The sequence below is a fragment of the Kineococcus auxinigenes genome, from assembly GCF_050871525.1.
Lineage (GTDB): Bacteria > Actinomycetota > Actinomycetes > Actinomycetales > Kineococcaceae > Kineococcus.
The window spans coordinates 1-54,623 of the sequence record NZ_JBKBCT010000018.1; the positions used below are offsets into that span (position 1 = coordinate 1).

The window sequence follows — 54,623 nt, forward strand, 5'->3', positions numbered from 1 at the left end:
GGCGGCACCCCTCGGGGTGCCGCCGCCGTCGTGCGTGGGCCCCGTCACACGCGCCCCCTGGCGCCGGGGTGAGGGCGGAGTGACAGAATCACCGTGAGCAGTTCCCAGCACAGCCGACCTAGGAGCTTTTCGTGGCAGGTGCCGCCGACAAGGAGTACGACGTCGTCATCCTCGGAGGAGGCAGCGGGGGCTACGCGTGCGCGCTGCGCTCGGCCGAGCTCGGGCTGTCCGTGGCCCTGGTGGAGAAGGACCTGCTGGGCGGGACCTGCCTGCACCGCGGCTGCATCCCCACCAAGGCGCTGATCCACGCCGCCGAGGTCGCCGACTCCGCGCGCGAGTCCGAGGCGTTCGGCGTGCGCGCCACCTTCGACTCCATCGACATGGCGGGCGTCAACAAGTACAAGGACGGCGTCATCGGCCGCCTCTACAAGGGCCTGCAGGGCCTGGTGAAGTCCCGCAAGGTCGAGCTCGTGCAGGGCACCGGCCGGCTGGTCGCGAAGAACGCCGTCGAGGTCGACGGCAAGCGCTACACCGGCAAGAACGTCGTCCTGGCCTCCGGCTCGTACTCGCGCTCGCTGCCCGGCCTGGAGGTCGGCGGCAGGGTCATCACCAGCGAGCAGGCGCTCCAGCTGGACTCCGTGCCGAAGTCCGTCGTCGTCCTGGGCGGCGGGGTCATCGGCGTGGAGTTCGCCAGCGTCTGGAAGTCGTTCGGCGCCGACGTCACCATCGTCGAGGCGCTGCCGCACCTGGTCCCGCTGGAGGACGAGGCGGCGAGCAAGGCCCTGGAGCGCGCGTTCCGCAAGCGCGGCATCAAGTTCTCCCTGGGCGTGCGCTTCAAGGGCGCCGAGCAGAACGACTCGGGCGTCGTCGTCAGCCTCGAGGACGGCAAGACCTTCGAGGCGGACCTGCTGCTCGTCGCCGTGGGCCGCGGCCCGAACACCGCCGGCCTCGGGTACGAGGAGCAGGGCGTGAGCATGGACCGCGGGTTCGTCCTGACCGACGAGCGGCTGCGCACCAACGTGGAGGGCGTGCGCGCCGTCGGCGACATCGTCCCCGGCCTCCAGCTGGCGCACCGCGGGTTCCAGCAGGGCATCTTCGTCGCCGAGGACATCGCCGGGCTGAACCCCGCCGTGATCGACGAGACCGGCATCCCGAAGGTGACGTACTCCGAGCCCGAGGTCGCCTCCGTCGGGCTGACCGAGGCCAAGGCCCGGGAGAAGTACGGCGACGTGGACGTCGTGGAGTACAACCTCGGCGGCAACGGCCGCAGCCAGATCATCGGCACCGCCGGTTTCGTCAAGCTGGTGCGGCAGAAGGACGGCCCGGTCGTCGGCGTGCACATGGTCGGTTCGCGCATGGGCGAGCAGGTCGGCGAGGCGCAGCTGATCGTCAACTGGGAGGCCTTCCCCGAGGACGTCGCGAACCTCGTGCACGCCCACCCCACGCAGAACGAGGCCCTCGGCGAGGCCCACCTGGCGCTGGCCGGCAAGCCGCTGCACTCGCACTCCTGAGCACCGGCGGGGCCGCGTCGGCGCGGCCCCGCCGTCCCGCCCGAACCCGTCGGCGTCCCTCCGGGCGCCGGAGCACGTCCGTCCGTGAGGAGAACCGAACAGATGTCGAACTCGGTGCAGATGCCGGCGCTCGGTGAGAGCGTCACCGAGGGCACCGTCACCCGCTGGCTGAAGTCGGTCGGTGACACCGTCGAGGTGGACGAGCCCCTGCTGGAGGTGTCCACCGACAAGGTCGACACCGAGATCCCCTCCCCCGTGGCCGGCACCCTGCTGGAGATCCTCGTCGGCGAGGACGAGACGGTCGAGGTCGGCACCGACCTGGCCCGCGTCGGCGACGCCTCCGAGCAGGGCTCCGCCCCGCAGCAGGACGCCCCCGCCGAGCAGCCGGCCCAGGAGTCCCCGCAGCCGCCGGCCCCGGAGCAGTCGCAGGCGGCGCCCGAGACCCAGCAGGAGCCCTCCCCCGAGCAGCCGCCCGCGGCGGCCGCCGCGCCGTCCTCCGGCGGCGGCGGCACCGCGGTGCAGATGCCGGCGCTCGGTGAGAGCGTCACCGAGGGCACCGTCACCCGCTGGCTGAAGTCGGTCGGTGACACCGTCGAGGTGGACGAGCCCCTGCTGGAGGTGTCCACCGACAAGGTCGACACCGAGATCCCCTCCCCCGTGGCCGGCACCCTGCTGGAGATCCTCGTCGGCGAGGACGAGACGGTCGAGGTCGGCACCGACCTGGCCCGCGTCGGCGACGCCTCCGAGCAGGGCTCCGCCCCGCAGCAGGACGCCCCCGCCGAGCAGCCCGCCCAGGAGCAGCCCGCTCCCGTCAAGGAGCCCCTGCAGACGCAGCCGGACGCGGAGGGCGAGTCGCTGGCCGACGAGGTCACCGAGCGCGAGACCGCGCGGCAGCAGGCCGAGGCGTCCACCCAGCCGGCCAGGAGCACGGGCGAGGGCGCTCCCGAGCCGCGCTCCACGCCGCAGCAGCAGGCTCCGGCGCAGCAGGCCCCGGCCCCGGCCCCGCGGCAGGAGGCCCCCCAGCCGACCGGCGGCGCCACCTACGTGACGCCGCTGGTGCGCAAGCTCGCCAAGGACCTGGGCGTGGACCTGTCCACGGTCACCGGCACCGGGGTGGGCGGGCGCATCCGCAAGCAGGACGTGCAGCAGGCCGCCGACGAGGCGAAGGCCGCGGCCGCGAAGGCCCAGCAGGCCCCGGCGCAGCCCGCGGCCGCGGTGGCGCCGGAGCAGAAGCAGGCCCGGGCCTTCGAGGTCTCCGCCAAGCGCGGCACCACCGAGAAGATGTCCCGGCTGCGCAAGGTCATCGCCCAGCGCATGAAGGAGTCGCTGCAGAACTCCGCGCAGCTGACCACCGTCATCGAGGTCGACGTCACGCGCATCGCCCGGCTGCGCGCCCGGGCGAAGGACTCCTTCGCGGCCACCGAGGGCGCGAAGCTGACGTTCCTGCCGTTCTTCGTCAAGGCGACGGTGGAGGCGCTCAAGCAGCACCCCTCCCTCAACGCCAGCATCGACGGCGACAGCATCGTCTACCACGCCAGCGAGAACATCTCGATGGCCGTGGACACCCCCAAGGGCCTCATCACGCCGGTCATCAAGGACGCGGGCGACCTCAACATCGGCGGCATCGCCCGCAAGGTGGCCGACCTCGCCGCCCGCACCCGCAGCAACAAGATCACCCCCGACGACCTCGCGGGCGGCACGTTCACCATCACCAACACGGGCAGCATCGGGGCCCTGTTCGACACCCCGATCCTCAACGCCCCGCAGGTGGCCATCCTCGGCACCGGCGCGATCGTCAAGCGTCCCGTCGTCCTCACCGACGACGAGGGCCAGGAGACGATCGCGATCCGCTCGATGATGTACCTCGCCCTGTCCTACGACCACCAGATCGTGGACGGCGCGGACGCCGCGCGGTTCCTGCAGACGATCAAGAAGCGCATCGAGGGCGGCGCCTTCGAGGGCGAACTGGGTCTGTGACCCGCCCGGCGGCCACGGCCGCCGGGACCCCGCGCGCACGGCCCCGCTCCCTCCCGGGAGCGGGGCCGTGCGCGTCGTGGGAGGGTCCCAGCGGCAGTCGACGTCGAGGAGAGGACGAGCGGTGCGCGTCGTGGTGAGCGGGGCCAGCGGCCTCATCGGCCGGCCCCTGGTGCGGCACCTGCGCGCGCAGGGGCACGAGGTGCTGACCCTGGTGCGCCGGGCGCCCGGCGGGCCGGGCGAGGTCCGGTGGGACCCCGCCGCCGGGGACCTGGACCCCGCGCAGCTGGGCGGGGTCGACGCGGCGGTGAACCTCTCCGGCGCCGGTGTCGGCGACCACCGCTGGACCGGCCCCTACAAGGACCTCGTGCTGTCCTCGCGGGTGGACTCCACCCGCACGCTGGTGCGGGCGCTGCTGGCGCTGGACACCCCGCCCCGCGTGCTGGTCAACGCCTCGGCCATCGGCGCCTACGGCGACGCCGGCGACGCCGTGCTGACCGAGGACGCCCCGCGGGGCACCGGCTTCCTCGCCGAGGTCGTCGCCCGGTGGGAGGAGGAGACCCGGCCGGCCGCGGAGGCGGGCGTGCGGGTGGCCCTGGCCCGCACCGGACTGGTCGCCGACCCCGCCGGCGGCGCCTTCGAGCAGCTGCTGACGCTGTTCCGGCTCGGGCTGGGCGGCCGCCTGGGCACCGGCCGGCACTGGTGGAGCCTGATCACCACGCCCGACGAGGTCGCCGCCCTGGCCTTCCTGCTGGAGAGCCCGCTGGCCGGGCCGGTGAACCTGGCCTGCCCGCAACCGGCGCGCAACGCCGAGGTGACCCGGGCGCTGGGCCGCGCGCTGCACCGCCCCGCCGTCCTGGCCGTCCCGCCGCCGGCGCTGCGCCTGGTGCTCGGCGAGTTCGCCGGGGAGGTCATGGCCAGCCAGCGGGTGGTCCCGCGCGCCCTGGTGGAGGCCGGGTTCCGCTTCCGCCACCCGGACGCGGCCTCCGTGACCTCCTGGCTGGCCGGCGCCACCGGCTGAGCGGTGCCGCGGCTCACCCCACCTCCTGCACCCGCCACTGCCCTTCCACGCGCACGAGCGTCAGCCGGGAGGTCCGCGGCGCGGAGGCCGGCACGCTGGTGACCTCCGCGCCGGAGCCGAGGACCTCGTGCGCCTGGGTGACCACGTCGGCCACGACGACCATCCGCGCCGGCCCGGTCTGCTCGACCACCACGCCGACGACGTCGAACCCGAGCCCCGACCAGCGCGTCCCCGCGTCCCGCGCCTGCTGGAGCAGGGCGGTGTCGGAGAGCAGCGCCGCCGACCCGGGGGCGTCCACCGCGGCCAGCGCCGCGGTGTCCAGCTCACGCAGCGCGTCGGCGCGCCGGGCCGCCAGCTCGCGCACCACGGCGCCGGGGTCGTCCCCGCTCAGGACGCGCGCGCCGACCTCCCCGGTGCCCTCCTCGCCGGCCGGTGCGGGAGCTGTGACCGGGCCGGCGACGGCCTCGGCCGGTGCGGTGGCAGCGGGGACGGCGGCCTCCACCGCGGGCACGGACGCCGGCGGCACCGGCGCGACGGCCACGGCCGCACCGGCCGCGCCGGCGGCCGGGGTCCCCGGCCGCAGCACGAGCACGGTCCCCAGCGCCGCCGCCACGCACAGCACGGCCCCGGCCCCCAGCAGGAGCCGGCGGTGCGGCCGTCGAGCGGTCCGGGCCGCACGGGTGCTCCGCTCCCGCACCCCGGTGGTGGCGGGCGCCGTCGGGACGGCTCCCCGCACCGGCCTGGTGACCGGTGCGGACGCCGCGGCCGATGGATCGGCGAGGAGACCGGCGGGACGACCCGGCGCGGGAGGGACGGCAGTGCCGGTCCTCGCCACCCCGGGGGCCGGCTCGCCCCCGGCCGCGACGGGCCGCCGCAGGGGGTCACCGTCGCCCCAGGTGCGCGCCGCCACCCGCACGGGGCGCGGCTGGGCGCACCCGGCCGCCGCCTGCGCCAGCTCCCCGGGGGTCGGCCGGCGGGACGGTTTGCGGTGCAGCCCCTCGCGCAGCACACCGAGCAGCTCGGCCGAGGTGCCGGCGGGCAGCTGCGAGCCGGCGCGGCGGGCCGCGCGCCGGCTCGCGCCCGCCCCGCCTGCGCCGGGTGCCTGCCCGGTCAGCGCCCACCAGGCCACGGCGGCCAGGCCGTACACGTCCGCGGCCGCGTCGACGTCCCCGCCGCCCAGGACGGCCGGGTCGGCGAAGCCCGGTGTGCCGAGCACGCTGCCGTGCCGGCGGCCCAGCACCCGCGCCAGGCCCAGGTCCGCCAGCAGCGGTTCCCCGCGGGCGTCGAGCAGGACGTTGCCGGGGGCGAGGTCGCCGTGCACCACGCCGGCGGAGTGCAGCTCCTCCAGCGCGGGGCCCAGCACGGACAGCAGCCCCACCACCTCGGCGGCGCCCAGCCGGCGGCGCTGGTGCAGCACCTGCGCCAGGCTCCCGCCGGGCGCCAGGTCCAGCACCAGGACGGGGCGGCCGGCGTCGTCGCGGGAGATGTCGTGCACCGCCACCACGCGCGGGTGCCGCACCCGGCGCAGCAGGGACAGCTCGTGCAGCAGCCCCTGCGCGCCGTCGGTGCCGTCCGGGTCCGCGCCCTCGTCCACCGGTTGCAGGACCTTCAGCGCGCGCAGCACCCCGTCGGGCCCGGCCCCGGCCCACACGACGGCGGAACCGCCGGCTCCCAGCAGGTGCCGCACGTCGTAGCCGTCGACCCGCGGGGGCAGCCTGCGGGGGTCCTGCCCCAGCGCGGCCAGCGCCGCCCGCCGCGCCTCGCGCACGGCACCCGCGACGCCGGCCCTCGCACCACCGGCCACCTCGTCCACCGGGGCGGCGTGCCGACCGCGACGCACGGCGCGCACCCCCTCGACCGGTTCCCCCGAGGGGGTCAGCAGGGGGTGACCGGGCAGGTCGCCGGGCGGGGCGTCGTCGAGGGGCACGGGGACAGGGAACCGCACGGCGCGGGATGGCCGCGCTCGTCATCCACAGCCTCGATACGCTCGGGGGGTGATCCCCAGCGCCACCTCCCCGGACCGGTCGGACCCCCTGCTCCCGGCGATCCCGTCGGGGAAGGCCTCGCCGTCGCCCTCCGTGCCCTCCCCGCAGCTGCCGCCCACCGCGGACGTCGTCGTCGTGGGTGCCGGCCTGGCGGGCCTGGCGTGCGCGAAGCACCTGAGCGCGGCGGGCGTGGAGGTGGCCGTGGTCGAGGCCTCCGACGGCGTCGGCGGCCGGGTGCGCTCCGACCTCGTCGACGGCTTCCGCGTCGACCGCGGCTTCCAGCTGGTCAACCCGGCCTACCCGGAGCTGCACAACGTCCTGGACGTCGCCGCCCTGGACCTGCAGCCGTTCGACGCGGGGGTCGCGGTGCACCGCGGCGGCCGGGTGTCCACGGTCCGGGACCCGCGCCGGCACCCCGCGGGCGCCCTGGAGGCGCTGCGCTTCCCGTTCGGCGGGGTCAAGGACAAGGCCGCCGTGGCGCGCTGGGTGCTCAAGCTGACCGGCCCGGGCGACCTCAAGAGCCCCGACTCCGGCTGGTGGCGGGCGCTGGACGAGGCGGGCGTGCACGGCGAGCTGCGCTGGTCGGTGATCGAGCCGTTCCTGGCGGGCGTGCTCGGCGAGGTGGACGGCACCACCTCGCGCCGCTTCGTGGACCTGGTGGTGCGCAGCTTCCTGCGCGGTACGCCCGGCCTGCCGGCCGGCGGGGTCCAGGCGCTGCCGGACCAGCTCGCCGCGAGCCTGCCGGCCGGTTCCGTGGTGCTGGGCACCGAGGTGCGCCACCTTGGCCTGGCCCCGCGCTCGCTGGTCGCCGAGACCACCGCCGGCGGCGTGAACGCGCAGGCGATCGTCGTGGCCACCGACGCCGGTGCGGCCGGGCACCTGGTGCCGGGCCTGGACGTGCCGGAGGCGCACGCGCTGACGGCGTTCTGGTACGTCACGCCCTCCTCGCCGGCGCCGGGCTCGCGCGAGAAGCTGCTGCACCTGGACGGCGAGCGCGGCGGGCCGGTGGTCAACACCGCGGTGGTCTCCGCAGTGGCGCCGAGCTACGTGCCCGCCGGCGACCGTCGCGGGCTGGTCAGCGCCCTGGCGCTGGGCCGGGAGGCCTCCGCGCCCAGCGAGGCGCGGGTGCGCGCCCAGCTGGGCCGCGTCTACGGCGCGGACACGGCCGGGTGGGAGCTGATCGCCGTGCACGACCTCCCGCACGCCCTGCCCGCGCTGGCTCCGCCCTTCGACGGCCCGCGGCCGGTGGAGGTCGGCGACGGGATCTTCGTCACCGGTGACCACCGGGAGAACCCCTCGCAGCAGGGTGCGCTGGTGGCGGGCCGCCGGGCCGCCGACGCCGTGCTGAACCGCCTGGGGATGGGGCGACGACGTGCCGGCTGAGCGGCCCACGATCGTCGCCACCTCCGGCGGGTGGGTGCGCCGCGAGCGCGGCGGGGTGGACTGGGCGGGCACGGCGCACGAGGCGGTGCGCCTGGCGCGGGTGCCGGCCTCGCGCCGGCCCCGGCTGACGTACCTGGGCACCGCCGGGGGCGATCAGCGCTCCTGGGCGGCGGAGGTGCACGCGGCCGGCGCCCGCGCCGGGTTCGACACGACGGTGCTGGACCTGTTCCCCATGCCGTCGGTGCAGGACCCGGCGCTGCACCTGCTCGACGCGGACGTGGTGTGGGTGGGCGGCGGGTCGGTCGCGAACCTGCTGTCGGTGTGGCGGGTGCACGGCCTGGACACCGCGTTCCGCGCCGCGTGGGAGGCGGGCGTGGTGCTGGGCGGGGTGAGCGCCGGGTCGATCTGCTGGTTCACCGGCGGCACGACCGACTCCTTCGGCCCCGAGCTGCGCGCGGTGACGAACGGCCTGGGCCTGCTGCCGTACGGCAACGGGGTGCACTACGACTCCGAGGCGCGCCGGCGGCCGCTGGTGCACGCCCTGGTGGGCGAGGGCACCCTCGGCGAGACCCACTGCACCGACGACGGGGTGGGCCTGGTGTACGCGGGCACCGAACTGGTCGAGGCGGTCGCCGAGGTCGACGGGAAGGGCGCGTACGTGGTGCGCCGCGAGGCCGGCGGCGAGGTCGTCGAGACCCGGCTGCAGCCGCGCCGGCTGCCCTCCTGAGCGCACCGGCGCGGACGTACGCTGCGCGGGTGGCGACGACGGCGGAGCGCACGACGGGCGGCGCGGCAGGGGGTGCGGGTGCCCCGGCGGTGCGGCGGGTGCGCCTGGGCGAGGGCCTGGTGGACTACCGCGAGGCGTGGGAGCTGCAGCGCGCCCTGCACGCCGAGGTGGCCGCCGGAGAGCGCGGCGACACGGTGCTGCTGCTGGAGCACGAGCCCGTGTACACCGCCGGCAAGCGGACGAACTCGTGGGAGCGCCCGGCGGACGGCACCCCCGTGGTGGACGTGGACCGCGGGGGCCGCATCACGTGGCACGGACCGGGGCAGCTGGTGGGCTACCCGCTGGTGCGGCTGCGCTCGCCGATGGACGTGGTGGGGTACGTGCGCCGCGTGGAGCGGCTGCTGATCGACGTGGCGGCGCGCTTCGGCGTGGCGGCGTTCACGGTGCCCGGGCGCACCGGCGTGTGGGTGGCCACGGACTCCCCCGCGGTGCCCGGCGGGCGGTGCGAGGCGAAGGTCGCGGCGATCGGGGTGCGGGTGGCGCGCGGGGTGACGATGCACGGCTTCGCGCTGAACTGCGACACCGACCTGACCGGGTTCACCACGATCGTGCCGTGCGGGCTGACGGACTCCGGGGTCGCCGGCCTGTCGTCGGCCTCGGGGCGGCGGGTGGGCGTGCTGGAGGCCGCCGCCGTCGTGGAGGAGCTGCTGCCGGCGGCGGGGCTGGCGGGCTGAGGAGCGCCGCACCGCCGCCGGCACCGGCTCACAGCTGCGGGCGGACCTCCTGGGCGACCAGGTCCAGGTGCTCCAGGTCGGACAGGTCCATGACCTGCAGGTAGAAGCGGGTGATGCCCACCTCGGCGTAGCGGCCGATGGTCTCCACGACCTCGGCGGGGGTGCCGGCCAGGCCGTGCTCGCGCAGCTCGGCGGGTTCGCGGCCGATGGCCTCGGCCCGGCGCACGACCTCGGCCTCGTCGCGGCCGCAGCACAGCACCAGCGCGGCGGAGAAGGTGATCTCGCCGGCGTCGCGCCCGCGGGCCTCGCAGGCCTCGCGCACGCGCTGCACGGCGGCGCGGGTGTCGTCCAGCTCGGCGAAGGGCAGGTTGAACTCGTCGGCGTGCTGCGCGGCCAGGGCGGGGGTGCGCCGCTTGCCGCCGCCGCCGACGATGAGGGGGATCTTCGCCTGGGCGGGCTTGGGCAGCGCGGGCGAGCCCTCGATGCGGTAGTGCTCGCCGGTGAAGTCGAACGTCTCGCCCACCGGGGTGCTCCACAGGCCGGTGATGATCTGCAGCTGCTCGGCGAAGCGGTCGAAGCGCTCCTTCAGCGGCGGGAACGGGATGCCGTAGGCGGCGTGCTCCTGCTCGTACCAGCCGGTGCCCAGGCCGAACTCGACGCGCCCGCCGGACATCTCGTCGACCTGGGCGACCTGGATCGCCAGCACACCGGGGTGCCGGAAGGTCGCGGAGGTCACCAGGGTGCCCAGGCGCACGCGGGAGGTGTCGCGGGCGAGCGCGGCCAGGGTGGTCCAGGCGTCGGTGGGGCCGGGCAGGCCGTCGCCGCCCATCGTCAGGTAGTGGTCGGAGCGGAAGAAGGCGTCGTAGCCGGCTTCCTCGGAGGCGACGGCGACGCGACGCAGCGTCTCGTAGCTGGCGCCTTGCTGGGGTTCGGTGAAGATGCGCAGGTCCACGCGACCGATCCTGCCCGGCGCGGCGCGGGTGCGCTCTGGCAGGGTCGTCCCCGTGACGACCGCCCCGGCTCCCGCGCACCCCGTGCTGCCCACCACCGCCCGCTCGTTGGAGCACCTGCTGGCCGCGGCGCAGGCCGAGCACCGGCTGCCCTCGGTGGTGGCCGGGATCGTGCGCGGCGGGCGGCTGGTGTGGACGGGGGCGGCCGGCACCGCCGTGAGCGACGCGGCCGGGGAGCACGCGCCGACCCTGGACACGCAGTACCGCATCGGCTCGATCACCAAGACGTTCGTGGCCGCCGGCGTGCTGCGCTGCGTGGAGGACGGCCTGGCGGGTCTGGACGACCCGCTGGGTGCCCACCTGCCGGAGCTGGGCACCGGCGGGGTCGGGGCGCTGACGGTGGGGCAGCTGCTGGGGCAGGCCTCGGGCCTGCAGGCGGAGACGGACGGGCCGTGGTGGGAGCGCACCCCCGGCGGGGACTGGCGCCAGCTGCTGCCGCTGCTGGGCCCGGAGGCGCTGCGGCACCGCGCCGGGGTGCGCTTCCACTACTCCAACGTGGGCTACGGGGTGCTGGGCGAGCTGCTGGGCCGGGTGCGCGGCGCGGCGTGGGACGAGGTGGTCGCCGAGCAGTTCCTGCGCCCGCTGGGCATGGACCGCACGAGCACCCGACCGCTGGCGCCCGCCGCGCAGGGGTTCGCGGTGCACCCGTGGGCGGACGCGGTGCTGCCCGAGCCGGAGCACGACGCCGGGGCGATGGCCCCGGCCGGGCAGCTGTGGTCCACGGTGCCGGACCTGGCCCGCTGGGCGGGCGCGGTCGCGGACGGGGCCGGCGTGCTGCGCCGCGGGACGGTCGAGGCGATGCGGCAGCCGCAGGTCGTCGACGACGCGCGCGGGGCGGCGTGGGGCGCCGGGTACGGCCTGGGCCTGCAGCTGTGGAACGCCGACGGCCGGCGCTTCGCGGGGCACTCCGGGTCCATGCCGGGGTTCGTGGCGATGCTGCGGGTGGACGTGGAGACCTCCGACGCCGTGCTGGCGCTGACGAACTCCACGACGGGCTTCGGCGACCTGCCGGTGCGGCTGCTGGCGGCGTTCACGCAGGCCGAGCCCGCGACCCCGCGGCCGTGGCGGCCGCGGGCGGTGGACGCCGACGTGCTGGAGCTGGTCGGTCCCTGGTACTGGGGCCCGGCGCCGCTGCTGCTGCGCGCGGGGCCCGGCGGCACGCTCGAGCTGAGCGGGATGACGGGGCGGGCGCGCGCCTCGCGCTTCGAGCGGGACGCCGCGACCGGCGCCTGGCGCGGCCTGGACGACTACTACGCCGGTGAGGTGCTGCGGCCGGTGCGCGGCGCCGACGGCGCGGTGAGCCACCTGGACCTGGCGAGCTTCCGCCTGACCCGCACCCCCTACGACCCGGACGCCGACGTGCCCGGCGGCGTGGACCGCGCCGGCTGGCGCCCCTGACGCGAGACCCCCGACCCGACCGGCCCGACGTGACGGACGTCGCCCGCCGCCCCCGCGGCGGCGGCGCCGGACGGACGTAGGCTGGGCGCGTGACGATCGCACCCGAGGGACGGCGCATGCTGCGCGTCGAGGCGCGCAACGCCGAGACGCCGATCGAGCGCAAGCCGTCCTGGATCCGCACCAGGGCCCGCACCGGACCGGAGTACACCGAGCTCAAGGGCCTGGTGAAGTCCGGCGGCCTGCACACGGTGTGCGAGGAGGCGGGCTGCCCCAACATCTACGAGTGCTGGGAGGACCGCGAGGCGACGTTCCTCATCGGCGGTTCGGAGTGCACGCGGCGCTGCGACTTCTGCCAGATCGACACCGGCAAGCCCTCGCCGCTGGACCGGGACGAGCCGCGCCGGGTGGCGGAGAGCATCCGCACGATGGGCCTGCGCTACGCCACGATCACGGGTGTCGCCCGCGACGACCTCGACGACGGCGGCGCCTGGCTGTACGCCGAGACGATCCGCCAGACCCACGCCCTCAACGGCGGCGAGGACGGGCACGGCACGGGCGTGGAGATCCTCGTGCCGGACTTCAACGGCCACCCCGAGCTGCTGCAGCAGGTGTTCGACGCCGCTCCGGAGGTGTTCGCCCACAACGTCGAGACGGTGCCGCGCATCTTCAAGCGCATCCGGCCGGCGTTCCGCTACGAGCGTTCGCTGGACGTCATCACGCAGGGCCGCGACGCGGGCCTGGTGACGAAGTCCAACCTCATCCTCGGCATGGGCGAGACCGACGAGGAGGTCGTGGAGGCGCTGGCCGACCTGCGCGGCGCGGGCTGCGACATCATCACGATCACCCAGTACCTGCGCCCCAGCCCGCGCCACCACCCGGTGGAGCGCTGGGTGAAGCCGGAGCGGTTCGTGGAGTTCTCCGCCGAGGCGGAGCGCCTGGGCTTCGCCGGGGTGATGGCCGGGCCGCTGGTGCGTTCCTCCTACCGGGCGGGACGGCTGTGGGCGCAGGCGATGCGACGGCGCGGCGTGCCGATCCCGGGGCACCTGGCGCACCTGGACCGCGAGGTGCCGGCGGCGCAGGAGGCGGCCAGCCTGCTGGCCCGCTGACCCCCTCCCCCACCGCCCGGCGCGTGCGCGGGGCGGTGGGGGGCCCTGCCCGCGAGCCGTATCCTTGGCCGCATGGCACGACGTGAGACGCCCGCGGGCGCGACCCCGGCACCGAAGCCGAAGAAGCAGCGGTGGAAGCGGCTCCGTCAGCTGAAGCAGGTCTACGACATGACGGTGCGGGCCGACCCCGCGACCAAGTGGTGGATGCTGCTGGCCGTCGGCGGGCCGATCCTCCTGGGCGTCGTGATCGGCCTGCTCACCGACCACTGGATCTACTTCCCCCTGCTCGGGATCATGGTCGGCGTCCTGGCCGGCATGTTCCTGCTGGGCCGCCGCGCCGAGCGCGCCGCCTACGTGAGCCTGGAGGGCCAGAAGGGCGCCGCGGGGGCCGCGCTGAGCTCCATCCGGCGCGGCTGGACCGTGGACCAGGAACCGGTGGCCGTGGAGGCCCGCAACCAGGACATGGTGTTCCGCGCCGTCGGCCGCGCCGGGATCGTGCTGGTGGGCGACGGCCCGCCCACCCGCGTGCGCAAGCTGCTGGAGGGCGAGCGGCGCAAGGTGGCCCGCGTGGCGCCCAACGTCCCGGTGCACCTCTTCACCGTGGGGGACGGCGGCGGGGAGGGCGAGGTCCCGCTGCGCAAGCTGGCCTCGCGCGTGCAGCGCCTGAAGCCGACGCTGACCAAGCAGGAGGTCGCGGCGGTCAGCAAGCGGCTGCGCGCCCTGGGCGGCGTGCGCGCCCCCGTGCCGCAGGGCGTGGACCCGCTGCGCGCCCGGCCCGACCGACGGGCCATGCGCGGGCGCTGAGCCCGCACCCCGAGCGCACCCCCGGGCCGCCGGTCACCGTCGCACGACGACGGTGCCGGCGGCCTTGTCGTGCAGGCCGCGCCGGTCGGCGTCCCAGACCACCGCGGGGATCACCAGCGCCAGGAGCACCGCGCGCGCCGCCCCGCGGGCGAGACCGACGGGCACCGGGGCGTCGGTGCGGCGCACCACCGTGCCGGCGAGGGCGTGGCCGATGGTCGTGCCGATCGTCGACACCAGCAGCCAGTGCATGACGACGAGGACCACCAGGGGCGCGAAGTCGCGCCCCAGGGCGTCGGCGAGGAAGGCGCGGCCGATGAGGGTGGCCACCACCCAGTCCACGGCCAGCCCGGCCGCGCGCCGGCCCCAGCCGGGCACGGAGCCGCGGCCGGTGGCGGGCAGGCCGAGCCGCGCGCCGGGCACCTGCTGCCCGCCGCCGTCGCGTCGCGGGTCGTGCGCTGCGGTGCGGGGCCGGCTCTCGCTCACCTCGTCAGCCTAAGCGCCGCACCGGCTCCTGCCGGGCGCGGTCGGGCACGCACCGGCCGCCGGGAGGGGGGACCACCCCTGTCGCCCCCGCGACCACCTCGGTAACGTGGCTGAAACACCGGCGCAACGGGGGCGAAACGACGCCCCCCTAGCGTCGGCGCGTCCACGGCGGCTCGAGCGCCGAGCCGGTCCCGCGCATGGAGGTTGGATGTTCAGCAACTCCGAAGAGGTCCTGAAGTACATCAAGGATGAGGACGTCAAGTTCGTCGACATCCGCTTCTGCGACCTGCCGGGTGTCATGCAGCACTTCAACGTGCCGGCCGCATCGGTGGACGCGGACGCCCTGACCGAGGGGCAGATGTTCGACGGCTCCTCGATCCGCGGCTTCCAGGCCATCCACGAGTCGGACATGAAGCTGATCGCGGACCCGACCTCCGCCTTCATCGACCCGTTCCGGGCCGAGAAGACCCTGGTGATCAACCACTCGATCGTCGACCCGTTCACCGACGAGCCCTACAGCCGCGACCCGCGCAACATCGCGGCCAAGGCCGAGGCGCACCTGAAGTCGACCGGCATCGCCGACACCGTCTTCTTCGGCGCCGAGGCCGAGTTCTACATCTTCGACGACGTCCGGTTCGAGACGAACCAGCGCGAGTCGTACTACCACATCGACTCCGTCGAGGCGGCGTGGAACACCGGCCGCTCCGAGGAGGGCGGCAACCGCGGGTACAAGACCCGCTACAAGGGCGGCTACTTCCCCGTCCCGCCGGTGGACCACTTCGCCGACCTGCGCGACGAGATGTGCGTGGAGCTGGAGAAGGCCGGCCTGTCCGTGGAGCGCTCGCACCACGAGGTCGGCACCGCCGGCCAGGCCGAGATCAACTACCGGTTCGACACGCTGAAGAACGCGGCGGACCAGGTGCTGCTCTTCAAGTACATCATCAAGAACGTCGCGTGGCGCAACGGCCGCACGGTCACCTTCATGCCCAAGCCCCTCTTCGGCGACAACGGCTCGGGCATGCACTGCCACCAGTCGCTGTGGAAGGACGGCGAGCCGCTCTTCTACGACGAGAAGGGCTACGGCGGCCTGTCGGACCTGGCGCGCTGGTACATCGGCGGCCTGCTGCACCACGCGCCGTCGCTGCTGGCGTTCACCAACCCGACGGTGAACTCGTACCACCGCCTGGTGCCGGGCTTCGAGGCACCGGTGAACCTGGTCTACTCGGCGCGCAACCGCTCCGCCTGCATCCGCATCCCGATCACGGGCAACTCCCCCAAGGCCAAGCGCCTGGAGTTCCGCGTGCCGGACCCGTCGGCGAACCCGTACCTGGCGTTCTCCGCGCAGCTGATGGCCGGTCTGGACGGCATCAAGAACCGCATCGAGCCGGCCGCCCCGGTCGACAAGGACCTGTACGAGCTCCCGCCGGAGGAGCACGCCAACATCAAGACGGTGCCGTACTCGCTGCCGGACGTCCTCGACAAGCTCGAGGAGGACCACGAGTACCTCCTCGACGGCGGTGTGTTCACCTCCGACCTGATCGAGACGTGGATCGACTACAAGCGGACCAACGAGGTCGACCCGATCCGGCTGCGCCCGCACCCGCACGAGTTCGAGATGTACTTCGACATCTGAGCCGAGCGGCCGGATCGTTCCCGGGGGCCCGGCACCTGCACCGCAGGTGCCGGGCCTCCGGCGTTCCCGGGCTCGCGCAGCCCCCTCCCCTGCCCTACTGTCAGCCCCGTGGAACGCGTCGTCGTCATCGCCGACGTCGACGAGACCCGCGTGCTGCTCTCGGGTGAGGTGGACGCCACCCTGGGTGCCGAGCTGGCCACGGCCTGCTCGGCGGTGCTGGCGCGGGAGAAGCCGATCGTGGTGGACGTGCGCGAGGTCACCTTCATGGACTCCACCGGTGTGGGTTTCCTGGCCCGGCTGGCCTCTCGGGCCGCGCGGCCACCGGTGGCACTGCTGAGCCCGCCGCCCGTGGTGCGCTTCCTCATCACCAAGACGCGCATCGGCTCGCTGCTGGACGTGCGCGAGGACGAGCAGGACGTCCCCGGCTGATCCGCCCGGGGGCCTGGTGCACCGCTCCCGCGGCGAGCAGAGTGGGCCCCGTGAGCGACGATCAGACCCCGGCGCGCGACGCGGCCGGCACCTCCGACTGGTTCCTGCCCTCCCCCGACGCCGTGGCCTGCGCCCTGGCGGGCCTGGCCCGCGAGCGCGGTGCGAGCGTGCGGGTCTGCCTGGAACCGGCCCACGTGCTGGCGACCTCCCCCGACCCGCGACGCCGGGTGGCGCTGGTCTCCGGGGGCGGTTCCGGCCACGAGCCGCTGCACAGCGGGTTCGTGGGTCGCGGCGGCCTGGACGCCGCCGTGCCCGGTCAGGTGTTCGCGTCCCCGCACAACCGGCAGGTGCACGCCGCCGCCCGGGCCGCGGCGAAGCCGGGCGGGGTGCTGCTGGTGGTGAAGAACTACACCGGGGACGTCATCAACTTCGGCATCGCCGCGGAGCGGTTGCGCGCGGAGGGGACCGCGGTGGAGACGGTGCTGGTCGACGACGACCTGGCCACCGAGGTGGAGGGCTCCGCCACGGGCCGTCGGGGCACCGGCGCGACGGTCCTGGTGGAGAAGGTGCTGGGCGCGGCCGCGGACACCGGCGCCTCGCTGGACGAGCTGGCCGACCTGGGCCGGCGCGTGGTGGCCGCCTCCCGCAGCCTGGCGGTGGCCACCCGAGCGCACACCGTGCCCGGCGGGCGGGGGCCGGCGTTCGAGCTGGGCGGGGACGAGCTGGAGCACGGCGTGGGCATCCACGGCGAGCGGGCCGTCAGCACGGTGCAGCGCCGGCCCGCGGCCGAGGTGGTGGACCGGGTGGTGGCTCAGCTGCTGGAGCACGTGCCGGTGGGTGAGCAGGGGTGCGCCGTGCTGGTCAACGGCCTGGGCGCGGCGACCGGTCTGGAGCTGCACGCGGTGCTGGACCGGGTCGTGCGGGACCTCGCCGGGCGGGGCGTGCCGGTGGCCGCCGCCTTCGCCGGCACCTACGTGGCCGCGCTGGACATGCGCGGCTTCTCGGTGACCCTGACCGCCCTGGAGCCCGGCTGGCTGGAGCTGCTGCGCGCCCCGACGGCCACGGCCCTGCCGGTCGCCGAGCCGGTCGGTGAGGCGGTGGGTGCTCCGCACGACGGCACCGACGGGTCCGACGACGCCGGCACGACGGGCAACTCCTTCGTCACCGGCCTGCAGGCCCTGGTGGAGCGTCTGCACGGGGCGCTGACCCGGCTGGACCGGGTGGGCGGCGACGGCGACTTCGGCGACAACCTCGCCTCCGGGGTGCGCGCCGCCGCGCGCCGGGGCCCCGCCGACGGCGTGGTGGCGGGCCTGCGGGCCGCGGAGTCCGCGTTCCTGGACGACGTGGGCGGTTCCAGCGGCCCGCTGTTCGGCCTGGTCCTGCAGCAGGTGCGCGGCGCGTTCGAGGCCGGCGAGCCGGGTGCGGACGCGCTGCGCCGCGGGCTGGGCGAGGCTGCGGGTGCGGTGACCCGCGTCGGCGGCGCGCAGGCCGGGGACCGCACGATGCTGGACGCGCTGGTGGCGGGCGCGCAGGCGCCGGGGGCGCTGGCCGACGTGGTGCGCGCCGCGGCCGACGGCGCGGACGCCACCGCGGCCATGACGCCGCGCCGGGGCCGGGCCAGCTACGTCGGTGAGCGTGCGATCGGCACGCCGGACGCCGGTGCGGTCGGCGTGGCGCTGGTGCTGGCGGCGCTCGCTGACGCCGTGGAGCCGGCGGGCGACCTGGCCGGTGAGCTCGCGGGGCGCTGGGGCTGAGGGTCGCGCCCGGGCGGTGCCCCGCACGGGTGCCGCCCGGCCCGGCGGCTAGGTTGACGGCGACGCGAGCGGTCGCGGGGAACGAGGAGGCGGGGCAGCGGTGACGCAGACGGTGGACACGCACGGGCAGGCGCTGAGGCTGGGGTACAAGGCGTCGGCGGAGCAGTTCGACCCCGCGCAGCTGGCGGACTTCGCCGTGCAGGCGGAGGAGTCCGGCCTGGACTCGGTGTGGATCTCCGACCACTTCCAGCCGTGGCGGCACGTGGACGGGCACGCCCCGGCGGCGCTGACGTGGCTGCCGTGGGTGGCGGCGCGGACCTCGCGGGTGCAGCTGGGCACCAGCGTGCTGACCCCCACGCTGCGCTACAACCCCGCCGTGATCGCCCAGGCGTTCGCGACGCTGGGCTGCCTGGCCCCGGGCCGGGTGATCCTCGGCATCGGCACCGGCGAGGCCCTGAACGAGACCGCGGTGGGCGTGGACTTCCCCGAGGCCAGGGAACGTTTCGCGCGGCTGCGCGAGGCGGTGCGGCTGATCAAGGCGCTGTGGTCGGGCGAGCGCGTCACCTTCGAGGGCGAGTTCTACCGGCTGCACGACGCGACCGTGTACGACCGCCCCACCTCCCCGGTGCCGATCTACGTGGCCGGTGGCGGGCCGGGGGTGACGAAGTACGCCGGCCGTGCCGGTGACGGGTACATCTGCACTTCCGGCAAGGGCATGGACCTGTACCGCTCCACGCTGCTGCCGGCGCTGGAGGAGGGGCTGGCCGCCGCCGGGCGCGAGGCCTCGGCGATCGACCGCACCATCGAGATCAAGGTGTCCTTCGACGAGGACCCGGCCCGGGCGCTGGAGAACACCCGCTTCTGGGCGCCGCTGTCGCTGAGCCCGGAGCAGAAGGCGGGCGTGCACGACCCGGTGGAGATGGCGCGCCTGGCCGACGAGCTGCCCATCGAGCAGGTCGCGAAGCGCTGGATCGTGGCCTCGGACCCCGCGCGGGTGGCGCAGGCGGTGCAGGAGTACGTCGACGCCGGGTTCACCCACCTGGTCTTCCACGCCCCCGGCCACGACCAGTCGCGGTTCCTGAGCCAGTTCACCGCCGACGTGGTGCCGCTGCTGCGGCCGGGGGTTCAGCGCCCGTAGAAGACGCGTTCCACCACCGCGCGGCAGCGGCGGGTGGTGCGCAGGTACAGCTCCTCGAACTCCCCCGCCGACCCCGGCTCGAACCCGAACAACCGGGCGACGCCGTCGAGGTCGCGCACGTGGGTGGGCAGCGAGTCGCCGGGCTTGCCGCGCCACAGCGCCACGGCGTTGCGGGCGCGCGAGGCCAGCGTCCAGGCGCCGACGAGGACCTCGGCGTCCTCGGCGTCCAGCACCCCGCAGCGCACCGCGCCGTGCAGGGCGCCGACGGTGGAGGTGGTGCGCAGGGCCTCGTGCTCCCCGGCGTGGCGCAGCTGAAGCAGCTGCGCGGTCCACTCCACGTCGGCGGTGCCGCCGCGGCCCAGCTTGAGGTGGCGCAGCGGGTCCGCCCCGCGCGGCAGCCGCTCGGCCTCCACGCGCGCCTTGATGCGCCGCACCTCGCGCACGTCCGCCTCCGCGAGCCCTCCCGCGGGCCAGCGCAGCGGGTCCACCAGTTCCAGGAACGCCTCGCCGAGGTCGGCGTCACCGGCCACGGGCCTGGCCCGCAGCAGCGCCTGCGCCTCCCACGGCTGCGACCAGCGCTCGTAGTACGCGCGGTAGCTGGCCAGCGAGCGCACCAGCGGCCCGTTGCGCCCCTCCGGGCGCAGGTCGGCGTCCACCTCCAGCGCCGGTTCTGGCCCCGGGGAGCCGAGCTGGCGGCGCAGCTCGGCGACGACCTCGGTGGCCGCCCGCTGGGCCTCCGTCTCGGGCGCGCCGGGCAGCGGGTCGTGCACGAAGAGGACGTCGGCGTCGCTGCCGTAGCCGGTCTCGGCGCCGCCCAGGCGGCCCATGCCCACCACGAGCAGCCGGGTGGGCAGGGCGCCGCCGGTGCGCCGCTCGACCTCGCGGGCGCTGACGCGCAGCGCGACGTCCAGGACGGCCTGGTCCGCGTCGGCCAGGGCCCGGCCCACCCCGGCGAGGTCGCGCGCCCCCACGAGGTCGGCCACGACGGTGCGGAACAGCTCGCGGCGGCGCACGCCGCGCACGGCCAGCACCGCCGTGGACGGCTCGGCGCGCCGGGCGGCGGCCGCGGCGGCGTCGGCGATGACCTCCGAGACGTCGTAGGGCGCCAGCCGGTCGTCGTCGGCGAACACCGCGACCGCCTCGGGGCTGCGCAGCAGCAGCTGGGCGGGCATCCGCGCCGCGGACAGCACCGAGGCCAGGCGCTCGGCGGCCGCGCCGGAGTCGCGAAGCATCGTCAGGTACCACTGGGTGCCGGCCAGGGCCTCGGAGACCTGGCGGTAGGTCAGCAGCCCGGCGTCGGGGTCGGCACCGTCGGCGAACCAGCCGAGCAGGACGGGCAGCAGCGTGCGCTGGATGCTGGCGCGGCGGCTGACGCCGGAGGTCAGGGCCTCCAGGTGCCGCAGCGCACCGGCGGGGTCGCGGTAGCCGAGGGCGGCGAGGCGGGCGCGCGCCGCCTCGGGGCTGAGCTGGGCGTCCAGGCGGGCGTCGGCCGCCGACAGCCGCGCCACCGCGGAGAGCAGGGGGCGGTAGAAGAGCTTCTCGTGCAGCCGGCGCACGTCGCGGCGGGTGCCGCGCCAGACGGTGTCGAGCGCGGCCACGGGGTCGCCGCGCAGGCCCATCGAGCGGCCCAGCCGGCGCAGGTCGGTCTCGGCGGTGGGCAGGACGTGGGTGCGGCGCAGCCGGTGCAGCTGGACGCGGTGCTCCAGCGAGCGCAGCAGCCGGTAGTCGCGGTCCAGCTCGCCGGCGTCGTGGCGGCCGACGTACCCGTAGGTGGCCAGGGCCTCCAGCGCCTCCAGGGTGTTGGCGCTGGCGCGCAGCCGCTCGTCGGTGCGCCCGTGGACCATCTGCAGCAGCTGGATGGAGAACTCCACGTCGCGCAGGCCGCCGCTGCCGAGCTTGAGCTGGCGCTCGGCCTCCTTGGAGGGGATGAGGGACTCCACCCGGCGGCGCATCGCCTGCACGTCCTCGACGAAGCCCTCGCGCTCCCCGGCGCTCCACACCAGGGGGGCGATGCCGCGCACGTACTCCCGCCCCAGGTCGCGGTCTCCGGCGAGGGGGCGAGCCTTCAGCAGCGCCTGGAACTCCCACGTCTTCGCCCAGCGGCGGTAGTACTCCAGGTGGCTGGCCAGGGTGCGCACCAGGGGGCCCTGCTTGCCCTCGGGGCGCAGCCCGGCGTCGACCTCCCACAGCGTCCCCTCGGCGGTGGGGGCGGAGCAGATGCGCTGCAGCGTGGCGGCCAGCTTGGTGCCGGTGCGCAGCGCCTCGGCCTCGTCGGCGCCGTCGGCGGGCTCGGCGACGTGCACGACGTCCACGTCGGAGAGGTAGTTCAGCTCCCGGCCACCGGCCTTGCCCATGCCGATGACGGCCAGGCGGCACTCCGCACCGCCGCCGGGCAGCTCGGCGCGGGCCAGCGCCAGGGCGGTCTCCAGCGCGGCGGCGGCCAGGTCGGCGAGCTCGGCGGAGGTCTCGTGCAGGACGGCGGTGGGGTCGGGCGCGGCCAGGTCGCGCCCGGCCAGGGCGAGCAGGCGGCGGCGGTAGGCCAGCCGCAGCGCGTCGGCACCGGGTTCACCGGCCGAGGCGTCGGCGGCGACCGGCACCGGTGCGGCGGGGTCGGCGCCGACCGCGCGCAGCAGCTCGGCGCGCAGCTCGCCGGGACCGGGCGCCGCGCCGGAGGACAGCACCGTCCAGTGACCGGGGTGGCGCACGAGGTGGTCGCCCAGCGCGAGGGAGCCGCCCAGCACCGCCAGCAGCCGCGCCCGGGTGCCGGCGGTGCCGGGATCGTCACCGTCGCGCAGCACCTCGCGCGCGGCGTGCGCCCCGGCGGCGGGGTCCGCGGGGGGCGACGCGGCCAGGGACTCGCTCCAGCGCACCAGGGCGAGCAGCGCCTGGTCGGGGTCGGCGGTGCGGCCCAGGGCGCGCACCAGACCGGCGGTGGCCTCGTCCGCCAGCGGCTCGTCGCCGCCGCCCGCGCGCACCACGTCGGCCAGCGCGGCGTCGCGCAGCAGCTGCAGGCCGCGGGCGGGGTCGGCGAACCCCGCCCGGGCCAGCTGCGCGGTGGCGCTGGTGCGCCGTCCGGGCCCGGTGCTCACAGCAGCGGCAGGTAGCGCTGCAGCTCGAAGGGCGTGACCTGCGCGCGGTAGTCGGCCCACTCGGCGCGCTTGTTGCGCAGGAAGAAGTCGAACACGCCCTCGCCGAGGGTCTCGGCGACCAGCTCGGAGCGCTCCATGACGGAGACGGCGTGCTCCAGGCTCTGCGGCAGCGGCTCGATGCCCATGGCGCGGCGCTCGGAGTCGGTCAGCGCCCACACGTCGTCCTCGGCGCCGGCGGGCAGCTCGTACTCCTCCTCGATGCCCTTCAGCCCGGCGCTGAGCAGCACCGCGAAGGCCAGGTAGGGGTTGCAGGAGGAGTCCAGCGCCCGGTACTCCACCCGCACCGACTGCGCCTTGCTGGGCTTGTACATCGGCACCCGCACCAGCGCCGAGCGGTTGTTGTGGCCCCAGCTGACGTAGCTGGGGGCCTCGCCGCCGCCCCACAGCCGCTTGTACGAGTTGACGAACTGGTTGGTCACCGCGGTGATCTCGGCGGCGTGGCGCAGGACGCCGGCGATGAACTGCCGGCCGGTGCGCGAGAGCTGGTACTCGGCACCGGCCTCGTAGAACGCGTTGGCGTCGCCGTCGAAGAGCGAGAGGTGGGTGTGCATGCCCGAGCCGGGCTGGTTCTCCAGGGGCTTGGGCATGAAGCTGGCGTACAGCCCCATCTCCCCGGCGACCTCCTTCAGCACGGTGCGGAACGTCATGACGTTGTCCGCGGTCGTCAGGGCGTCGGCGTAGCGCAGGTCGATCTCGTTCTGCCCGGGGCCGCCCTCGTGGTGGCTGAACTCCACCGAGATGCCCATGCTCTCCAGCACCGAGATCGCCTCGCGGCGGAAGTCCGTGGTGGTGCCGCCGGGGTGGTTGTCGAAGTAGCCGACGTAGTCCACCGGCTCGGGCACCGCGCCGCGCTGCAGGGGCCCCTTGAAGAGGTAGAACTCGATCTCGGGGTGCGTGTAGAAGGTGTAGCCGTGCTGGGCTGCGCGGTCCAGGGCTCGCTTGAGCACGTTGCGCGGGTCGGAGCGGGCCGGCTGCCCGTCGGGCGTGAGGATGTCGCAGAAGATGCGCGCGGTGCCCTGGTGGTCGTCGGTGGTGCGCCAGGGCAGCACCTGGAAGGTGCTCGGCTCGGGCTTGAGCAGCATGTCGGACTCCGACACTCGCGAGAGGCCCTCGATGGCGGAGCCGTCGAAGCCGATGCCCTCGCCGAAGGCGCCCTCGAGCTCGGCCGGGGCGATGGCCACCGACTTCAGCGTCCCGATGACGTCGGTGAACCACAGCCGGACGAAGCGGATGTCGCGCTCCTCCAGCGTGCGCAGCACGAACTCCTGCTGGCGGTCCATGGCCACCCTTCCCGTCGTCGCTCACGAGGACCCCGGCGGTCGTCGGCGCCCTGCGGCGCCATCCTCCCCCATGCCCCCGCCGGCGCCCCGGAGCCCCCGCCCGCCGGGTGGTCGCGAGGCCCGTGACGGCGCTCACTAGGGTGAGCGGCATGCCTCAGCTGCGGGTGGCCATGGCGCAGGTCGACACGACCGTCGGCGACCTCGACGGGAACGTGCGCTCGGTGCGGGAGTGGGCGCGGCGCGCCGCGGAGGACGGCGCGCACCTGGCGCTGTTCCCCGAGACCGCCGTGACGGGGTACCCGGTGGAGGACCTGGCGCTGCGCCGGTCCTTCGTGGACGCCTCGAAGCGGGCCCTGGGGCGGCTGGCCGCGGAGCTGGCCGACGACGGCAACGGCGAGCTGGTCGTGGTCGTCGGCTACGTGGACCGCACGCCCGAGCCGGAGCAGGGCCTGACCCCTCCGGGCGGCCCCACCGGCCGGCGCGACCTGCCGCAGAACTGCGCCGCGGTCCTGCACCGCGGGCGCGTGGTGGCCCGGTGCGCCAAGCACCACCTGCCCAACTACGGCGTCTTCGACGAGTACCGCATCTTCGTGCCCGGCGAGGACCTGCTGGTGGTGCGGGTGCGCGGGGTGGACGTGGCCGTGGCGATCTGCGAGGACCTGTGGCAGGACGGCGGGCCGGTGCAGAAGGCCGGCGACGCCGGGGCGGGCCTGCTGGCGGTGCTCAACGCCTCCCCGTACGAGCGCAACAAGGACGACGTGCGCCTGGAGCTGGTCGAGCGGCGCGCCGCGGAGGCCGGCTGCCCCGTCGCGTACGTCAACGCCGTCGGCGGCCAGGACGAGCTCGTCTTCGACGGCGACTCCCTCGTGGTGGACGCCGGGGGGCGGGTGCTGGCGCGCGGGCCGCAGTTCACCGAGGCGCTCGTCGTGGCGGACCTGGACCTGCCGGCGGCGGACACCTCCCCGGACTGGGTGGGCGGCGTGCGCCGGGTGACGGTCAGCGACGAGCCGGTGCCCGCGTACGAGCCCCGCGAGGGGGTGCACCACGAACCCCTGCCGGACGTCGCCGACGTGCACGCCGCCCTCGTGCTGGGCCTGCGGGACTACGTGCGCAAGAACGGGTTCCGCTCGGTGATCGTCGCGGTGTCCGGCGGCATCGACTCCGCGCTGGTGGCCTCGCTGGCGTGCGACGCGATCGGGCCGGAGAACGTCGTGGGCATCTCGCTGCCCTCGGGGTACTCCTCGCAGCACTCCCGCGACGACGCCGAGGACCTGGCTCGCCGCTGCGGGTTCGAGTACCGGCAGTACCCCATCGCGCCGATGGTCGAGGCCTTCCTGGGCGCGGTGCCGCTGACGGGTGTGGCCGAGGAGAACCTGCAGGCGCGGGTGCGCGGCACCACCCTGATGGGCCTGGCCAACCAGGAGGGCCACCTCGCGCTGGCCACCAGCAACAAGAGCGAGCTGGCCGTGGGGTACTCCACCCTGTACGGCGACTCCGTGGGCGGGTACGCACCGCTGAAGGACGTGCCCAAGACGCTGGTGTGGGAGCTGTCGCGCTGGCGCAACGCGCAGGCCGCCGAGCGCGGTGAGCAGCCGCCGATCCCGGAGAGCACCATCACCAAGCCGCCGTCGGCGGAGCTGCGCCCGGACCAGACCGACCAGGACTCCCTGCCGCCGTACGAGGTGCTGGACGCGATCCTGGAGGACTACGTCGAGGGCGACCGCGGCCGCGCGGAGATGCTCGCGGAGGGCTTCGACGCCGCGGTCGTCGACTCCGTGGTGACGCTGGTGGACCGCGCGGAGTGGAAGCGCCGCCAGTTCGCACCGGGCCCGAAGATCTCCTACAAGGCGTTCGGCCGCGACCGCCGCCTGCCCATCTCCAGCCGCTGGCGCGAGCCGGCCGCCGGCCCGGAACTGGCGCCCCCGGTGGTGCCCGGCGACGCCGCCCGGCAGGCGCTGACGTGAGCTCGGGCTACGCCACCGAGGAGCCCGCACCGCGCCGGCGCACCCGGGTGCACCACCTGACGGCGATGAAGGAGCGCGGCGAGCGGTGGGCGATGCTCACCAGCTACGACGCGCTGACCGCGGCCGTCTTCGACGAGGCGGGGATCCCGGCGCTGCTGGTGGGCGACTCGGCGGCCAACACGGTGCTGGGGATGCCCAGCACCCTGGGCGTGACGCTGGAGGACCTGCTGCCGATGGTGCGCGCGGTGGTGCGCGGCGCCCCGCACGCGCTGGTCGTGGCGGACCTGCCGTTCGGCACGTACGAGGCCTCCGACGAGCAGGCGCTGGCCTCGGGCGTGCGGCTGATGAAGGAGGGCGGCGCGCACGCGGTGAAGCTGGAGGGCGGGGTGCGCAGCGCCTCGCGGGTGCGGGCGCTGGTGGACGCGGGGATCCCCGTCATGGGGCACGTGGGGTTCACCCCGCAGGCCGAGCACGCCCTGGGCGGGTACCGGGTGCAGGGCCGCGGGGACGCCGCCGACGCCGTGGTGGCCGACGCGCGCGCCGTCGCGGAGGCGGGGGCGTTCTCGGTGGTGCTGGAGATGGTGCCGGCGGACGTGGCCGGGCAGGTCACGCGCACCCTGGCGATCCCCACCGTCGGCATCGGCGCGGGCGCCGGGTGCGACGCGCAGGTGCTGGTGTGGCAGGACTTCGCCGGCCTGTCCGAACGCACCGCGCGGTTCGTCAAGCGGTACGCGGACCTGCGCGGCGCGCTGGGCGAGGCGGCGCGCGCCTACGCCGAGGACGTGCGCGCCGGGACGTTCCCCGGCCCCGAGCACTCCTTCTGAGCCGGCCGCGCCGAGCGATCCGTCCCGCGCACCGCCGCCAGCAGCCAGCGCGCCGTCTCCTCCCCCGCCGCGGCGCCTGCCGCCTCCAGCAGCCGGACCCCCGGGTGGTCCCAGCCGGCGCGGAGGAGTTCACCGTGGCCCGGGCGCACCGCCGCGCGCGCCGCCACGAGCAGGTCCGCGTCGAGCAGCGAGTCGCCCGCGGCGACGAAACCGGCGAACCCGCCGCGGCGCACCACCTCGGCCACCGCGGCGGACTTCGTCAGCGGCCGCGGTACCGCGTACAGCTTGCGGCCCTGCAGGGACACCGCGTACCCCCAGCCGTCCAGCAGGACCGTCAGGTCCCCCAGGAGCGCACCCTCCAGCGCCGGGCGCTGGCCGTCACGCAGCACCGCGTAGCAGAACAACCCGGGCACGTCCCGCACCGCGGGTTCCGCGGAACCCGGCACCGCCGCGCGGGCCTCGCCCACGACGCGGGTGAGGCGCGCGTGCACGCGCTCCAGCGGTGCGCAGCCGCCGAGGTCCCGGCGCACCCGCGCCGTCCACGCCTCGTCCGGTTCGCCGTCGACGAGCAGGACCCCGCCGTTCGCGCACACCGCCAGCCGCGGGGGCCGCTGCGGCCAGCGGATGCGCAGGTACTGCTCCGGGGTGCGGGTGGTGACGGGCACGAACGCGCCCGACGCCACCAGTTCGCCCAGCACCTCCCACGCCGCGGGCGTCACCCAGGAGATCGTGCGGCCGTCGTACTCCTCGACCGGCACGAGGCCGGCGACGTCCGCGCCGGCCGAGCGCTCGGAGAACACCAGCGTCTGGTCCAGGTCGCTGGCCGCCAGCACACCGCTCACGGCGCCGCCCCCGCTCACGGGGCCACCTGCGCCACGCGCCCGTCCGCGCCGGTGGCGCCGCGCGTGTACCTCGGGTGGATCAGGCCGACGGCGCTGTACGCCAGCCCCGGCACCTCCTGCACGGGAACGCCGCGCTGGTCGGCCAGCAGCCGCAGGTGCGCCAGGTCGCCGGGGTGCTCCAGCTCCGCGTCCGGGCGCACCAGCACCCGCCACGGCACCCGCCGCAGCAGCACCCGCGTGGTCTCCCCCACCCCGGGCTTGACGAGGTTCACGTCGCCGATGCCGAACTCGGCGGAGATCCGCTCCACCTGCGCCCAGCCGGCGAACGTGGGCTCGCGCTCCCCCGCCCGCACGGCCTCCACGGCGGCGGGGACCTCACCGGCCACGTCGTCGAAGAAGCCGGACACCACGTCCAGGAAGCGGTTCGAGACGTCCGCACCGGCCAGGTCGGCGTAGAACTTCGCGCCGTGGAAGCGGCCCGGCCCGATGAGCCGGTCGTTCAGGACGGTGCGGCTGACCAGGCCGGAGACGGTGGAGTTCAGGCACGCCGACGGCACGAGGTAGTCCGCGCGGCTGCCGAAGGTCCGCGCGCACGAGCCGGGGTCGGCCAGCACCGCCAGGTCGTCGCAGAAGCCGCCCACCCCTGAGGAGGCCAGTGCCGCCGACAGCTCCCGGGCGATGGCGCCCTTGCCGGTCCAGGCGTCCAGGAACACCACGCGCGCGGGGTCGTGGTGCGCCGCCAGCCAGCGCAGCGCCAGCGCGTCGATGCCCCGGCCGCGCACGATGGAGATCGCGTAGTGCGGCCAGTCCAGGCCCTCGCGGGCGGCCCAGCGGCGCAGCAGCACCCCCACCGGCGTGCCGGCGCGCGCCAGCGAGGCCACCACGAGCTGCTCGCCGCGCTCGGCGCGCAGCAGCCCGGCGACGACGCCGACGCCCAGGGCGACGCGGCGCGCCGTGCGCTGCAGGGCGGCCTCGAACAGCGCCCCGTACTCGGCGCTCGGCACGTACTCCACCGGCAGGGACTCGGCGTAGTGCGCCCCGCCGGACTGCACGGCCTCCTCGCGCTCCTCGGCGGGCGCCTCCAGCGCCGCCCCCGACAGGTCGGTGAGCAGCCAGGCGACCTCGTCGGGCGCGTAGCTGGAGAAGGCGGGGCCCCGCAGCGGCTCGGGCAGGGCGGTGCTCACGGGTGCGGGCTCCAGACGTCGGCGGGCAGGGTGGCCAGGTGCAGGCGCTCGGCCAGCGGCGCCAGGGCCGCCAGGGCGCCGTCGGGGGCGCGCAGGGCGGCGGGGTCGGAGGCGGAGTCCACGACGAGCACGAGCGCGCCCCAGGGCGGTTCGCCGCGCGCGGTGCGGTCGGCGTTGTGGGCGTAGCGCACGCCGGGACCGTCCACCGCCGGGTCGTGGCTGCGGAAGGCGGCGGAGGAACGCACGGCGTAGCCGTCGGCGTCCACGGCCAGGACCGGGGAGCGGGTGGTGGAGGAGAACCGGACGGTGCCGGCCAGCCGCTGGGCGAGCTGAGCGGCCAGCAGCAGCGGGGCGTGCATGAGCTCCTCGCTGGCCAGCACCAGCACGTCCTCGGCGCCCGCCAGATCCGCGGCCGCGGGCCCGGCGAGGTCGGCGGCGGCCACGGCGGCCGCGTGCCGCGGCGCGGTGCCGAAGCGGGCGGTGGTGGGCACCCGCGCCGGCCAGTCCACGGGCAGCGCGGCCGCGGCCGGCACCGGGCGCTCTCGCGGGGCGGGAGGAGCGACGGCTGCGACGAGCCGTTCCCCGCGGGTCAGCACGTCCGGCGGCAGCCGCACGCTGCCGGCGGCGAGGGCGACCGCGTCGACGCGGGCACCCAGTTCGGCGGCCAGCGCGTCCAGCCGCTCGTGGTCCGTTGCGGAGCGCACGTCCACCAGGGCTGCCACGACGTAGTGCTCGCGGGGCGTGCGGGCGTGCAGCGCCCGCAACGTGTTGGCGACGGTGCGGCCGGTGGAGAGCTCGTCGTCGACGAGCACCAGCGGTGAGGCCGGGTCCGCCAGGCGGGCCAGCACCTCCGGCTCGGCCGGCAGCAGCTGGTGGCCGGTGGCGTGGGAGTGCTCCTCCTCGAAACCGGCGTAGCCGTCGGCGCCGGGGACCGCGCGCCGGGTGGAGTGCAGGCAGGCGGCCCCCAGCGCCTCGGCGACCGCCTGGCTCAGCCCGGTCGCGGTCTCGGCGTACCCGACGACGAGGGCACCGGGCACCGGTGCGGTGCCGGCGAGCGCGGCGTCCAGCACCTGCCGGGCCGCCGGGCCGTCCCCGGCCAGGGCGGCCCGCCAGGCGACGGCGGGCGGGCCCTGCCGGGCGGGGGCGCCCAGCGCGGTGGCGGCCAGCGCACCCAGGCGCAGCCCGGCCGCCCGCACCAGGCGCGGGTCGGTGGGCACGTGCTTGCCCAGCACGGCGGAGACCAGCAGGTGGGCGCGGCGGGGGTTGCGCCGCAGCGCCAGCCCGAGCAGGTCGCGCACGTGCAGCCCGTCCGCGCCGGGCTGTCCGTCCAGCCGGACGTCCAGCCGGTCCTGGACCCACGAGCCGGCCCACGCGTCCAGCGCCCTCACCGCTGCACCTCCGTCGACGCTGCGGCGGCCCGCTCACCGGCGGGGTGCGCGAACGCCTGCCAGGCGTCGTCCTGCGCCTGCAGCAGGTGCGCGTAGGAGACGTCCGGGCGGGCGACGCCGAAGGCGCGCGACCGGGCCAGGACCCGCTCGGCCCACGGCCGGTGCGGGCCCGCCTCGTTCATCTTGTTGCGGTAGCTGGAGGCCATGACCCCGCCCGCGGTCTGGGCCAGGACGTCGGAGGCGTCGCAGAAGTCCTCGTGGGTCACCACCGACACCGCGTGCACCACCGCCACGTGCGAGGGGTGGATGACCGTCTTGCCCTGCAGGCCGTTGACGCGGTCCAGCTCCAGCTCGCGCACCAGCCCGTCGAGGTCCTCGGCGATGAGCTGCTCGCGCAGGTCCTCGGCGCCCGACCCCGCGAAGGGCCCGGCGGCCAGGGTGGTGCGGAAGACCCGCGGGCCGGAGGTGAAGTGCTCCCACACCGGTGCGGTGATGGGGTAGCCGCTGCCGTCGGCGCGGCCCAGCACGTTGATGACGTCGCCCAGGACGCCGGCGACGACCCGCACGTCCCACACCGTGGCCCCGCGCGGGCGGCGCAGACCGTAGGCGGCGGACAGGTCCGTGGCGCCGGTGCGCACCGCCAGCACCAGGTCGCGGTGATCGTCCAGGACGGCCCGCACGGCGAACAGCGCCTCGTGCCGGGTGTCGAGGTGGGCGATGTCGCGGCTCTCCAGCACGGGCATCGCCCACAACCGCCGGCCCGCGAGCTCCGAGGCGCGCCGCACCGCCTGCATCCAGAGCCGCGGGTCCGGCTGGCCCGTGCCGCCGAACTTGGGCAGGACGAAGCCCTGCAGGCAGTCCACGCCGACACCGCTACGCTCGACGACGGCGAGGAGCTGCTCGGGGGTGCGCGCACGCACGAACAGCATCAGCGGCGGCCCCTGGGCCCACTCGGGGTGCCGGGCGAGGTCCGCCAGCTCGCGCACCAGGGTGTCCTCGGCGTGGCCGACGCGGTCGTCGGGCACCGAGTCCTCCAGGCACGCCACGGCGCTGCGCACACCGCGGCGGGCCAGGCGCAGCAGGTCGTCGGCCAGGCGCTGGCGGGTGGCCGGGCAGTAGATCGTGGCGCCGAGCGCGACGGCGAGCTCGTCCCGCCCGGCGGCCAGGTCGACCGGCCGCGGCGGGTGCAGGAACAGCGCGGCGGTGCGCCCGGGGTCGAGCTCGGCGAAGTGGCGCACGACGGCGCTCCTCCTCCCGTCGGGTTGGAGAGGTGGGCGGTGGGGCGCTGCTCAGAGGTGCGGGGTGATCGCCGGCAGGAGGTCGCGGAAGGTGCGCCCGGAGGCGGGCTGGCCGATGGCGGTCATGGACCAGCCGGAGCCGTCGCGGCTGAGCTTGGCCATGACCTGCGCGGTGTGGCTGCCGGAGCCGGTGAGCCGGTACCGGGCCAGCTCCACCGCCTGCGGCTGCGCGGTGTCCAGCAGCCGGCAGTAGGCGTTCTCGATGGAGGAGAAGTCCTGGCCGGTGAAGCTGTTGACCGTGAAGACGAGGGAGACGACCCGCTCGGGCACCGCGGGCAGGTCCACGACGATCACCTCGTCGTCGCCCTCGCCCTCGCCGGTGAGGTTGTCGCCGGTGTGGGTCACCGAGCCGTCCTTGCTGCGCAGCTGCTGGAACCAGGCGGTGTCCACGAGCTGCCCGGAGGCGTCGAACAGCAGGCAGGAGGCGTCCAGGTCCACGTCGATGGACTTTCGCCGGCCCAGGAAGCCCTTGGCGACGGCGTCCCAGCCCAGGCCCATCGAGACCCGGGTGAGCGAGCCGCCGCCGGCCTTGCTCAGCGACAGCTTCTGGCCCTTGGTGAGGTCGACCACGTGCTGACTCCTCCTCGTGCGGTGTTCTCCGGTGTTCCGGGAGCGTTCAGGTGTTCCGGGAGCGTTCAGGTGTTCCGGGAGCGTTCAGGCGTGCCGGGGGACGGTGCCGCCCGGGTCCCAGGCCAGGTCGTCGAAGCCGAAGGCCTCGGCGACCTCCTGCTGCGGGCCGGTGAAGAACTCGTTCTCGCGGCGCACCACGAGCTCCCCGCCCACGTCGTGGACGGAGACCAGTGCGCAGGTGCGCGCTCCCGGCGGGGCGTTCGTGGCCCAGGCCTGCAACCGGGCCCCGTCGCGGCGGCGCAGCGTGATGCGCGGGGCGAGGGCGGTGAAGTCCGGCGGCTGGGGGCGCACCGCGTAGACGTAGAGGACGAGGCGGCGCAGCAGCTCCAGGTGGCGGGTGTCCACCAGCAGCTCCTCACCCTCCTCGCTGCGCGCCCCCAGGCGCAGCACCTGGCGGGCGCCGTAGCCGGGGGCGGCGAGCAGGTCGCCCAGGGACTGCACGAGGCCGCTGCGCCGGTCGCGGGTCTCCCACAGGCACCCCAGGTGCAGGTCGGTGGAACGCTGCAGGCCGGAGGCGCTGCGCTGCGGTTCCCACTCCAGCAGCACGCGCAGGGTGCCCGTGCCGCGCTCCGCGGCGGGCACCCGCGCCGAGGGGCGCTCGTCGTCGAGCACGAGGAGCGACTCGGAGCGCCGGGCGCTGCCCACGGCGGCGGCCGGGGCCGCCGGGGCGGGTGCGGCGGGGACCGGTGCGGTGGGTGCCGGTGCGGGTCGTACCGGGGTGAGCACCTGCTCGCGCACCGCGGGCGCCGGTTCGGCGCGGGGGGTGGGCGACGGCGCCGGGCGCCGGGCGGGCCGGGGCGCCAGGTGGTCGACCAGCGTGCGGTCGCTGCGCCGCGGCCCGGGGCGGCCGAGGAAGTTGTGCACCTCCTCGGCCGGCCTGTTCACCCCCGCCACCGCGCCCTCCTCCGTGCTCACCGCCCCGTGCCGGGGCCCTGCGCCGTCACCGCACCGCCGGGGCCGTCAGTGCGCCTCCGCGTGCGCCTGGACGTGCGCGTCCTCGGGGTGGCGGCGGTTGTGCACGATGGAGCTGATGAGGGCCGCCACGATGAAGGCCAGGCCGATGAGGCCGGTGACCACCTCGGGGACGTGCACCTCGATGCTGATGATGAGGATGACCGCGAGGGCGCCGATCGCCCACAGCGCGCCGTTCTCCAGGTAGGGGTACTGCGCCAGCGTCCCCTCCTTGACCAGGTGCACGGTCATGGAACGGATGTACATGGCGCCGACGCCCAGGCCGATCGCGATGATGATCGGGTCGGAGGTGATGGCGAACGCGCCGATGACGCCGTCGAAGGAGAACGAGGCGTCCAGGACCTCCAGGTACAGGAACAGGAAGAACGCCGCCTTGCCGGTGGCCTTGGCCACACCGGTCGGGCCGCTGGCACCGCCACCGCCGGTGGTGCTCGTGCCGCCCTGGCCGGGCACGGGCGCACCGCCGCCCTCCAGCGGCGTGTCCCGCTCCGCCTCGTCGTGGCCCTCGCCGTGCTCGAGGTGCTCCTCGACGTTGAAGAGCTCACCGAGGCCGTTGACCAGCAGGTACGTCAGGATGCCGGCCAGGCCGGAGGCCAGCACCGTGCGGCCGTGGTCGGTCGCGAAGGTCTCCGCCGCCACGAGCAGGACCGCGCCGGCGACGACGACCTGGACCGCCTCCAGCTTGCCCGCGCGCTCGCCGAAGCGCTCGAGCGGCTTGAGCCAGTGGTGCTCCTTCTCGCCGAAGAAGAAGTTGAGGAACAGCATCAGCAGGAACATGCCGCCGAAGGCCGCGATCGTCGGGTGGGCCTGGTTCAGCTCGTACCCGTACGTGCCGGGCTCCTCGGGGTCCCCGCCCTGCAGCGCCAGCTCCACCGTCTCGACCGGGCCCAGCCCGGCGGTGACGCTGACCAGGACGATCGGGAAGACCAGCCGCATGCCGAAGACGGCGATGATGATGCCGACGCTGAGGAAGATCTTCTGCCAGAAGTCGCTCATCCTCTCCAGCACCGTCGCGTTCACGACGGCGTTGTCGAAGGAGAGGCTGATCTCCAGGACGCAGAGGATGGCCACCAGCAGCAGAGCCTGGAAGATGCCCAGGTGGGCCGTCAGGCCGTACCAGGCGGCCAGCACCAGCCCGGCGATCGTCACGGCGAACGACCAGCCGTAGGTCTTGAGGATCACGCGTCTGCTTCCTGTTCGTCAGGACCCGCCGCGCGGGTCGGTCACCGCACCTTCTCAGGAGCGGCGCGGCAGGGCGAACCGCCGCGCGGCACGGGGCCGCGCGGCGGTGTCCCGCCGGCCGAGGCGGGGTGGTGTCAGACGCTGACGCCGAAGTCGGTGGCGATGCCGCGCAGGCCGTCGGCGTAGCCCTGGCCCACGGCGCGGAACTTCCAGTCGGCCCCGTTGCGGTACAGCTCGCCGAAGACCATGGCGGTCTCGGTGGAGGCGTCCTCGGAGAGGTCGTAGCGGGCGACCTCGGTACCGCCGTCGGCGTTCACCACGCGGATGAAGGCGTTGCGGACCTGGCCGAAGGACTGCTTGCGGGTGTCGGCGTCGTAGATGGCGACGGTGAAGACGACCTTCTCGATCTCCGCGGGGATCCCGGAGAGGTCGACGTTGATCTTCTCGTCGTCGCCGTCGCCCTCACCGGTGCGGTTGTCGCCGGTGTGCTCCACGGAGCCCTCGGGGGACTTCAGCTGGTTGAAGAAGACGAAGTAGCCGTCGTTGGGCACCTTGCCGTTGGCCCCGACCATGATCGCCTGCGCGTCGAGGTCGAACTCCGAGCCGGTGAAGCTGTTCGCGTCCCAGCCGAGCCCGATGACGGCGCGGGTCATGCCCGGCGCCTCCTTGGTGAGGGAGACGTTGCCGCCCTTGCTGAGGCTGACGCCCATGGTGTGCGCTCCGTTTCGTCGGTCCTGCGTCGGTCGTGCGTGGTGCCGCACCCGTGTCTACCGCGTGCGGCAGGTCCCCGCCCCCGCTGAACGTGCACGGGGGGGCGGGTGGTTCCGCCGGGCCGGGCCGCGAGCGCGGCCGGCCCGCGTGCTCAGCCGCGCGACCCCGAGAAGAGGCCGCCGATGGCGCCCAGGCCCTGCTGGTCGGGCTTGACGGCGTTCTTGGCGAGCGCCTTCGCGAAGCCCTCGATGGTGACCGACTGCAGGATCACGCGCCCGTTGCCGCGCAGCGTGGCCAGCGTCAGGCCCTCGCCGCCGAAGACGGCGCTCATGATGCCCTGCCGGTTCAGCCGACCGACGGTCTCCACGCTGTACTCCACCCCGTCGTCCCAGGCCACGATGCAGCCGGTGTCCACGCGCACCGTGCCGCCGTAGTCGGCGGGGTTGAGGTCGATGAAGTCCCCGGCACCGGCGATGAGCAGCGAGCCGCGCCCGGTGAACCTCTCCAGGATGAAGCCCTCGCCGCCCATGAGCCCCTGGCCCAGCCCGGAGAAGGCGATGTCGAAGCGCACGCCGGCCTCGGCGGCGACGAAGGCGTCCTTCTCGGCGAACCAGGTGGTGGAGCCGTCCAGCTCCAGGTGGCGCATCTCGCCGGGCAGCACGCCCGCCAGGCCCAGCAGGCCGTCCCCGCCCGGGGTGGAGAAGTGCTGGAAGGCGAACGACTCCCCGGCCAGCACCCGCTTGCCGGCGCCGACCGCGCCGCGCAGCAGCCCGCCCAGGCCGCCCTCGCCGCCCCCCTCCCCCGGAGCGGTCAGCTTGGTCTCCATGACGACGTCCCCGGAGGAGAACAGGAACTTGCCCGCCTCCGCGTAGACGACCTGTCCCGGCCGCAGGGTGACCACCGCCATCTGCGTGGTGGTGCCGACCAGCTGCACGTCGAGGCTCACGATCCGCTCCTCACCGTTCGCTCCTCAGGTCCGGCGCCGGGTCCGGCGGCGGTGCTCACAGGTCCAGCTCGCCGCGGCGGAACTTCGACTCCAGGAACCGGGTCTGCTGCTGCTGGCGGTCCACGTCGGCGTCGTGCACGGCGTCGCGCAGCCGCCGGCAGCCCTCCAGGAGCAGGTGCAGCTGGCTGCGCAGCTCCTCGGCCGGAGTGGTCCCGGCGGGCGTGCGGTGCTCGCGGGCGTAGTCGGCGGGCAGGGCGAGGTAGTCCTCCACCGTGCGCGGCAGGTGCTCGGTGGCCAGGGTCTCCAGGTCGTGGCGCACCCGCGGGTCCGCGCCGCGCTCGGCCACCCGCAGCAGCAGCGGCCCGAGCAGGTCCGCGACCTCGTGCACGAGGACGACGTCGGTGCGCTCGAAGCGGCCGCTGCTGTCGACGCGGTGCACGGTGGCGATGAGGGCGCGCTCGGCGTCGCTGACCGGGGGCACCGCGTCCGGCGGCCGGCGGTCGGGGAAGGGCCGCGGCGGGACCGCGCCGGCGGGCGGGTGCCCCGGGCCGGTGAGCGGGCGGTTGCCCGCGGAGGGGCCGGTGAGCGCGGGCGGGCCACCGGCGGCCTCGGCGCGCAGCGCCCGCATCTCCCGCTTGCGGCGGCGCCGCAGCTCCTTCTTGTGCGTCTCGTAGGCGGTGTTGGCGCCGATCCAGGCGAACATCACCACCAGGGCGAGTTCGGCCCACTGGACGGCGAAGAGGGTGATCCACAGGCCCATCCAGGCGAAGCGGACCGCCTGCAGGACGGGGTCCGGGACGAACCCGACCTTCGGGAGGGTGGCGCCCAGGGGGGTCAGGCGCGACTCGTCGATCCCGAGCTCCTCCAGCTCGCGGGCCTCGGCGTCGTCGGCGCTGCACGCCGCGTGCGACCCGTGCGCTCCCTCGACGGCCTTCTTCCCGCGCGGCTTCCCCTTCCCGCCCGACTTCCCCTTGCCGCCGGACTTCACCGGCGGCGAGGGCGGCCTGGGCCGGAACGGCGCCGGCGGGGGCGTCGAGCGGACGGGGACCGCGGCTCCCGCGACCGGCGGCGGCTCGCCCGGCGCCTCGCGCGGCCGCTCCGGGGGCTGCTCCCCGCCCCTGCTCAGGTCGACCCCCACGACGCCTCCTACAGGTCCAGGTCCGAGCGGCGGAACTTCGCGTCCAGGAAGCGGCCCTGCTCGCTGAGCAGGCGCGCGTCGTGGTCGTACACGGCCTGCTGCAGCTCGCGCGCCCCCTCCAGCAGCAGCCCGAGCTGCTTGACCAGCTCCTCGGCGGGCGTGGTGCCCGCCGGGCCGCGGTGGTGCAGCGCGTAGTCCTCCGGCAGGTCCAGGTAGCGCTCCAGCGCCTGCGGCAGGTACTCGGTGACGATCGCCTCGAGGTTGTGCATCTCCTCGACCTGCGCGCCGCGGCGCGCGACGTGCGCCAGCAGGGGCCGCAGGACGTCCTCGACCTCGCGCACGGCGGGCACCGCCCCGTCGGGCAGGCGGCCGCCGGCGCGGTTGGCGCGCTGCACGGTCTCGCGCAGGCGGGCCTGCAGCGCCTGCACCGGGTCGGCCGGCTCGGGCGGTCCCACCGGGACGGACGGGGCGGACGGGGCCGGCTCCAGCGCCGCGTTCGTGAAGGCCGCCTTGATCCGCAACCAGCGGGAGTTCGCCATGATCGAGTGCACCAGCCCCAGTCCCCAGGTGCCGAACGCGAGCAGCAGGCCCAGCACGTTCGCGAGCAGCACGTCACCGGCGAGCAGCGCGAAGGACGCCCCGAAGGACGCGAAGTACCCCGCGGCGGCGGCGACCCACGCCGGCCGGCGGCCGCGCAGGCCCATGTACAGGAACGCCAGCCACGGCAGCCCCACCGCGGGGATCGCCAGCCACCAGGAGTTCGCCGCGCGCCAGGCGCGGCTGCGCAACCGTCGCGAGACGAGCTCCGGCGGCGCCTGCGCCGGCCCGCTGCGCCGGCGCGCCGCGACGTCGCCGCCGCGGCCGCGGGCCCGCAGGGCGCGCGGCGCGCGCTCGGCCACCTCGCTCACCTCCCCGGCCCCGGCAGCGCGGGGCCGGAGCCGTCGCCCTCGCCGTTGCGCGCCCGCTCCAGGTAGGAGCGCGAGCGGTGCACCTGACCCTCCAGCGCGTCCACGGTGGAGGCCATGCTCACGACGGCCTGCTGCTTGAAGGTGTCGATGGCGTCCATGGTGGCGAAGACGTTGTCGAAGGCCTTCTGCAGCGTGGCGACGTCCACCGTGGCCGTGGAGGCCTGCTGGTGGATCTGCCCGGTCTGCTGCTTGAGCATCTCCGAGGTCGACAGGATCATCTGGTTCGTCGTGGTGTTCAGCGCGTTGATCTGGTCCAGCACGAGCTTCTGGTTGGCCAGCGCCTGCGCGACGATCACGGCCGTGCGCAGCGCCGCGACCGTGGTGGTCTGCGCCCGGTCCACGCCCTTGATGAGCTCGATGTTGTTCTTGCGCACCAGGTCCAGCGCCAGGTACCCCTGCACGCTGACGGCCAGCTGGGTCAGCAGGTCCTGGTGGCGCTGGCGGATCGGGAAGAGCGCGTCGGAGGTCAGGGCGTCCGCCGCGGCCGGGTCGCTGACCCGCAGCTCCTCGATCTTGGCCACCGTGGCCTCGTCCAGCGCCTTGGCGAGGGTGGCGTACTCGGTGAGCTTGCCCATCGTGGCCCACAGGTGCTGCTTCTCGGACTCGATGGAGGCGTTGTCCCGGCGCAGCTCGTCCTGACCGCTGGCGAGGGCCTTGATGATGGCGTCCAGCTGGGACTGGGCGTCCTGGTAGCGCTCGAAGTACCGCTGGATCTTGTTGCCCATCGGGATGATCCCGAGGATCTTCTTGGCGCCCTTGAGGTCGGCGCGGCCCGGGTCCAGCTCGGTGACCGTGCGGCGCAGGTCCAGCAGCGTGCCGGCGACCTTCACCTGCGCGTCCGCGCCCGGCCCGGCGGCCTTCTGCCCCTTGGCGCCGGCCAGCGAGGACGCCGGGCGCTCCAGCATGCGGTTGGAGACCTGCGCCGAGGCGCGCACCTCCTGCTCCCCCATCCGCGTGATGTCGTCCACGCGCTTGGTGAAGGCGGGGCTGCGCGGGTCCTGGGCGGCGAGGTCTGCGACGAACGCCTGCGCCTTGCGGGCCAGCTCGGTGCGGGTGGCCTCGTCCAGCGGGATCATGCTCTCGGCCTGCTCGTCGGCGACGACGGGCACGGGGGCCGGGGGCGTCAGGTTGAGGTCGCTCGCGACCGGCGCCGTCGCCGCGGGCGGCGTCAGCGGCTTGCTCAGGTCCAGCGACTCCGACATCAGGCGGTTCCCCTCGTCCTCGACCACTGCCACGCGCGGCTCATCCTAGGAGCCGCACCGGCTCAACGATCCTGGCCCCGCAAGGGTGCCCGCGGCATCCACCCGACGGAGGACCCCCGGGTGCGCCCGGGGGTGGGGAGGGGCCGGCGGCGCGTGCCTCACCAGTCGTCCTCCTCCTCGTCCCTGCGGTCCTCGGCCTCCGTGCGGGCCCGGGCCAGCTCGGGGGCGCGGGCGGCCTCCTCGCGGGTGGCGTACGGGCCCAGCAGGTACTTGCCGGGCGCGCGGCGCTCGTCGTCCTGCACCTCACCGGTGCGCGTGTCGTAGTAGTACGGTCCTGCGCTCACGCCCGCCATCCTCGCCCCTGCGGGCGCCGGGCGCACCCGACCTAGACTCCCCGCATGAGCTCCGGCACCACCACCACCGGCACCACCGCCCCCCCGGGCGACCTCGTCCCCGGGACGGTGGGCCCGCGGCGGCCGGTGCCCGCCTCGATCCCGCGCCCCGAGTACGTCGACCGCCCGGCGCCGGCGCCCTACACCGGCTCGCACGTCATCGACCCCGAGGGCGTGGAGCGCATCCGCCGCGCCGGGCGGCTGGCCGCGCAGGCGATGGAGGAGGCCGCGAAGCGCATCGCGCCGGGCGTCACCACCGACGAGCTGGACCGGGTCTGCCACGAGTTCCTCTGCGACCACGGCGCCTACCCCTCCACGCTCGGCTACCGGGGCTTCCCGAAGTCGCTGTGCTCCAGCGTCAACGAGGTCGTCTGCCACGGCATCCCCGACTCCACGGTGCTGCGCGACGGGGACATCGTGAACCTCGACGTCACCGCCTACCTGGACGGCGTGCACGGCGACAACAACGCCACCTACCTGTGCGGCGAGGTCGACGAGCAGTCCCGCCTCCTGGTCGAACGCACCCGCGAGGCCACCCGCCGCGGCATCGCAGCCGTCGCCCCGGGGCGCGCGATCAACGTGATCGGGCGCGTCATCGAGGCCTACGCCAAGCGCTTCGGCTACGGGGTGGTGCGCGACTTCACCGGTCACGGCGTGGGCCCGGCGTTCCACTCCGGCCTCGTGGTGCCGCACTACGACGCCGCTCCCGAGCACGCCACCGTCATGGAACCGGGCATGGTCTTCACCGTCGAGCCGATGCTGACGCTGGGCACCCACGAGTGGGACATGTGGGAGGACGGCTGGACGGTGGTGACCAGGGACCGCAAGCGCAGCGCGCAGTTCGAGCACACGATCGTCGTCACCGAGACCGGCGCGGAGGTCCTCACGCTGCCCTGAGCCCGCCGCACGCCCGCCCGGGCACCCCGCGCCCGCCTCGCTCGTTGCCCCCTCGACACCCCCGTCGAGAGGAGCCCGCAGTGAACGCCCTCGCCACCACCGGCCTGGTCCGCCCTGCCCGCGGCAAGCTGATCGCCGGCGTGTGCGCCGGCCTCGGACGCCGGTTCGGGCTGTCCGCCAACGTCGTGCGCCTGCTGTTCCTGCTGTCGTGCCTGATCCCCGGGCCGCAGTTCCTGGCGTACCTGGCCCTGTGGGTGATCATGCCCAGGGAGGGGTCGGCGCGCGCCGTGCGCTGAGGCGCGGCGCGCCGGGCGGCGCCGCGAGCCGCTCTTGCCTACGCTCGGCGTCGTGAGCACTCCGACGGCGTCCAACAGCGGCATGCCCGCCACCCCCTCCCCCGCGCGCCCCGCGCGCGCCCTCGGGGTCGACATCGGGGGCTCCGGCATCAAGGCCGCCCCGGTGGACCTGTCCGCCGGGGAGTTCGCCGCCGAGCGGGTGCGGCTGGCGACCCCGCAGCCGGCCACCCCCGCGGCGGTCGCGCCCGTGGTCGCCGAGGTGCTCGCCGGCTTCGACGCCGCCCCGGACACCCCGATCGGCATCACGTTCCCGGCGGTGGTGCAGCACGGCATCACCCGCACCGCCGCCAACGTGGACCCCTCCTGGATCGGCACGGACGCCGAGGCGCTGTTCTCCGACGCCCTGGGCCGCCCCGTGCTCGTGGTCAACGACGCCGACGCCGCCGGGTACGCCGAGACGGCCTTCGGCGCCGCCAAGGGCGTGAAGGGCGTCGTGGTCGTCACCACGCTGGGCACCGGCATCGGCAGCGCGCTCATCGTCGACGGCACCCTGGTGCCGAACACCGAACTGGGGCACCTGGAGATCGGCGGGCACGACGCGGAGAAGAAGGCCGCCGACTCCGCCCGCGAGCGCCACGACCTGTCGTGGCAGCAGTGGGCCAAGCGCCTGCAGCGGTACTACTCGCACCTGGAGGACCTGCTGTGGCCGGACCTCATCGTCGTGGGCGGCGGGGTCAGCAAGAAGCACGAGAAGTTCCTGCCGCTGCTGGACCTGCGCACCCCGATCGTCCCCGCGGCGCTGCGCAACGACGCGGGCATCATCGGCGCCGCCTCGCTGGCGGCGGCCCGCGCGCGGGGTTGAGCGACGCGCCGCCCGGCGGGCGGCACTAGGGTCGCCCCGTGAGCGACGCGACGCTGCGGTTCGGACTCTTCGTCCCCCAGGGCTGGAAGCACGACCTGGTGGGGCTCGTCCCCGCCGAGCACTGGCCGGCGATGCGCTCGCTGGCGCAGCGCGCCGACGCCGGGGACGTGTGGGAGTCGATCTGGGTCTTCGACCACTTCCACACCGTTCCCGAGCCCACGGACGAGGCGACCCACGAGGCGTGGACGCTGATGGCCGCGTTCGCCGCCGCCACGGAACGGGTCCGCCTGGGCCAGATGTGCACGTGCATGAGCTACCGGAACCCGGCGTACCTGGCGAAGGTCGCCGCCACGGTCGACGTCGTCTCGGGCGGCCGCGTGGAGATGGGCATCGGGGCCGGGTGGTACGAGCACGAGTGGCGCGCCTACGGGTACGGGTTCCCCGGCGCCGGTGAGCGGCTGGCCCGCCTGGCCGAGGGCGTGCAGATCATGCGGCAGGCGTGGACCGAGGGCGTGTCCACGTTCGCCGGCGAGCACTACCGCACCGACGGCGCGATCGTGCGTCCGCTGCCGCTGCAGGAGGGCGGCATCCCGCTGTGGATCGCCGGCGGCGGTGAGCGCAAGACGCTGCGGTACGCGGCGCAGTGGGCGCGGTGCACCAACTTCGACGGCACGCTCGAGGGGTTCACGCACAAGTCGCGGGTGCTCGAGGAGCACTGCCGCGAGGTGGGCACCGACTTCGGCTCCATCGTGCGCAGCGCCAACTACAACGTCGCGATCGGCCGGGACGAGGCGGAGGTCGCCGAGCGCCTCGCCGAGCGGCGCGCGGTCCTGGAGCGGCACGTCGGCGCCGACGCCGCCGAGCGCGAGATGGGGTCGCTCGCCCCGCACCTGCCGGGGGTGGGCACGCCGGAGCAGATCGTCGAGAAGCTGAAGCCGGTCGTCGAGGCGGGCATGACCTACCCGATCCTGTACTTCCCCGAGGCGGCCACCGACACCAGCGGGATCGAGCTGTTCGAGCGCGAGGTCGTCCCGGCGCTGCGCGGCTGAGGCCGGCTGGCGCGCCGCCGCCGGTGGTGTCCGGCCGGGGCGGCATGCTGACCGGGTGAGCGAGGACCGGGTGGGCGAGGCCCCGCCGACCGACGGCGCAGCGGACGAGGACCTCGAGGGCCGGATCTGCGCGTTCTGCGGCGGGGTCGAGGACGTCGGCGAGCAGGAGCGCCTGGGGGTGCGGGTGCGCGTGTGCGCCGGGTGCACCGCCCGCTTCGGCCGGCAGCGGCCCCGGGAGCGCGGCACCGCGGCGTCCGCCCGCCCCGTCGGCCTGCCGCCGACGCTGGGGCAGCAGTCCTCCGAGGTGCTGCGGCACGTGGCGCGGATGGCCGAGCGCGCCGCCGCCCGCCCGTACGCCGAGGAGGAGTGCGGGCGCTGCGGGGCCCCCGTGCACGTCTACCGCAGCGCCGGCGGCGCGGACCGGGTGGTGCTGGCGAAGGACGCCGTGCTGGCGGCGTCGGTCCCGGCAGAGGTGCGCTGGCGCGTGCGCGACGGGCGCGCCGAACCCTTCGACGGCGGTGACGAGCAGCCGGGGGCGCGGGTGCTGCACGAGGTGGTGTGCGGCGCGGCGCCCGAACCGGCCAACCCGCGCCTGCAGCGGGCGTGGCGGGGCAACCGCGAGGGCGCGGGCGGAGCGCCGGCGGGCTGACGCCGCGGCGCCCGGGCGCGGGTGCGCCACTACTCTGTGGGGCGTGCCCGACGATCACGACGTGCAGGAGATCCTCGACATCGGTGGCGACGCCGTCCTGGAGCGGCTGGCTGCGATGGCCGACCACGGGATGGTGCTGGACATCACGCTCTTCGCCGGGGGCCAGGTCGTCTCCGGGACCCTCATCGGCCGCGACCGCTGGCTGCAGCAGTTCAGCGAGCGCGCCGCCCGGGGGGGCGCGGGAGGCAGGCAGGTCGCGGAGGACGTGCAGCGCCTCCTGCAGGCCCTGGAGAGCAGGCGCCCCGCCGGGGAGCCGCCGCACCGCGACTTCCTGCACCTGGCCGGTGCGCAGATCGACGGCACCCAGCGCATCGCCGAGGGGCTGCTGTGGCGGGGCCGCATCAGCGAGGTCGCGGGCTGGTCGCTCGGCTCGCTCTGAGCCGCCCGGGGGCCGCACCGCGACCCCCGGGTCGAGCGGGTGGTGGACGAGCCGGCCTGTAAGCCGGATCCTGTGCCCCGCGGCGGGTCTGACGACCCGCTGCGGGCGGCGGTCATCCCTCTCGGACGCGCGTTGCCGCGCGCCTCCAGCGACCTACCCGGCAGCTCGGGCGGGCCGCCCTCGAACGCTGCCTGTCTGGTCTTGCTCCGGGTGGGGTTTGCCGAGCCGCACCGGTCACCCGGTGCGCTGGTGGTCTCTTGCACCACCGTTTCACCCTTACCGCCCCGGCTCGCGCCGGGGAGGCGGTCTGCTTTCTGTGGCACTGTCCCGCGGGTCACCCCGGGTGGGCGTTACCCACCACCCTGCCCTGTGGAGTCCGGACTTTCCTCGGCGGCCCGGTCTCCCGGGCCGACGCGACCGCCCGGCCGACTCGTCCACGACCAGCGTAGCGCCCCTAAGCTGCCCCCTCGTGCTCGTGCTGCTGCCCCCGTCGGAGTCGAAGTGGGCGGGGCCGGCGCGCGGCGCTCCCGTGCGGCTGGAGGCGCTGTCCTCACCGGAGCTGACGGCGGCGCGCGAGCGGGTCCTGGACGCCCTGGTGGAGGTCTCCGCCCGGCCCGACGCGCCGTCGGTGCTGGGCGCGGGAGCGAGCCTGGTGGACGTGGTGCGCGCCAACACGACGCTGCGCACCCGGCCGGCGGCACCGGCGGCGCGCGTCTACACCGGTGTCCTGTTCGACGCCCTGGACCTGCCGTCGCTGCCGGCGGCCGCCGCGCGGCGGGTCCTGGTGGTCTCGGCGCTGTGGGGGCTGCTCGGCCCGCGGGACCGGGTGCCCGGCTACCGGCTGTCCATGGGCACCGACCTGCCCGGGATCGGGCCGCTGGCGGCGTTCTGGCGCCCGCACCTGGGCGCGGTGCTGCAGCCGGCCGGCGTGGTGGTGGACTGCCGCTCGGCCGCGTACGCCGCCGCGTGGGTGCCCGACGCGGCGACGGCCGCGCGCACGGTGGCGGTGCGGGTGCTGCGCGACGGGAAGGTCGTCTCGCACGCCGCCAAGCACACCCGCGGCCTGCTGGCCCGGCACCTGCTGACGCGCCCGGGCCGCCCGCCACGCACTCCGGCTGCGCTGCTCGACGCCACCACCGAGGCGTTCGGGGCGAAGCTGCTGGAACCGGCGCGGCGCGGGGCCACGTGGACCCTGGAGGTCGAAGCCCCGTGACGCGTGGGGCTGCCGTGACCGGTGTGACACCCGGGCGTCACCTGTTCGACACCCGGGGGCGGTGGAGTGGCCCCATGCAGCTTCCCCCCACCTCCGGGCGCCGCGGCCGCACCCGCACGGCCGCCGCCCTCAGCGCCACCGGTCTGCTGGTCGGCCTGGGCGCCACCACGGGCGCCGGCGCCGCCGCCGCGGCCCCCGTCCCGCCCTCCATCACCCTGGTGTCCATGACGGACGTGCACGGCCACGTCCTGGACTGGGACTACTTCGCGGGCGCTCCCTACGCCGAGGGGCAGGGCCTGGGCCTGGCGCGCGTGTCCACGGCCGTGGACCGGGTGCGCGCCGAGCGCGGCGCCGACTCCACCCTCGTCGTCGACAACGGCGACGCCGTCCAGGGCACCCCGCTGACCTACTACTACGCCCGCCAGGAGCCGGTGACCACCACCGGCGTCGAGCACCCGATGGCCCAGGCGTACGACGCCATCGGCATCGACGCCCAGGTCGTCGGCAACCACGAGTTCAACTACGGCCTGGACACCCTGGCGAAGTACCGCCTCGACCTGGACGCGCCGCTGCTGGGCGCCAACGTGATCGACGAGCGCACCGGCACGCCGTACCTGCGGCCGTGGGTGCTGCGGGACGTGAAGCCCACCGGCGGCGGCAAGGCGGTGAAGGTCGGCATCCTCGGCCTGACCACCCCCGGCTCGGCCGTCTGGGACAAGCAGAACGTCGAGGGGCAGCTCACCTTCGAGGACGTGGTCGCCACCGCGCAGCGGGAGGTGCCGCGGATGAAGGCCGCCGGTGCCGACCTGGTCGTCGTCCTGTCGCACTCCGGCCGCTCCGGGGAGTCCTCCTACAGCGAGGAGGACCTGCCGGCGGAGAACGTCAGCGACCGCGTCGCCGCCGAGGTGGCCGGTGTGGACGTCGTCGTGGCCGGCCACAGCCACCAGGACCTCCCCGAGGCGTGGGTGGACTCCACCGCCACCCCCGGCAAGCGCGTGCTCGTGACCCAGCCGTACCGCTGGGGCGCCTCGGTGACCGTCAGCCAGCTGGAGCTGCGCAAGGCGAAGGGCGAGTACTCCCTCGCCGGGGCCGACGTGCAGGAGGTCCGGGCCGCCGACGTGCCCGAGGACCCCGAGATCGTCGAGGTGATCGCCGACGAGCACCGCAGGACCGTCGACTACGTCGACCAGGTCGTCGCCACCTCCACCGAGGAGCTGCCGGCCACCGCCTCGCGCTGGCGGGACACCCCGCTCATCGACTTCATCCAGCGGGTGCAGACCGACACGGTGCGCGAGGCGGTCGCCGGCACGCCCGACGCGGACCTGCCGGTGCTGTCCATCGCCGCGCCGTTCAGCCGCACCGCGGTGTTCCCGCAGGGCGAGGTCACCGTCAAGGACGTCGCCGGGCTGTACGTGTACGACAACACGCTGCAGGCCGTGCGGATGACGGGTGCGCAGGTGCGCGACTACCTGGAGAAGGCCGCCGAGTACTACGCCAGCGTCCCGCCGGGGAACCCGGCGGACCCGGAGTCCCTGGCCACCGGGGAGGTCCCGGACTACAACCTCGACCAGCTCGCGGGCGTGGAGTACGAGCTGGACCTCTCCCGGCCGGCCGGCTCGCGCGTGGCGTCCCTCACGCTGGACGGCGCGCCCGTCACGGACGAGCAGGAGTTCGTGGTCGCGGTGAACAACTACCGGCGCTCCGGCGGCGGCGGCTTCCCGCACATCGCCGAAGCACCCGTCGTCTACGACGAGCAGGTGGAGATCCGCCAGCTGCTCATCGACCACGCGCAGCAGACCGGCACGATCGACCCGGCCGACTTCGCGGTGGAGAACTGGTGGCTCACCTCCGGCGGCGAGCGCCTGTTCGACTGAGGGACCGCACGCGCGCGGGGCCCCGGGCTCGACCGGGGCCCCGCGCCTCGCGGATCAGGGGTGACGGCTCCGCGGTCACGTCGGGGTCGTGACGTCCCCCCTGTGGTGATCTTGCACGGTTGAGAGCTCGACCTCGCAAGACCACCACACGAGGCCGGGGTCGACGCCCTGCCCGCTGCCGGCCTGAACGCACGGGAGCACCGCCGTCTCGACGCGATCCGTGCGCGATCACGCCAGTGCGCCGCAGCCGCGCTCCGCAGGACGGGGCCTACACGCGGTTGACGGCCAGGACCTCGCTGGTGCCGTCGTCGTGCAGGCGCAGCAGCGTGCGCGAGGCGGGGTCCACGTGGATGCGGCGCTGCACGTGCGACCCGCACCCCAGGCACTCGCGCAGCAGCGCCCGCAGCGGGTCGCCGTGGGTGACCAGCACCACGCGCTGACCGGCCCAGCGGGTGCGCAGCGCGGCCGCCGCCCGCTGCACGCGGCGCTCCACCGCGACCAGCGGTTCCCCACCGGGTGGCGCGACGGCCGGGTCGGTGGACCAGGCGGCGAACTCCGCCGGCCAGCGGCGCGCCACCTCCGCGGCGGTGAAGCCGTCCCAGTCGCCGAAGTCGGTCTCGTCCCACTGCGGGTCCACCAGCACCTGCGCACCGGTGCGCTCGGCGATGGCCTCGGCGGTCTGGCGGGAGCGGCGCATCGTGGAGGTGATGACGACACCGGCGCCGCGCACCTCGGCGCACTCCGCGGCCCGGCGGGCCTCCGCACGGCCCGCCTCGGACAGTTCCGGGTCCTCGCCGTAGCGGCCGGACAGGCGCCGCTGCTCGGTCAGCGGCGTGGAGGCGTGCCGCACGAGCACCAGGTCCAGCGGCTGCCCACCGCCGCCCGCGGCCGCCGCCGAGGGGGACGCCGCCGGAGCGGTGGCGGTGGTGGGGGCCGTCGTGGGAGGCGTGGTGCTGCGCTGCCACTGCCGCCCGGCGGCCGCGGCGTCCATCGCCTCGTTCGCCAGCCGGTCCGCGTGGGAGTTCTGCGCGCGCGGGATCCAGCCGTAGTCGACCTGCCCGGCGGGCAGCACCGCGCGGGCCTCCTGCGCCAGGCGGCGCATGTCGGCGTGCTTGACCTGCCACCGCCCGGACATCTGCTCCACGACGAGCTTGGAGTCCATGCGGACCTCCACGCTCGCGCCCGGGTCGAGCTCGGCGGCGGCGCGCAGCCCCGCGAGGAGCCCGCGGTACTCCGCGACGTTGTTGGTGGCCCGGCCGATGGACTCGGCGACCTCCGCGAGCACCTCACCGGTCGCGGCGTCCTTGACGACCGCCCCGTACCCCGCCGGTCCGGGGTTGCCGCGGGAGCCCCCGTCGGCCTCGACGCGCAGGCGGCGAGCGCCGCTCACAGCCCCGACTCGCCGGTGCGCACGAGGATGCGCCCGCACTCCTCGCAGAAGACGACGTCGTCGGCGGCGGCGGAGCGCACCGCCGCCAGGTCGGAGGCGTTCAGCTCCAGCCGGCACCCCTCGCAGCGGCGGCCCTGCAGCAGCGCCGCACCCACGCCGCCGCGGGGGGCGCGCGTCTGCTCGTACAGCTCGACGAGCGCGGGCTCGATCCCCGAGGAGATGGCCTGGCGGCGGGCCAGCACGGCGCGCTCCTCGGTGGCGACCTCCTCCAGCACCGCGTCGCGGCGGCGGGTGACGTCCTCGATCTGCTCGGTCAGCTCGCCGTCGGTGGTGGTCAGCTCGGCGGCGGCGAACTGCGCCTGCTCCAGCTTCTCCATGGCCTCCAGCTCGGTCTCCTCCAGGACGCCCTGGCGGCGGGCCAGGGACTCCAGCTCGTGCTGCAGGCCCTGCAGGTCCTTGGCGCTGCCGACGCCGGCGTTCAGCCGGGCGGTGTTGCGGGCGGCCCGCTCGCGCACCTGGGTGACGTCCGCCTCCGCCTTGGCCACGGCGCGCTCGCCGTCGCTGACGAGGGTGCGGGCGGCCACGAGGACGTCGCCGACGCGGCGGCGCTCGGCGAGCAGCGAGTCCAGCTCCGCCTGCTCGGGGACGCTCGCGCGCCGGTGCGCCAGCTGCGCCAGCCGGATGTCGACGGCCTGCAGGTCCAGCAGCTTCTGCTGGTCGATCGCCGGGGCCTTGGGCATCCGCCGGTCACTCTCCTCGACTGGGCACGCGCAGCGCCCAGGGGTCGGTGCGCGTGGTGGACACGTGGGCGTCCACGGTACGGCCGCGCGCGGCGAGCGCCGTCACCAGGCGGTCGGCGCACCCGGCCAGCCAGGGCCACTCGCTGGCCCAGTGGGCCACGTCCACCAGGTGCGGGGTCCCCGCGGCGCCGGACCCCGCACCGAACCCCGCGCTCTCGCGGGCCTCGGAGGCCGGGTGGTGGCGCAGGTCGGCGGTGACGTACACGTCGGCGCCGCTGGCGCGCACCTGCGCGAACAGGCTGTCGCCGGAGCCGCCGCACACGGCGACGCGCTGCACGAGGGCGTCCAGGTCACCGGCCACCCGCACGCCCTGCTCGGTGGCGGGGAGGGCCTGCGCGACGCGGTCGGCGAAGTCCGCGAGCCGCTCGGGCGCCGGCAGCGTGCCGACGCGGCCGATGCCGAGCTCGGGGCGGCCCGGTTCGGCGGCCAGCGGCTCCAGCGGCACGAGGCCGTCCAGGTCGAGGACCCGGGCCAGGGCGTCGGAGACGCCGGGGGCGGCGGCGTCGGCGTTGGTGTGCGCGACGTACAGGGCGCAGCCGGCCTCCACGAGCCGGTGCACCACGCGCCCCTTGGCGGTGGTGGCCGCCACCGACGACACCGGGCGCAGCAGCAGGGGGTGGTGCACCAGCAGCAGGTCGGCGTCGGCGTCCAGGGCCTCGTCGACGACGGCCTCGACCGGGTCGACGGCCAGCAGCACGCGGCGCACCGTGCGGGTGGGGTCCCCGCAGACGAGGCCGACGGCGTCCCACGGCTGCGCCCAGCGCTCGGGGTGCAGCTCCTGGAGGACCTCGAGCACCTCCCCCAGCGCCGGGGCGGCCGGCGGCGGCTCGGGAGCCGTCCCCGGGGTCGGTGCGGAGTGCGGTGCGGGGGTCGGCTCGGGCACGGGCGCACCCTAGCGGCGGGTGGGCCCGGCCGGGTTCGAACCGACGACGGCCGCGGTGTAAGCGCGGTGCTCTACCAGCTGAGCTACGGGCCCGCACCGGCGCGCGGGCGCCGGGAGCGCCCACGGTAGTGCCTCGGGGAGCGCGTCAGCGGGAGGCGGCCAGCACCTCCAGCGCCTGGCAGTGGGCCGAGTGCGGGCGGGGCGCGCGCCCGTCGCCGTGCAGGTCCCACAGCACGCGGCCGTCCCGCACGAGCAGGGACAGGCGCTCGCTGACGCCGAGCTCCTCGTCGAAGGCGCCCACGGCGCGCGAGACCGCGCCGTGGGGCCAGAAGTCGGACAGCAGCGGGAAGGGGTAGCGGCGGTCCTCGCCCCACGCCCGCAGCGCGGGCACGGGGTCGCAGGACAGCGCCGCGAGCTGCACGCCGGCGTCGTCGAAGCGGTCCACGTCGCCGGCCAGCGCCCCGAGCTCGGCGGTGCAGTGGGTGGAGAACGCGGCGGGCACCAGGACGATCAGCGCCGGCCCCTCCGACCACAGCTCCGACAGCCGCAGCGGTTCGCCGTGCTGGTCCCGCACCACCGCCCCGGGCACGGGGAAGGCCGCGGGCATCGCGGCGCCCGGGCCGGGCGCGCTCAGCGGCGGCCGCTCTTCGGCGTCGTCATGCGGGTGCCGGCCCAGTTGGCGCTGGCGCTGACGCTGGAGGTGGCGTGCAGGCCCGCGGTGGGGGCGGCCTCGTCGATCTCGGCGGCGTTCACGTGCCCCGGGCGCCCCTTCTTGGGCGTCAGCAACCACACGACGCCCCCCTCGGCGAGGTTGGTGATGGCGTCCACGAGCGCGTCCACCAGGTCTCCGTCACCGTCCCGGTACCAGCACAGGACGACGTCGGCGACGTCGTCGGCTTCCTCGTCCAGCAGTTCGCTGCCGACGAGCTCCTCGACGGCGACCCGGAAGTCGTCGTCCACCTGCTCGTCCCACCCGAACTCCTGCACGAGCTGACCGGGCTTGAAGCCCAGCTTGGCCACTGCCGCCGTGTCGGCGGCAGGGTCCGCGGTCGCGCCCACGTGCTGTCCTGCCTTCCCTCTGCCCCGTCACCGGGGTTCGTCCGTGCTCCGTGACCTCCTAGTCCAGCCCACCGAACCCCCCGCGCGCAAGGTGACGGCCCGCACGGGGCGCTCGCGTGACCCCCGCGTGACCTCCGCGCGCGGTGCGGACCCGCCCCGGGCGTGGGACCCTGGCGCCCGTGGGACGGGTCACGACGCGCACGCGCACGCAGCGGCTGGACCTGCGCCCGGGGGGCACCTCCACCGCGCGGGTGGACACGCTGGCCGTGGAGGAGCCGCTGCAGATCGAGGTGGCCGGCGAGCAGCTGGCCGTGACGATGCGCACGCCCGGCGACGACGTGGACCTGGTCCTGGGGTTCCTGCACGCCGAGGGCCTGCTGGCCGGCGCCGGGGACGTGGTGGCGCTGCGGCACTGCACCGACCTCGGCGAGGACGGGCAGCCGACGTACAACGTGGCGCAGGTCACCCCGCGGGCCGGCAGCAGGCTGGCCGGCGAGCGCACCCCGCGCCCCTTCACCACGACGTCGGCGTGCGGGGTGTGCGGGTCGGCGAGCGTGGAGCAGGTGCTGGCGCGGGTGCCCGCCCCGCTGGCCGACGACGACGTGCGGGTGGACCCGGCGGTGCTGGAGGCGATGCCCGCGGCGCTGCGGGCGCACCAGTCGGCCTTCGAGCGCACCGGCGGCCTGCACGCCGCCGGGCTGTTCGACGCCTCGGGGCGGCTGCTGTGCCTGCGCGAGGACGTGGGGCGGCACAACGCCGTCGACAAGGTCGTGGGGTGGGCGCTGCGCACCGGTGCCCTGCCGCTGCGGGGGCACGTGCTGGTGGTCAGCGGGCGGGCCTCCTTCGAGCTGGTCCAGAAGGCGGCGATGGCCGGGGTGCCGGTGCTGGCGGCGGTCTCGGCGCCGTCCTCCCTGGCGGTCTCCCTCGCCCGCGAGGCGGGCATGACCCTGGTGGGCTTCCTGCGACCGCCCAGCGCGAACGTCTACGCCGGTTCGCACCGGCTGCGCCCCGGAGCCGAGCCCGGGGCCGCACCCGCGGGCACCGGGCGGGTCCCGGGTGCGGTGCTGGCCGCGGCGGCGGAATAGCCTGGGGACGCGCCCGCTGACCGCGGGCCGACGGACGACAGCGGGAGGACCACCACCGTGGCCAGACGCGACGATGCGGGGAACGGCCCCGCGGGGCTCGGCCCCATCCTCAACGGGCTGCCCAGCCAGCTGCCCGACATCGACCCCGAGGAGACCGGGGAGTGGCTCGCGTCCCTCGACGCGGTCGTCGGGGAGCGCGGCAAGAACCGCGCCCGCTACCTGATGCTGCAGCTGCTGCAGCGCGCGCGCGAGCAGCAGGTCGGGGTCCCCAGCCTCACGGCGACGGACTACATCAACACCATCGGCCCGGAGTCCGAGCCCTGGTTCCCCGGCGACGAGGAGGTCGAGCGCCGCTACCGGGCGTGGATCCGCTGGAACGCGGCCGTCATGGTGCACCGGGCGCAGCGGCCCGGGATCGGCGTCGGCGGGCACATCTCCACCTACGCCTCCTCCGCCACCCTCTACGAGGTCGGCTTCAACCACTTCTTCCGCGGCAAGGACCACGCCGGCGGCGGGGACCAGGTCTTCATCCAGGGCCACGCCTCCCCCGGGGTGTACGCCCGCGCCTTCCTCGAGGGCCGGCTGAGCACCGAGCAGCTGGACGGGTTCCGCCAGGAGGCCTCCGCGGCGCCGAACGGGCTGCCGTCGTACCCGCACCCGCGCCTCATGCCGGACTTCTGGGAGTTCCCGACCGTCTCGATGGGCCTGGGCCCGGCGAACGCGATCTACCAGGCGCAGTTCAACAAGTACCTGCACCACCGCGGCATCAAGGACACCTCCCAGCAGCACGTGTGGGCGTACCTGGGCGACGGCGAGATGGACGAGCCGGAGTCGCGCGGGCTGGCGCACGTGGCGGCCAACGACGAGCTGGACAACCTCACCTTCGTCGTCAACTGCAACCTGCAGCGCCTGGACGGGCCGGTGCGCGGCAACGGCAAGATCGTGCAGGAGCTGGAGGCGTTCTTCCGCGGCGCGGGCTGGAACGTCATCAAGGTGCTGTGGGGCCGGGAGTGGGACTCCCTGCTGGCCGCCGACGGCCAGGGCGCCCTGGTCAACCTCATGAACGCCACCCCGGACGGGGACTACCAGACGTTCAAGGCGGAGAACGGCGCCTACGTCCGCGAGAACTTCTTCGGCCGCGACGAGCGCACCGCCAAGCTCGTGGCGGGCATGAGCGACGACGAGATCTGGTCGCTCAAGCGCGGCGGCCACGACTACCGCAAGGTCTACGCGGCCTACCGGGCGGCGACCCAGCACACCGGGCAGCCCACGGTGATCCTCGCCAAGACCATCAAGGGGTACGGCCTGGGGCCGCACTTCGCGGGCCGCAACGCGACCCACCAGATGAAGAAGCTGACGCTGGAGGACCTCAAGCTCCTGCGCGACTCGCTGCGCATCCCGATCAGCGACGAGCAGCTGGAGAAGGACCCCTACCGCCCGCCGTACTACCACCCCGGCGACGGCGACGAGACGATCCAGTACCTGCGCAAGCGCCGCGCGGACCTGGGTGGCCCGGTGCCGCAGCGCCGCGTGCAGCACACCCCGATGCACCTGCCCGCCGACGACGCCTACAAGGTCGCGGCGCGGGGCTCGGGCAAGCAGGAGATCGCCACCACCATGGCGTTCGTCCGCCTGCTGAAGGACCTCATGCGCGACAAGGAGTTCGGCAAGCGCGTCGTGCCGATCATCCCCGACGAGGCCCGCACGTTCGGCATGGACTCGCTGTTCCCGACGATCAAGATCTACAACCCGCACGGGCAGAACTACACGTCGGTCGACCGCGAGCTGATGCTGGCGTACAAGGAGTCCGAGCAGGGGCAGATCCTGCACGTCGGCATCAACGAGGGCGGTTCCGCCTCGGCGTTCACCGCCGCCGGCTCCTCCTACGCCACCCACGGCGAGCCGATGCTGCCGATCTACATCTTCTACTCGATGTTCGGCTTCCAGCGCACCGGCGACAACCTGTGGGCGGCGGCCGACACGATGGCCCGCGGCTTCCTCATCGGCGCCACCGCCGGCCGCACGACGCTGGCGGGTGAGGGCCTGCAGCACGGTGACGGCCACTCGCTGCTGCTGGCCTCCACGAACCCGGCGGTCGTCTCCTACGACCCGGCGTACGCGTACGAGATCGGGCACATCGTCAAGGACGGCCTGCGCCGCATGTACGGCGAGGACCCCGAGAACGTCATCTACTACCTGACGGTCTACAACGAGCCGATGGTCCAGCCGGCCGAGCCCGCGGACGTGGACGTGGACGGCATCCTGCGCGGTCTGCACCGCGTCTCGGTGGGCGAGGGCGACGGGCCGCGCACCCAGCTGCTGGCCTCCGGCGTGGGGGTCCCGTGGGCCCTGGAGGCGCAGGCGCTGCTGAAGGAGGACTTCGGCGTCGCGGCGGACGTGTGGTCGGTGACGAGCTGGAACGAGCTGCGCCGCGACGGCCTGGCCTGCGACGAGCACGCCTTCCTCAACCCCGGCGACGACTCGCGCGTGCCGTACGTCACGCAGAAGCTGAAGGACGCCCCCGGCCCGGTGGTCGCGGTCAGCGACTGGATGCGCGCGGTGCCGGACCAGATCCGCCAGTGGGTGCCGGGCGAGTTCGTCTCGCTGGGCGCCGACGGGTTCGGCATCTCCGACACCCGCGCCGCCGCGCGGCGGTACTACCACATCGACGGCCCCTCGGTGGCGGTGCGCGCCCTGGAGGTGCTCGCCCACCGCGGCGAGGTCGACTGGCGCGCGCCCGGCCAGGCGATCGAGAAGTACCAGCTGCACGACGTGCGCGCCGGGCGCAGCGGCAGCGCCGGCGGGGAGAGCTGACCGCTCCCGGCACCCGGGCACGACGACGAGAGCCCCGGCCCGCGGGCGCGGGGGGGGGCGGTCGGGCGCTCGGCGGGCGCCGGCTGGACCCGCGCGGGGCGCGGTGGTGAGCGCTGGGCGGGGTCCGCCCGCGCGATGGCGTCCTACAGCTCC

At 75.5% G+C, this 54,623-nt stretch carries 46 protein-coding genes, 1 tRNA gene, 1 other RNA gene and 1 pseudogene; 25 read left to right on the forward strand and 24 right to left on the reverse strand.

What is annotated here, in order from left to right:
- Nucleotides 1-131 precede the first annotated feature (131 nt).
- The 3 genes from lpdA (at nucleotide 132) to ACRYR9_RS07520 (ending at nucleotide 4,506) form a co-directional block, all read left to right on the forward strand.
- Nucleotides 132-1,511 (forward strand): dihydrolipoyl dehydrogenase, encoded by a 1,380-nt coding sequence (gene lpdA, locus ACRYR9_RS07510; protein WP_432491334.1) that lies wholly within the window; start codon nucleotides 132-134, stop codon nucleotides 1,509-1,511.
- A gap of 102 nt (nucleotides 1,512-1,613) precedes the next feature.
- On the forward strand, nucleotides 1,614-3,488 hold the full coding sequence (gene sucB, locus ACRYR9_RS07515) for a 2-oxoglutarate dehydrogenase, E2 component, dihydrolipoamide succinyltransferase (protein ID WP_432491336.1): 1,875 nt from the start codon (nucleotides 1,614-1,616) through the stop codon (nucleotides 3,486-3,488).
- A gap of 121 nt (nucleotides 3,489-3,609) precedes the next feature.
- Nucleotides 3,610-4,506 (forward strand): TIGR01777 family oxidoreductase, encoded by an 897-nt coding sequence (locus ACRYR9_RS07520; RefSeq protein ID WP_432491338.1) that lies wholly within the window; start codon nucleotides 3,610-3,612, stop codon nucleotides 4,504-4,506.
- A 13-nt stretch (nucleotides 4,507-4,519) separates the two neighbouring features.
- Here the strand turns inward: ACRYR9_RS07520 and ACRYR9_RS07525 are convergent, their stop codons facing one another.
- Nucleotides 4,520-6,433, reverse strand: a complete 1,914-nt coding sequence (locus tag ACRYR9_RS07525) for a serine/threonine-protein kinase (protein WP_432491340.1) — start codon at nucleotides 6,431-6,433, stop codon at nucleotides 4,520-4,522.
- A 67-nt stretch (nucleotides 6,434-6,500) separates the two neighbouring features.
- Here ACRYR9_RS07525 and ACRYR9_RS07530 point away from each other — a divergent pair, with 67 nt between their 5' ends.
- The 3 genes from ACRYR9_RS07530 to lipB all read left to right on the forward strand — a co-directional run bounded on the left by ACRYR9_RS07530 (nucleotide 6,501) and on the right by lipB (nucleotide 9,335).
- Nucleotides 6,501-7,874, forward strand: a complete 1,374-nt coding sequence (locus ACRYR9_RS07530; protein ID WP_432491342.1) for an NAD(P)/FAD-dependent oxidoreductase — start codon at nucleotides 6,501-6,503, stop codon at nucleotides 7,872-7,874.
- The gene (locus tag ACRYR9_RS07535; protein ID WP_432491344.1) at nucleotides 7,864-8,601 is read left to right on the forward strand and encodes a Type 1 glutamine amidotransferase-like domain-containing protein; all 738 of its coding nucleotides are present in this window, start codon (nucleotides 7,864-7,866) and stop codon (nucleotides 8,599-8,601) included. The genes ACRYR9_RS07530 and ACRYR9_RS07535 overlap by 11 nt, the downstream gene beginning before the upstream one ends.
- Before the next feature lie 89 nt (nucleotides 8,602-8,690).
- Nucleotides 8,691-9,335 carry a lipoyl(octanoyl) transferase LipB gene (lipB, locus tag ACRYR9_RS07540; protein WP_432491447.1) on the forward strand — a complete coding sequence of 215 codons (645 nt, stop codon included), beginning with the start codon at nucleotides 8,691-8,693 and terminating at the stop codon, nucleotides 9,333-9,335.
- 28 nt (nucleotides 9,336-9,363) lie between these two features.
- Here the strand turns inward: lipB and ACRYR9_RS07545 are convergent, their stop codons facing one another.
- Nucleotides 9,364-10,287 (reverse strand): LLM class F420-dependent oxidoreductase, encoded by a 924-nt coding sequence (locus ACRYR9_RS07545; protein ID WP_432491346.1) that lies wholly within the window; start codon nucleotides 10,285-10,287, stop codon nucleotides 9,364-9,366.
- A gap of 52 nt (nucleotides 10,288-10,339) precedes the next feature.
- Between ACRYR9_RS07545 and ACRYR9_RS07550 the strand changes: the two genes are divergently transcribed.
- The 3 genes from ACRYR9_RS07550 (at nucleotide 10,340) to ACRYR9_RS07560 (ending at nucleotide 13,653) form a co-directional block, all read left to right on the forward strand.
- Nucleotides 10,340-11,743, forward strand: a complete 1,404-nt coding sequence (locus ACRYR9_RS07550; protein ID WP_432491348.1) for a serine hydrolase domain-containing protein — start codon at nucleotides 10,340-10,342, stop codon at nucleotides 11,741-11,743.
- Between the two features lie 89 nt (nucleotides 11,744-11,832).
- On the forward strand, nucleotides 11,833-12,849 hold the full coding sequence (gene lipA, locus ACRYR9_RS07555) for a lipoyl synthase (protein ID WP_432491350.1): 1,017 nt from the start codon (nucleotides 11,833-11,835) through the stop codon (nucleotides 12,847-12,849).
- A gap of 72 nt (nucleotides 12,850-12,921) precedes the next feature.
- On the forward strand, nucleotides 12,922-13,653 hold the full coding sequence (locus tag ACRYR9_RS07560) for a DUF4191 domain-containing protein (protein WP_432491352.1): 732 nt from the start codon (nucleotides 12,922-12,924) through the stop codon (nucleotides 13,651-13,653).
- Nucleotides 13,654-13,686: 33 nt separating this feature from the next.
- On the opposite strand, the gene ACRYR9_RS07565 is transcribed toward ACRYR9_RS07560, so the two are convergent.
- A complete protein-coding gene (locus tag ACRYR9_RS07565) occupies nucleotides 13,687-14,136 on the reverse strand; it encodes an RDD family protein (RefSeq protein WP_432491354.1) in 450 nt (149 codons plus the stop codon).
- A gap of 208 nt (nucleotides 14,137-14,344) precedes the next feature.
- Here ACRYR9_RS07565 and glnA point away from each other — a divergent pair, with 208 nt between their 5' ends.
- From glnA to fgd, 4 genes are all read left to right on the forward strand, one after another.
- Nucleotides 14,345-15,769, forward strand: coding sequence for a type I glutamate--ammonia ligase (glnA, locus tag ACRYR9_RS07570; protein WP_432491356.1), 1,425 nt, complete (start codon nucleotides 14,345-14,347; stop codon nucleotides 15,767-15,769).
- 108 nt (nucleotides 15,770-15,877) lie between these two features.
- A complete protein-coding gene (locus tag ACRYR9_RS07575) occupies nucleotides 15,878-16,198 on the forward strand; it encodes an STAS domain-containing protein (RefSeq protein ID WP_432491358.1) in 321 nt (106 codons plus the stop codon).
- 50 nt (nucleotides 16,199-16,248) lie between these two features.
- Nucleotides 16,249-17,952: a dihydroxyacetone kinase subunit DhaK gene (locus ACRYR9_RS07580; protein ID WP_432491360.1), complete on the forward strand. Its 1,704-nt coding sequence runs from the start codon at nucleotides 16,249-16,251 to the stop codon at nucleotides 17,950-17,952.
- Nucleotides 17,953-18,052: 100 nt separating this feature from the next.
- Nucleotides 18,053-19,090: a glucose-6-phosphate dehydrogenase (coenzyme-F420) gene (gene fgd, locus ACRYR9_RS07585; protein WP_432491362.1), complete on the forward strand. Its 1,038-nt coding sequence runs from the start codon at nucleotides 18,053-18,055 to the stop codon at nucleotides 19,088-19,090.
- Here fgd and ACRYR9_RS07590 read toward each other — a convergent pair.
- Together ACRYR9_RS07590 and ACRYR9_RS07595 are read right to left on the reverse strand one after the other, a co-directional pair.
- Entirely contained in the window at nucleotides 19,078-22,179 is a 3,102-nt protein-coding gene (locus ACRYR9_RS07590; protein ID WP_432491364.1) for a bifunctional [glutamine synthetase] adenylyltransferase/[glutamine synthetase]-adenylyl-L-tyrosine phosphorylase, read from the reverse strand. The two genes, fgd and ACRYR9_RS07590, sit on opposite strands and share 13 nt — an antisense overlap.
- Complete coding sequence (locus ACRYR9_RS07595; RefSeq protein WP_432491366.1) at nucleotides 22,176-23,519, reverse strand: glutamine synthetase family protein; 1,344 nt, start codon at nucleotides 23,517-23,519, stop codon at nucleotides 22,176-22,178. Before ACRYR9_RS07595 ends, ACRYR9_RS07590 begins: the two co-directional genes overlap by 4 nt.
- Nucleotides 23,520-23,668: 149 nt before the next feature.
- Here ACRYR9_RS07595 and ACRYR9_RS07600 point away from each other — a divergent pair, with 149 nt between their 5' ends.
- Together ACRYR9_RS07600 and panB are read left to right on the forward strand one after the other, a co-directional pair.
- The gene (locus tag ACRYR9_RS07600) at nucleotides 23,669-25,483 is read left to right on the forward strand and encodes an NAD+ synthase (protein WP_432491368.1); all 1,815 of its coding nucleotides are present in this window, start codon (nucleotides 23,669-23,671) and stop codon (nucleotides 25,481-25,483) included.
- Complete coding sequence (gene panB / locus ACRYR9_RS07605) at nucleotides 25,480-26,307, forward strand: 3-methyl-2-oxobutanoate hydroxymethyltransferase (RefSeq protein WP_432491370.1); 828 nt, start codon at nucleotides 25,480-25,482, stop codon at nucleotides 26,305-26,307. The genes ACRYR9_RS07600 and panB overlap by 4 nt, the downstream gene beginning before the upstream one ends.
- Here panB and ACRYR9_RS07610 read toward each other — a convergent pair.
- The 12 genes and pseudogenes from ACRYR9_RS07610 to ACRYR9_RS07665 form a co-directional block, all read right to left on the reverse strand.
- Nucleotides 26,253-27,167 carry an HAD family hydrolase gene (locus ACRYR9_RS07610; protein WP_432491372.1) on the reverse strand — a complete coding sequence of 305 codons (915 nt, stop codon included), beginning with the start codon at nucleotides 27,165-27,167 and terminating at the stop codon, nucleotides 26,253-26,255. The genes panB and ACRYR9_RS07610 overlap by 55 nt on opposite strands.
- Nucleotides 27,164-29,712 (reverse strand): annotated as a pseudogene (locus ACRYR9_RS07615) (phosphoribosyltransferase domain-containing protein). The gene ACRYR9_RS07610 and the pseudogene ACRYR9_RS07615 overlap by 4 nt, the downstream one beginning before the upstream one ends.
- Before the next feature lie 5 nt (nucleotides 29,713-29,717).
- Nucleotides 29,718-30,959 (reverse strand): HpcH/HpaI aldolase/citrate lyase family protein, encoded by a 1,242-nt coding sequence (locus ACRYR9_RS07620; protein WP_432491374.1) that lies wholly within the window; start codon nucleotides 30,957-30,959, stop codon nucleotides 29,718-29,720.
- 51 nt (nucleotides 30,960-31,010) lie between these two features.
- A complete protein-coding gene (locus ACRYR9_RS07625) occupies nucleotides 31,011-31,589 on the reverse strand; it encodes a TerD family protein (protein WP_432491376.1) in 579 nt (192 codons plus the stop codon).
- Nucleotides 31,590-31,673: 84 nt separating this feature from the next.
- Complete coding sequence (locus ACRYR9_RS07630) at nucleotides 31,674-32,564, reverse strand: hypothetical protein (RefSeq protein ID WP_432491378.1); 891 nt, start codon at nucleotides 32,562-32,564, stop codon at nucleotides 31,674-31,676.
- A gap of 45 nt (nucleotides 32,565-32,609) precedes the next feature.
- A complete protein-coding gene (locus tag ACRYR9_RS07635; protein ID WP_432491380.1) occupies nucleotides 32,610-33,803 on the reverse strand; it encodes a DUF475 domain-containing protein in 1,194 nt (397 codons plus the stop codon).
- Nucleotides 33,804-33,937: 134 nt separating this feature from the next.
- Nucleotides 33,938-34,513, reverse strand: a complete 576-nt coding sequence (locus ACRYR9_RS07640; RefSeq protein WP_432491382.1) for a TerD family protein — start codon at nucleotides 34,511-34,513, stop codon at nucleotides 33,938-33,940.
- Between the two features lie 152 nt (nucleotides 34,514-34,665).
- On the reverse strand, nucleotides 34,666-35,460 hold the full coding sequence (locus tag ACRYR9_RS07645; RefSeq protein WP_432491384.1) for an AIM24 family protein: 795 nt from the start codon (nucleotides 35,458-35,460) through the stop codon (nucleotides 34,666-34,668).
- A gap of 55 nt (nucleotides 35,461-35,515) precedes the next feature.
- Nucleotides 35,516-36,598 carry a hypothetical protein gene (locus ACRYR9_RS07650; protein ID WP_432491386.1) on the reverse strand — a complete coding sequence of 361 codons (1,083 nt, stop codon included), beginning with the start codon at nucleotides 36,596-36,598 and terminating at the stop codon, nucleotides 35,516-35,518.
- Between the two features lie 8 nt (nucleotides 36,599-36,606).
- The gene (locus ACRYR9_RS07655) at nucleotides 36,607-37,497 is read right to left on the reverse strand and encodes a hypothetical protein (protein WP_432491388.1); all 891 of its coding nucleotides are present in this window, start codon (nucleotides 37,495-37,497) and stop codon (nucleotides 36,607-36,609) included.
- Between the two features lie 5 nt (nucleotides 37,498-37,502).
- Complete coding sequence (locus ACRYR9_RS07660; RefSeq protein WP_432491449.1) at nucleotides 37,503-38,768, reverse strand: toxic anion resistance protein; 1,266 nt, start codon at nucleotides 38,766-38,768, stop codon at nucleotides 37,503-37,505.
- A gap of 158 nt (nucleotides 38,769-38,926) precedes the next feature.
- Complete coding sequence (locus tag ACRYR9_RS07665; RefSeq protein WP_432491390.1) at nucleotides 38,927-39,112, reverse strand: methionine aminopeptidase; 186 nt, start codon at nucleotides 39,110-39,112, stop codon at nucleotides 38,927-38,929.
- Nucleotides 39,113-39,166: 54 nt separating this feature from the next.
- Here ACRYR9_RS07665 and map point away from each other — a divergent pair, with 54 nt between their 5' ends.
- The 6 genes from map to ACRYR9_RS07695 all read left to right on the forward strand — a co-directional run bounded on the left by map (nucleotide 39,167) and on the right by ACRYR9_RS07695 (nucleotide 43,352).
- Complete coding sequence (map, locus tag ACRYR9_RS07670) at nucleotides 39,167-40,057, forward strand: type I methionyl aminopeptidase (RefSeq protein WP_432491392.1); 891 nt, start codon at nucleotides 39,167-39,169, stop codon at nucleotides 40,055-40,057.
- 80 nt (nucleotides 40,058-40,137) lie between these two features.
- Nucleotides 40,138-40,353 carry a PspC domain-containing protein gene (locus tag ACRYR9_RS07675; RefSeq protein ID WP_432491394.1) on the forward strand — a complete coding sequence of 72 codons (216 nt, stop codon included), beginning with the start codon at nucleotides 40,138-40,140 and terminating at the stop codon, nucleotides 40,351-40,353.
- Nucleotides 40,354-40,435: 82 nt separating this feature from the next.
- Nucleotides 40,436-41,215 (forward strand): polyphosphate--glucose phosphotransferase, encoded by a 780-nt coding sequence (gene ppgK / locus ACRYR9_RS07680; RefSeq protein ID WP_432491451.1) that lies wholly within the window; start codon nucleotides 40,436-40,438, stop codon nucleotides 41,213-41,215.
- 53 nt (nucleotides 41,216-41,268) lie between these two features.
- A complete protein-coding gene (locus ACRYR9_RS07685; RefSeq protein WP_432491453.1) occupies nucleotides 41,269-42,264 on the forward strand; it encodes an LLM class F420-dependent oxidoreductase in 996 nt (331 codons plus the stop codon).
- Between the two features lie 55 nt (nucleotides 42,265-42,319).
- Nucleotides 42,320-42,913: a DUF6083 domain-containing protein gene (locus ACRYR9_RS07690; protein ID WP_432491396.1), complete on the forward strand. Its 594-nt coding sequence runs from the start codon at nucleotides 42,320-42,322 to the stop codon at nucleotides 42,911-42,913.
- Between the two features lie 43 nt (nucleotides 42,914-42,956).
- Complete coding sequence (locus ACRYR9_RS07695) at nucleotides 42,957-43,352, forward strand: hypothetical protein (RefSeq protein WP_432491398.1); 396 nt, start codon at nucleotides 42,957-42,959, stop codon at nucleotides 43,350-43,352.
- 43 nt (nucleotides 43,353-43,395) lie between these two features.
- Here the strand turns inward: ACRYR9_RS07695 and rnpB are convergent.
- Nucleotides 43,396-43,785: RNase P RNA component class A (rnpB, locus tag ACRYR9_RS07700), an RNA gene on the reverse strand.
- A 36-nt stretch (nucleotides 43,786-43,821) separates the two neighbouring features.
- Here rnpB and ACRYR9_RS07705 point away from each other — a divergent pair.
- Both ACRYR9_RS07705 and ACRYR9_RS07710 read left to right on the forward strand, forming a co-directional pair.
- Nucleotides 43,822-44,565 (forward strand): YaaA family protein, encoded by a 744-nt coding sequence (locus ACRYR9_RS07705; RefSeq protein ID WP_432491400.1) that lies wholly within the window; start codon nucleotides 43,822-43,824, stop codon nucleotides 44,563-44,565.
- 74 nt (nucleotides 44,566-44,639) lie between these two features.
- Nucleotides 44,640-46,439 carry a bifunctional metallophosphatase/5'-nucleotidase gene (locus tag ACRYR9_RS07710; protein WP_432491402.1) on the forward strand — a complete coding sequence of 600 codons (1,800 nt, stop codon included), beginning with the start codon at nucleotides 44,640-44,642 and terminating at the stop codon, nucleotides 46,437-46,439.
- Nucleotides 46,440-46,707: 268 nt separating this feature from the next.
- Here the strand turns inward: ACRYR9_RS07710 and ACRYR9_RS07715 are convergent, their stop codons facing one another.
- From ACRYR9_RS07715 to ACRYR9_RS07740, 6 genes are all read right to left on the reverse strand, one after another.
- Nucleotides 46,708-47,829, reverse strand: coding sequence for a bifunctional RNase H/acid phosphatase (locus ACRYR9_RS07715; RefSeq protein ID WP_432491404.1), 1,122 nt, complete (start codon nucleotides 47,827-47,829; stop codon nucleotides 46,708-46,710).
- Nucleotides 47,826-48,569: a zinc ribbon domain-containing protein gene (locus ACRYR9_RS07720; protein WP_432491406.1), complete on the reverse strand. Its 744-nt coding sequence runs from the start codon at nucleotides 48,567-48,569 to the stop codon at nucleotides 47,826-47,828. The genes ACRYR9_RS07715 and ACRYR9_RS07720 overlap by 4 nt, the downstream gene beginning before the upstream one ends.
- A gap of 7 nt (nucleotides 48,570-48,576) precedes the next feature.
- Nucleotides 48,577-49,512 (reverse strand): Nif3-like dinuclear metal center hexameric protein, encoded by a 936-nt coding sequence (locus ACRYR9_RS07725; RefSeq protein ID WP_432491408.1) that lies wholly within the window; start codon nucleotides 49,510-49,512, stop codon nucleotides 48,577-48,579.
- A 20-nt stretch (nucleotides 49,513-49,532) separates the two neighbouring features.
- Nucleotides 49,533-49,605, reverse strand: a tRNA-Val gene (locus ACRYR9_RS07730).
- Between the two features lie 52 nt (nucleotides 49,606-49,657).
- A complete protein-coding gene (locus tag ACRYR9_RS07735) occupies nucleotides 49,658-50,119 on the reverse strand; it encodes a redoxin domain-containing protein (RefSeq protein WP_432491410.1) in 462 nt (153 codons plus the stop codon).
- Nucleotides 50,120-50,142: 23 nt separating this feature from the next.
- The gene (locus ACRYR9_RS07740; RefSeq protein ID WP_432491411.1) at nucleotides 50,143-50,571 is read right to left on the reverse strand and encodes a DUF3052 domain-containing protein; all 429 of its coding nucleotides are present in this window, start codon (nucleotides 50,569-50,571) and stop codon (nucleotides 50,143-50,145) included.
- A gap of 179 nt (nucleotides 50,572-50,750) precedes the next feature.
- Here ACRYR9_RS07740 and fdhD point away from each other — a divergent pair, with 179 nt between their 5' ends.
- Nucleotides 50,751-51,656 (forward strand): formate dehydrogenase accessory sulfurtransferase FdhD, encoded by a 906-nt coding sequence (gene fdhD, locus ACRYR9_RS07745; protein ID WP_432491413.1) that lies wholly within the window; start codon nucleotides 50,751-50,753, stop codon nucleotides 51,654-51,656.
- 57 nt (nucleotides 51,657-51,713) lie between these two features.
- On the forward strand, nucleotides 51,714-54,470 hold the full coding sequence (aceE, locus tag ACRYR9_RS07750) for a pyruvate dehydrogenase (acetyl-transferring), homodimeric type (protein WP_432491415.1): 2,757 nt from the start codon (nucleotides 51,714-51,716) through the stop codon (nucleotides 54,468-54,470).
- The last annotated feature ends 153 nt before the right edge of the window (nucleotides 54,471-54,623 follow it).

Bases quoted from the DNA above. Each gene is read 5' to 3' on its own strand.
- ACRYR9_RS07600 (WP_432491368.1), top strand. From the start codon at position 23,669: ATGCCTCAGCTGCGGGTGGCCATGGCGCAGGTCGACACGACCGTCGGC.
- sucB (WP_432491336.1), top strand. From the start codon at position 1,614: ATGTCGAACTCGGTGCAGATGCCGGCGCTCGGTGAGAGCGTCACCGAG.
- ACRYR9_RS07710 (WP_432491402.1), top strand. From the start codon at position 44,640: ATGCAGCTTCCCCCCACCTCCGGGCGCCGCGGCCGCACCCGCACGGCC.
- glnA (WP_432491356.1), top strand. From the start codon at position 14,345: ATGTTCAGCAACTCCGAAGAGGTCCTGAAGTACATCAAGGATGAGGAC.
- ACRYR9_RS07720 (WP_432491406.1), bottom strand. From the start codon at position 48,569: ATGCCCAAGGCCCCGGCGATCGACCAGCAGAAGCTGCTGGACCTGCAG.
- ACRYR9_RS07560 (WP_432491352.1), top strand. From the start codon at position 12,922: ATGGCACGACGTGAGACGCCCGCGGGCGCGACCCCGGCACCGAAGCCG.
- ACRYR9_RS07640 (WP_432491382.1), bottom strand. From the start codon at position 34,513: ATGGGCGTCAGCCTCAGCAAGGGCGGCAACGTCTCCCTCACCAAGGAG.
- ACRYR9_RS07660 (WP_432491449.1), bottom strand. From the start codon at position 38,768: ATGTCGGAGTCGCTGGACCTGAGCAAGCCGCTGACGCCGCCCGCGGCG.
- ACRYR9_RS07595 (WP_432491366.1), bottom strand. From the start codon at position 23,519: ATGGACCGCCAGCAGGAGTTCGTGCTGCGCACGCTGGAGGAGCGCGAC.
- ppgK (WP_432491451.1), top strand. From the start codon at position 40,436: ATGCCCGCCACCCCCTCCCCCGCGCGCCCCGCGCGCGCCCTCGGGGTC.
- map (WP_432491392.1), top strand. From the start codon at position 39,167: ATGAGCTCCGGCACCACCACCACCGGCACCACCGCCCCCCCGGGCGAC.
- ACRYR9_RS07735 (WP_432491410.1), bottom strand. From the start codon at position 50,119: ATGCCCGCGGCCTTCCCCGTGCCCGGGGCGGTGGTGCGGGACCAGCAC.